Annotated in this window: 49 protein-coding genes and 1 pseudogene; 32 read left to right on the forward strand and 18 right to left on the reverse strand. The window is 63.9% G+C overall.

All coding sequences use genetic code 11. The features are described 5' to 3' along the window. The first annotated feature begins 362 nt into the window (after positions 1-362). Positions 363-2207, forward strand: a complete 1845-nt coding sequence (locus WN73_RS15640; RefSeq protein WP_271553628.1) for a caspase family protein — start codon at positions 363-365, stop codon at positions 2205-2207. A gap of 443 nt (positions 2208-2650) precedes the next feature. On the opposite strand, the gene WN73_RS15645 is transcribed toward WN73_RS15640, so the two are convergent. After that, positions 2651-3493 carry a Crp/Fnr family transcriptional regulator gene (locus tag WN73_RS15645; protein ID WP_097532518.1) on the reverse strand — a complete coding sequence of 281 codons (843 nt, stop codon included), beginning with the start codon at positions 3491-3493 and terminating at the stop codon, positions 2651-2653. A gap of 251 nt (positions 3494-3744) precedes the next feature. Continuing rightward, positions 3745-5340, reverse strand: coding sequence for an FAD-dependent monooxygenase (locus WN73_RS15650; RefSeq protein ID WP_271553629.1), 1596 nt, complete (start codon positions 5338-5340; stop codon positions 3745-3747). A 710-nt stretch (positions 5341-6050) separates the two neighbouring features. Here WN73_RS15650 and WN73_RS15655 point away from each other — a divergent pair. The 5 genes and pseudogenes from WN73_RS15655 (at position 6051) to WN73_RS15675 (ending at position 10326) form a co-directional block, all read left to right on the forward strand. After that, positions 6051-6350: a hypothetical protein gene (locus WN73_RS15655; protein WP_271553631.1), complete on the forward strand. Its 300-nt coding sequence runs from the start codon at positions 6051-6053 to the stop codon at positions 6348-6350. A gap of 79 nt (positions 6351-6429) precedes the next feature. Then, positions 6430-6829 (forward strand): annotated as a pseudogene (locus tag WN73_RS15660) (GNAT family N-acetyltransferase). A 246-nt stretch (positions 6830-7075) separates the two neighbouring features. Further along, entirely contained in the window at positions 7076-8338 is a 1263-nt protein-coding gene (locus WN73_RS15665) for a CaiB/BaiF CoA transferase family protein (RefSeq protein ID WP_271553660.1), read from the forward strand. Positions 8339-8523: 185 nt separating this feature from the next. After that, positions 8524-9753 (forward strand): acyl-CoA dehydrogenase family protein, encoded by a 1230-nt coding sequence (locus tag WN73_RS15670; RefSeq protein ID WP_060908323.1) that lies wholly within the window; start codon positions 8524-8526, stop codon positions 9751-9753. A gap of 9 nt (positions 9754-9762) precedes the next feature. Continuing rightward, complete coding sequence (locus WN73_RS15675; RefSeq protein WP_011088836.1) at positions 9763-10326, forward strand: flavin reductase family protein; 564 nt, start codon at positions 9763-9765, stop codon at positions 10324-10326. Positions 10327-10351: 25 nt separating this feature from the next. On the opposite strand, the gene WN73_RS15680 is transcribed toward WN73_RS15675, so the two are convergent. After that, entirely contained in the window at positions 10352-11260 is a 909-nt protein-coding gene (locus tag WN73_RS15680) for an NAD(P)-dependent oxidoreductase (protein ID WP_179883811.1), read from the reverse strand. A gap of 177 nt (positions 11261-11437) precedes the next feature. Between WN73_RS15680 and WN73_RS15685 the strand changes: the two genes are divergently transcribed. The 6 genes from WN73_RS15685 to WN73_RS15710 all read left to right on the forward strand — a co-directional run bounded on the left by WN73_RS15685 (position 11438) and on the right by WN73_RS15710 (position 17795). Then, positions 11438-12421 (forward strand): ABC transporter substrate-binding protein, encoded by a 984-nt coding sequence (locus tag WN73_RS15685; RefSeq protein ID WP_271553663.1) that lies wholly within the window; start codon positions 11438-11440, stop codon positions 12419-12421. Between the two features lie 77 nt (positions 12422-12498). Then, positions 12499-14193: a dihydroxy-acid dehydratase gene (gene ilvD, locus WN73_RS15690; RefSeq protein ID WP_271553634.1), complete on the forward strand. Its 1695-nt coding sequence runs from the start codon at positions 12499-12501 to the stop codon at positions 14191-14193. Positions 14194-14318: 125 nt separating this feature from the next. Beyond that, complete coding sequence (locus WN73_RS15695) at positions 14319-15164, forward strand: ABC transporter ATP-binding protein (protein WP_028174453.1); 846 nt, start codon at positions 14319-14321, stop codon at positions 15162-15164. Then, positions 15161-15946, forward strand: coding sequence for an ABC transporter permease (locus WN73_RS15700; RefSeq protein ID WP_028174454.1), 786 nt, complete (start codon positions 15161-15163; stop codon positions 15944-15946). Before WN73_RS15695 ends, WN73_RS15700 begins: the two co-directional genes overlap by 4 nt. After that, positions 15943-16710: an ABC transporter permease gene (locus WN73_RS15705; RefSeq protein WP_011088830.1), complete on the forward strand. Its 768-nt coding sequence runs from the start codon at positions 15943-15945 to the stop codon at positions 16708-16710. Before WN73_RS15700 ends, WN73_RS15705 begins: the two co-directional genes overlap by 4 nt. A 38-nt stretch (positions 16711-16748) precedes the next feature. Continuing rightward, positions 16749-17795 (forward strand): hypothetical protein, encoded by a 1047-nt coding sequence (locus tag WN73_RS15710; protein ID WP_011088829.1) that lies wholly within the window; start codon positions 16749-16751, stop codon positions 17793-17795. On the opposite strand, the gene WN73_RS15715 is transcribed toward WN73_RS15710, so the two are convergent. From WN73_RS15715 to WN73_RS15735, 5 genes are read right to left on the reverse strand one after another with little or no spacing between them, the layout of a single operon-like run. Continuing rightward, positions 17792-18784: a 3-hydroxybutyryl-CoA dehydrogenase gene (locus WN73_RS15715; RefSeq protein ID WP_271553638.1), complete on the reverse strand. Its 993-nt coding sequence runs from the start codon at positions 18782-18784 to the stop codon at positions 17792-17794. The genes WN73_RS15710 and WN73_RS15715 overlap by 4 nt on opposite strands. 3 nt (positions 18785-18787) lie before the next feature. Further along, positions 18788-19876, reverse strand: a complete 1089-nt coding sequence (locus WN73_RS15720; RefSeq protein WP_271553640.1) for an NAD/NADP-dependent octopine/nopaline dehydrogenase family protein — start codon at positions 19874-19876, stop codon at positions 18788-18790. Continuing rightward, on the reverse strand, positions 19873-21408 hold the full coding sequence (locus WN73_RS15725) for a class I adenylate-forming enzyme family protein (RefSeq protein WP_271553641.1): 1536 nt from the start codon (positions 21406-21408) through the stop codon (positions 19873-19875). Before WN73_RS15725 ends, WN73_RS15720 begins: the two co-directional genes overlap by 4 nt. Before the next feature lie 2 nt (positions 21409-21410). After that, the gene (locus WN73_RS15730; protein WP_271553642.1) at positions 21411-22700 is read right to left on the reverse strand and encodes an acyl-CoA dehydrogenase family protein; all 1290 of its coding nucleotides are present in this window, start codon (positions 22698-22700) and stop codon (positions 21411-21413) included. A gap of 7 nt (positions 22701-22707) precedes the next feature. After that, positions 22708-23526, reverse strand: coding sequence for an alpha/beta fold hydrolase (locus WN73_RS15735; protein WP_271553644.1), 819 nt, complete (start codon positions 23524-23526; stop codon positions 22708-22710). 196 nt (positions 23527-23722) lie between these two features. Here WN73_RS15735 and WN73_RS15740 point away from each other — a divergent pair, with 196 nt between their 5' ends. From WN73_RS15740 to WN73_RS15750, 3 genes are all read left to right on the forward strand, one after another. Next, positions 23723-24484, forward strand: coding sequence for an SDR family NAD(P)-dependent oxidoreductase (locus WN73_RS15740; protein WP_060908316.1), 762 nt, complete (start codon positions 23723-23725; stop codon positions 24482-24484). A 43-nt stretch (positions 24485-24527) separates the two neighbouring features. Further along, complete coding sequence (locus WN73_RS15745; RefSeq protein ID WP_011088822.1) at positions 24528-25364, forward strand: enoyl-CoA hydratase family protein; 837 nt, start codon at positions 24528-24530, stop codon at positions 25362-25364. Positions 25365-25551: 187 nt separating this feature from the next. Further along, positions 25552-26802: a flavin-dependent oxidoreductase gene (locus tag WN73_RS15750; protein ID WP_161534088.1), complete on the forward strand. Its 1251-nt coding sequence runs from the start codon at positions 25552-25554 to the stop codon at positions 26800-26802. Positions 26803-26897: 95 nt separating this feature from the next. Here WN73_RS15750 and WN73_RS15755 read toward each other — a convergent pair whose 3' ends face one another. Continuing rightward, complete coding sequence (locus tag WN73_RS15755; protein ID WP_011088820.1) at positions 26898-27353, reverse strand: cupin domain-containing protein; 456 nt, start codon at positions 27351-27353, stop codon at positions 26898-26900. 27 nt (positions 27354-27380) lie between these two features. Then, on the reverse strand, positions 27381-28556 hold the full coding sequence (locus WN73_RS15760; RefSeq protein ID WP_182869072.1) for an ABC transporter substrate-binding protein: 1176 nt from the start codon (positions 28554-28556) through the stop codon (positions 27381-27383). A 277-nt stretch (positions 28557-28833) separates the two neighbouring features. On the opposite strand from WN73_RS15760, the gene WN73_RS15765 reads away from it, so the two are divergent. From WN73_RS15765 to WN73_RS15775, 3 genes are all read left to right on the forward strand, one after another. After that, the gene (locus WN73_RS15765; protein ID WP_011088818.1) at positions 28834-29325 is read left to right on the forward strand and encodes a MarR family winged helix-turn-helix transcriptional regulator; all 492 of its coding nucleotides are present in this window, start codon (positions 28834-28836) and stop codon (positions 29323-29325) included. Between the two features lie 149 nt (positions 29326-29474). After that, on the forward strand, positions 29475-31166 hold the full coding sequence (locus tag WN73_RS15770) for a benzoate-CoA ligase family protein (RefSeq protein WP_271553647.1): 1692 nt from the start codon (positions 29475-29477) through the stop codon (positions 31164-31166). 22 nt (positions 31167-31188) lie between these two features. Beyond that, positions 31189-31647, forward strand: coding sequence for a RidA family protein (locus tag WN73_RS15775; RefSeq protein ID WP_442870105.1), 459 nt, complete (start codon positions 31189-31191; stop codon positions 31645-31647). A 28-nt stretch (positions 31648-31675) separates the two neighbouring features. Here WN73_RS15775 and WN73_RS15780 read toward each other — a convergent pair whose 3' ends face one another. Beyond that, on the reverse strand, positions 31676-32404 hold the full coding sequence (locus tag WN73_RS15780; protein ID WP_271553651.1) for a CBS domain-containing protein: 729 nt from the start codon (positions 32402-32404) through the stop codon (positions 31676-31678). 210 nt (positions 32405-32614) lie between these two features. Here WN73_RS15780 and WN73_RS15785 point away from each other — a divergent pair, with 210 nt between their 5' ends. After that, on the forward strand, positions 32615-34456 hold the full coding sequence (locus WN73_RS15785) for a PHA/PHB synthase family protein (protein WP_271553653.1): 1842 nt from the start codon (positions 32615-32617) through the stop codon (positions 34454-34456). Here WN73_RS15785 and WN73_RS15790 read toward each other — a convergent pair. The 3 genes from WN73_RS15790 to WN73_RS15800 are packed head-to-tail and all read right to left on the reverse strand — an operon-like array spanning position 34453 to position 37983. After that, entirely contained in the window at positions 34453-35427 is a 975-nt protein-coding gene (locus WN73_RS15790; protein WP_271553654.1) for a CHAD domain-containing protein, read from the reverse strand. The genes WN73_RS15785 and WN73_RS15790 overlap by 4 nt on opposite strands. 15 nt (positions 35428-35442) lie before the next feature. Continuing rightward, positions 35443-36975, reverse strand: coding sequence for a bifunctional aminoglycoside phosphotransferase/ATP-binding protein (locus tag WN73_RS15795; protein WP_271553655.1), 1533 nt, complete (start codon positions 36973-36975; stop codon positions 35443-35445). Positions 36976-36999: 24 nt separating this feature from the next. Beyond that, positions 37000-37983, reverse strand: coding sequence for a zinc-dependent alcohol dehydrogenase family protein (locus WN73_RS15800; protein ID WP_011088811.1), 984 nt, complete (start codon positions 37981-37983; stop codon positions 37000-37002). Positions 37984-38177: 194 nt separating this feature from the next. On the opposite strand from WN73_RS15800, the gene WN73_RS15805 reads away from it, so the two are divergent. Together WN73_RS15805 and WN73_RS15810 are read left to right on the forward strand one after the other, a co-directional pair. Further along, positions 38178-39017, forward strand: coding sequence for a universal stress protein (locus WN73_RS15805; protein WP_028174472.1), 840 nt, complete (start codon positions 38178-38180; stop codon positions 39015-39017). Between the two features lie 70 nt (positions 39018-39087). Beyond that, positions 39088-41781 (forward strand): bifunctional acetate--CoA ligase family protein/GNAT family N-acetyltransferase, encoded by a 2694-nt coding sequence (locus WN73_RS15810; RefSeq protein ID WP_271553657.1) that lies wholly within the window; start codon positions 39088-39090, stop codon positions 41779-41781. Positions 41782-41891: 110 nt separating this feature from the next. Here the strand turns inward: WN73_RS15810 and WN73_RS15815 are convergent, their stop codons facing one another. Both WN73_RS15815 and WN73_RS15820 read right to left on the reverse strand, forming a co-directional pair. Beyond that, on the reverse strand, positions 41892-42380 hold the full coding sequence (locus WN73_RS15815) for a phage holin family protein (protein ID WP_028174474.1): 489 nt from the start codon (positions 42378-42380) through the stop codon (positions 41892-41894). Continuing rightward, entirely contained in the window at positions 42381-42656 is a 276-nt protein-coding gene (locus WN73_RS15820; RefSeq protein ID WP_011088807.1) for a hypothetical protein, read from the reverse strand. A 174-nt stretch (positions 42657-42830) separates the two neighbouring features. Between WN73_RS15820 and WN73_RS15825 the strand changes: the two genes are divergently transcribed. Genes WN73_RS15825 through WN73_RS15835 form a run of 3 tightly spaced genes read left to right on the forward strand, consistent with a single transcriptional unit; the run spans position 42831 to position 45856 of the window. Further along, positions 42831-43967 (forward strand): ABC transporter permease, encoded by a 1137-nt coding sequence (locus WN73_RS15825; RefSeq protein ID WP_182869056.1) that lies wholly within the window; start codon positions 42831-42833, stop codon positions 43965-43967. A 2-nt stretch (positions 43968-43969) separates the two neighbouring features. Further along, positions 43970-44749: an ABC transporter ATP-binding protein gene (locus WN73_RS15830; RefSeq protein WP_028174476.1), complete on the forward strand. Its 780-nt coding sequence runs from the start codon at positions 43970-43972 to the stop codon at positions 44747-44749. A 3-nt stretch (positions 44750-44752) separates the two neighbouring features. Further along, positions 44753-45856, forward strand: coding sequence for an ABC-type transport auxiliary lipoprotein family protein (locus WN73_RS15835; RefSeq protein ID WP_011088804.1), 1104 nt, complete (start codon positions 44753-44755; stop codon positions 45854-45856). Between the two features lie 6 nt (positions 45857-45862). Here WN73_RS15835 and WN73_RS15840 read toward each other — a convergent pair whose 3' ends face one another. After that, the gene (locus WN73_RS15840) at positions 45863-46180 is read right to left on the reverse strand and encodes a c-type cytochrome (RefSeq protein WP_011088803.1); all 318 of its coding nucleotides are present in this window, start codon (positions 46178-46180) and stop codon (positions 45863-45865) included. A 158-nt stretch (positions 46181-46338) separates the two neighbouring features. On the opposite strand from WN73_RS15840, the gene WN73_RS15845 reads away from it, so the two are divergent. From WN73_RS15845 to WN73_RS15855, 3 genes are all read left to right on the forward strand, one after another. Further along, positions 46339-47052, forward strand: a complete 714-nt coding sequence (locus WN73_RS15845; RefSeq protein ID WP_011088802.1) for a helix-turn-helix domain-containing protein — start codon at positions 46339-46341, stop codon at positions 47050-47052. 94 nt (positions 47053-47146) lie between these two features. Further along, positions 47147-47272 carry a hypothetical protein gene (locus tag WN73_RS15850; protein WP_256380426.1) on the forward strand — a complete coding sequence of 42 codons (126 nt, stop codon included), beginning with the start codon at positions 47147-47149 and terminating at the stop codon, positions 47270-47272. Between the two features lie 282 nt (positions 47273-47554). Beyond that, on the forward strand, positions 47555-48283 hold the full coding sequence (locus WN73_RS15855; protein ID WP_011088801.1) for a Crp/Fnr family transcriptional regulator: 729 nt from the start codon (positions 47555-47557) through the stop codon (positions 48281-48283). 10 nt (positions 48284-48293) lie between these two features. On the opposite strand, the gene WN73_RS15860 is transcribed toward WN73_RS15855, so the two are convergent. Beyond that, complete coding sequence (locus tag WN73_RS15860; protein ID WP_182869054.1) at positions 48294-49070, reverse strand: cyclase family protein; 777 nt, start codon at positions 49068-49070, stop codon at positions 48294-48296. 356 nt (positions 49071-49426) lie between these two features. On the opposite strand from WN73_RS15860, the gene WN73_RS15865 reads away from it, so the two are divergent. The 5 genes from WN73_RS15865 (at position 49427) to WN73_RS15885 (ending at position 53463) form a co-directional block, all read left to right on the forward strand. After that, positions 49427-49687, forward strand: coding sequence for a hypothetical protein (locus WN73_RS15865; RefSeq protein ID WP_182869052.1), 261 nt, complete (start codon positions 49427-49429; stop codon positions 49685-49687). A gap of 21 nt (positions 49688-49708) precedes the next feature. Next, a complete protein-coding gene (locus WN73_RS15870) occupies positions 49709-50680 on the forward strand; it encodes a TRAP transporter substrate-binding protein (protein WP_182869050.1) in 972 nt (323 codons plus the stop codon). Positions 50681-50746: 66 nt separating this feature from the next. Then, positions 50747-51295 carry a TRAP transporter small permease gene (locus WN73_RS15875; RefSeq protein WP_182869048.1) on the forward strand — a complete coding sequence of 183 codons (549 nt, stop codon included), beginning with the start codon at positions 50747-50749 and terminating at the stop codon, positions 51293-51295. After that, a complete protein-coding gene (locus WN73_RS15880) occupies positions 51286-52578 on the forward strand; it encodes a TRAP transporter large permease (RefSeq protein WP_011088797.1) in 1293 nt (430 codons plus the stop codon). Before WN73_RS15875 ends, WN73_RS15880 begins: the two co-directional genes overlap by 10 nt. Positions 52579-52656: 78 nt before the next feature. Further along, complete coding sequence (locus WN73_RS15885) at positions 52657-53463, forward strand: SDR family NAD(P)-dependent oxidoreductase (protein WP_011088796.1); 807 nt, start codon at positions 52657-52659, stop codon at positions 53461-53463. Positions 53464-53483 lie beyond the last annotated feature (20 nt).

Here is a 53483-nt window from a genome sequence, read left to right on the forward strand (position 1 = left end):
GCTTTACTACTAGCCGCTTTGCGCTCCGACAGATTGACGCATATCAAGACTGGCTTCCGGCCTAGGCTTGTGAAGGCTCTGGGAGTGGCATGCTTTCGCCGGCTGATCGGACTTAAGAGCCCGCGCCCTAAAGTGATGCCGTGCTCGCCGATCTCGCGCTGCTCTGCTACCACCCGCATGGTCTGGGCGCGTCCGCCGTTCGGTCGCTATCGGGGATAGATCGGACATGGAGCGGATAACCCATGTCGGTCGCAAATGACCCGTAGCCGCCGTCGCCCGAATGAACGTGACGGCCATCACGGAGTCGAAGCTTGCCTTTTGACAGGCTCCGCTTACCCTGCGCTCATATTATCGGGGCTACCATGGGCGCATTTCGCTGGTTTTCATTGGTGTTTTTCATCTGGCTGACCTGCGGTTCAGCCCACGCCGAGCGCCGCGTTGCGTTGGTGATCGGCAATTCCGCCTATAAGAGCGTGCCGCGACTTGCCAATCCCGCAAACGATGCAGACTTAGTCGGCAGCATGTTTAAAAAGGCCGGGTTCGACTGGATTGAGATCAAGACCGATCTCAATGCTACCGAGATGCGCAAGGCTCTGCGCGACTTTGGTGGACGAGCACGAGAGGCTGAGGTCGCCGTCATTTACTATGCCGGCCACGGCATCGAGTTGGAGGGGACGAATTACCTGATCCCGACCGATGCGGCCTTAGACACGGACAGCGACGTTCTGGACGAAACTGTGGCGCTTGATCGGGCGCTATTCGCTGTCGAGCCCGCGAAGCAGCTTCGGCTCATCATTCTGGACGCCTGCCGCGACAATCCCTTCGCCAAGACGATGAAGCGAACTGTGGCTGCTCGCGCGGTCGGACGCGGCCTTGCCAAGGTCGAGCCGACAAGCCCGAACACCATGATCGCCTTCGCCGCCAAGGCCGGCTCGACGGCGTCGGACGGGGATGCCAAGAACAGTCCGTTTGCCGCAGCACTGGTCGAGCGACGGCCGACACCCGGTCTTGATCTGCGCAAGGCGTTCGGCTTCGTGCGCGACGACGTCTTGAAGAACACCAGCTACAAGCAGGAGCCCTATGTCTACGGCTCACTCGGCGGCAATGATGTCCCGCTGGTGCCGGCAAAGCCAACTGGGACCGGGCCGCAGGCGAGCCCAGACGATGCGATCCGCCGGGACTATGAACTGGCTCTGCAGATCGGCACGAGGGAGGTGTGGTCGGCTTTCCTGGCAAGATACCCGGACGGCTTCTACGCGAGCCTCGCCAAGGGGCAATTGAGCAGGATTGCCGCCGAGGACGCCCGTGCTGCGGCAGCGGACAAGGCCCGCCAGGCAGAAGAGGAAAAGGCGCGGCTGGCGTCTGAGCGCGCCAGGAAGGCCGAACAGGACAAAGCGGCGGCCGCCGCCAAAGCGGCCGAGGATGCGCAGCTCGCGGCTGAGAAGGCCAAGCAGATCGAGGAGGCCAAGGCCGCCGCAGCCGAACAGCGGCGCAAGGAAGCGGAAGCCGACGCGGCCAAGGCGCTGGCTGATAAGCAAGCCGCCGAGAAGGCCTTGGTTGACAAGCTCGCCAGCGACAAGGCCGCAGCCGAGCTCGCCGCGAAGCAGGCAACAGAGAAGCAAGCCGCCGTCGCCGCGGAGCAGAAGGTGGCGGCGGTCGCCCCCACCACAACTCCTCCGGCAATGTCGCCGCAGGAGGGGACGAAGCTGGTCCAGTCGGAGCTGCGCCGCGTCGGCTGCCTGACGGCCGCAGCGGACGGCGACTGGAACGCCTCGTCACAGCGCTCGCTGACGCTGTTCAACAAGTATGCCGGGATGACATTCGACACCAAGCTCGCAAGCTTCGACGTGCTCGACGCCATCAAGGCCAAGCCGGGTCGCGTCTGCCCGCTGGTTTGCGACCATGGCTTTAAGGCGGATGGCGACGCATGCGTGAAGATCGCTTGCCGCGCCGGCTATCGCGTCAATGGCGACAATGAATGCGAGAAGGTACAGGACAAGAAGCCCGTCGCAACGCGAGATGAGGCGAAGCGAGATCAGGAACGAAGGCAGACCGAAAGCGCGCCGACAAAGCAGCAGGCGAGTGGCCAGATCTTCTGTGACATGCAAGGATGCAGGCCGGTGCCGAAAGGGTGCCAACTGGAGTACCGAGGGGGCATTGGAAATGGCGCCGTGCATGCGAGCGGGACCAGCAATCCCTGTAGATAACTCGTTCTGCTTCGAATTCCACGAGAGCAGCGCAGGTTGGCTCCAATCGAGGTAGCTACCGTCGAATACGAAGCGGCTGCCGACTGGTGTGGGGTCGGTGAGTGACGGCCGCAAGTGGCGTTCCACGCGAAATCGTTGTGACTGCAGTCTGTTGCGTCGACCGAGCACCCGGGCGCTGTCCATTGAGTTGTTGGCCTGCTGCACTCAGCTCGGCGATGAGCGCGCCAGAAGATGCTTCATGCGCTCGCTTTGATGTCGCCTGCTGGCCCAAATGCGAAGTCTAAGCAGCGTCCCCGGCCGTCGGCTCATGGGGGTAAACCGGAAGCAACAGGCCGCCCCTCCGAAGGGCGCTCATGACCCCGAGCGGACGTCGTTGCCTCGCGAGACCTGCACCGCGTCGCGACAGTTCTGTCACCAATAGTGGAGCAATCAAGAGCCAAGTTTTAAGCCGTGCCATCCGCGGCTGGGGTCTGTCGCGCCGCTTTCTCCTGCGCGAGAGTTGCTTCCAGCCGCGAGATGTTTTCCTGGAGGCGCTGGTTGTTTTCCAGCAGACGCTGACTGGTGAGGAGGAGGATGTAGTAGCCGAATTGCTGATTACTTTGAAAGTAGATTTCAAGCAACCTTTCATAAGTTATAGTCAGGACTTGTCCGTCTTCTATGCACTCGACCGTTCCGGTTCGTCGCTTATCGGGCGCAAGGAAGCCAAGTTCTCCCATGAGACGCCCTGGGGGAAGCTCGACGCCGATTTCTTTGACGAGAAACTTCCCGGTGACGGTGAGAAACATTTCGGCCGCCGCATCACCCTTCCTAAATAATCGGTCGCCATGGCGATATCTGCGTTCGGTCATGAACGGTTTGAGCCATTCCATCGACATGTCACCTTGCGTCGCGTTACGTGCCTTCTTAACGAGCCTGAGCAGTTGACGGAGACGAAGGGCATTGACCGGCAGCAACAGCAGATAAAGCAGAAAGGTGGCGACGCTTCCGGAAAGCGCGCCAAAGGTTGCGAAGAATGCACAGCCGACCATATTCGCGACCCGCAGCGGCACCATTCTCTGCATCAGCAAGGTAGCGACAAAGAAGATTGCGCCGACCAAGGCAAACATGTTGGCGAGCGTGATGTTGGCCAACACAATTTCCAGCAGCCGATCAAACAGTGCGTCGTAGGTGATGTTGTTGGGATCAAGCCCCATTTGAACGAGAATCTTTGCAATCCTGAGATTATCTGCCGCCGTATCAAGGATGCGGTTTAGTATCGTGGAAAGATCTGCACTGATGGGCTCCATTGGATCATCTCTCACAAAGCGGTCAGTATCCCCCGAATATATCCCGGATATTGATGATCGAGGGGCGATATTGAAGGCGCTTTTTGTTGCGGCGCATGAGTCCGAAAGTGGCCCTTCGCTGACAAGGCGGGTAACTGACCTTGCGTCCACTCGAGAATGCAAACCGGACATCCTGGAGGGTGTGCTGGCAGCCAAGGTTTGACTCGTCGGGCAAAACACTGGCAGAATGGCATCGTCGAAATGAATTTGGATCAAGCCCGCGGGGATGCCGCGGGCTTTGTTCGTTTCGAGGGGGCGCATGAGTTCGGTTTGCTATGTCGCGCTGCCGGCCCGAACCATAGTGTCAGCACGTCCTCAAGCCCGCGCTGGCGCGCGTCGCCCGTCCACGCCACGTGTCCGTCGGGTCGCACCAATACGGCTTCGGGCGCTGCGACCGGCCCGATCGCTGGCAGCTCCCAGGGGCCCTGGTAGCTGGTGTCGACGACGCCGACGCGATCCGCCCAGGGTGCGATGGCGATGCAGCCCGGCTTGTCAAAATTGAGCAGCAGGGGACGCGCGCCCTGCAGCAGGGTGAACAGTCTTTGCGAACCGCCTGGTGTGACGAGGTCGAGGTCGGGCATGCGGCGCCCAAGCAGCGGATGGCCCTCGCCGAGATCGTAGCGAATGTCGAGGCCGCTCATCATCGCGGCAAAGCGCTTGCGCGGCTCGTCCATGCCGAGCAGGTCGGACACCACCTCACGCGCGGCCTTGAGGCTGTCGTCGCCGCGGCGGAGCAGGGCGATTTGCGCCATGGTGTTGCGCAGCACGCGCGCGGCAACGGGATGGCGTTCGGCATGGTAGCTGTCGAGCAGGCTGCCGGGTGCCGTGCCCTTGACGACCTGCGCCAGCTTCCAGCCGAGATTGACGGCATCCTGCACGCCGGTGTTGAGGCCTTGGCCGCCGACGGAGTGATGGATATGCGCGGCATCGCCGGCGAGCAGCACGCGTCCCCTGCGATAGGAGGCGGCCTGCCGCGCCGCATCGGTGAAGCGGGCGATCCAGGCGGGATTCTTGAGGCCGGAGTCGTTGCCGTAGACGGCGACGAGGGCCTCGCTGAGATCGGAAAGCGTGGGCTCGCCGCTGCGGTCGAGTGTCGCTTCCGTCACGACGACCAGCACGCGCCCGCTCTCCGTTTTGCTGAGGCCGTGAAAGCCGAGCGCGTCGTGACGCAGGCCCCAGGCCGGCGCCTCGCTCATCTCGACCTCGGCCATGAGGTTGCTGAGCGTGGGACCAGAGCCGACGAAATCGATGCCGGCGGTCTTGCGCACCAGGCTGCGGCCGCCGTCGCAGCCGACCAGATAGTTCGCCCGCAACGTCTCGCCGCCGGACAGCGCGACGTTGACGCCGGTCTCGTCCTGAACGAAGCCCGTCACCTCGAAGTTCCGATAGATCGGGACCGCGAGCTCGCCGACCCAGTCGGCCAGGATGCGCTCGATGTGGCTCTGCCGCAGCGCCAGCCCGTAAGCGTGGCGGGTGGGGAGGTCGCTGATGTCGAGCCTGGTCCAGGCGAAGCCGGCGAGCTGCGTGACTTGCCCTTCGCGCAGGAAGCGATCCGCGACGCCGCGCTGATCGAGGATCTCGATGCTGCGGGCGTGCAACCCGCCGGCGCGCGTGCCGACGAGGGCCTGATCCGCGCGCCGCTCGACGATGGCGACGTCGACCTCCGCGAGCGCGAGCTCGGCGGCCAGCATCAGGCCGGTCGGGCCGCCGCCGGCGATCACCACGGCATGATCGGTCGGCGCTGGGTTGCCGGCGCGGGCTTGCTCGGTCCGGCCGCGTGAGCGGGATGTCGGAAGCAGTACGGGCATGTCGTGATCCCTCGACTTGTTGCTCGGGCGGGGGTTGTACGCGAAGGTCGGGGACTTGAAGCAAGCCCCTGGCGCACCACATATTTAAGTGGGAGGAAGGTCATTCTCCTGTTGCGGCCCACGGTGTTTGACACGTCGGGCAAGACACTGGCAGAATGCCATCATCGAAACGAGTTTGGTTCGGCCCGCGCGGGACAATCCGCGGCGGGCTTTTTCATGTCCACCTGGTGTGACGACAATTTCGTTCAACACAGGATTTGACTCGTCGGGCAAGACACCGGCAGAATGACATCATCGAGACGAGTTTGATTGACCCGCGCGGAGAGCATCCGCCGCGGGTTTTTTCGTTCTCGATCGGAATCGGACGGCGGCAACGCATTGCGGCCACGCACTCGACAAACCTGGAGCGCCGATCGGCGCGCCGTCGTCCGAACCATTGCTGGCCGTGCACGCGCGAACGTGCCGGCCCGCGGCGCGAGCAACGTGCGCCGCGCCGCTGCGACCTTTGGGGTGCGGAGATCGGGCACTGGTACGAGCCGGGCAAGCTGATGGGCTATTGCGTGGCGCTCTATTTCGCAAAGCTCCCGGTCTGTTCTTGGCTTTGGCTCCACTGATGCTCTGGCGGGCTTTGCGGCGATTACCGCCAATCTCGTGGTCTCCTTCTACTTCGCCAAGCGCGGCTTCGAAAATGTTGCAAGGATCATCAAGCGGTGAAGATGCCGGAAGACGAAATCAAGGCACTTGTCGTCGAAACGCTGGCTGAGCAGCACAGATTCCAGCAGGAGAGCATCGATGCGATCGTATTGAAGGCGGTGGCGTCGGTGCTGGCTTCTTTTGGAATCGAAGATGATGACCGGAAGGAGCTGCGGGCGGATTTTCAGCACCTGCGACGCTGGCGGAAGAGTGTGGAGCAGGCGCAAAGCTACACATTCAAGGTGGTGATCACGGTGATTGCCACCGGTCTGATGGGGGCTGTCTGGCTCGGCGTCAAGGTCGTATTGGGCAAATAGATGTACACGGCGCGAGGCCGCCGTCGTTCGCGCTCAGGAGCAGCCAGTCCCGTTGGGCAACCGATGTATGGGGCATTCGATGTACAGAATTCGCATGGTCCATGCGGACGACGAGGAGACCGCCGAGACCCTCGGCGATCTGCACCGGCTCACATTCTTCGATTGTGCCGTCATGCCGCAATTCGAGTTGGGTACGTTGTGGCTCGCCTATCACAATGATGATCCGGTCGCCTTCGCCGGCGTTCTGACGTCGACGTATGCGCGAAACAGCGGGTACTTCTCCAGGTCGGTGTCCTACGTCGACATTGGGGGCGGGGGCTTCAACTCAGGCTGATGCGGGCGATCGAGGCGAGGGGGCGGCGCATCGGATGTGGCAGCATCGTCTCGGATACAACGGACAACCCGGCTATCGGCTCTATGAGCCCGAGGTACCCTGGACTTGGTCGCATCCGCTTTACTGGCGAAAGCGGCTGCGCTGAGTTGGGGAGCCGGTGTTTCCCGTGATGCGGAACGCGGCGTTCGCGGCGTAGAACTGGGCGCGCGAGACGCGGTGCAGGCCTGCACGCCCATAATGTCGAGAGGCCCGGCAGCTTGACAGCTGCCGGGCCCTTTTTGCGTTTTCAGACGATGTGGCTGAAGCACTTGCGAAGTCGGCGGCGCCGGGCTTTAAGTTTCCCCTTGCAGGAAATTCGGCGATTATAAGCCGATGTAAGGGAGCGCTATCGATGTCCACCAAGCCTCAATTGCCGGAACGTTCGTCGCGAGTGGCGGGAGGGCCTACGGCGCTCGATGGTCTGCTGGTCGTCGATTTCACGCGGGTGGTTGCTGGGCCGGCGTGCACCCAGACGCTTGCCGATTTCGGCGCGCGCGTCATCAAGATCGAGAACCCGGACGGCGGCGACGACACGCGCGCGTATGAACACGCCGAAACCGGCGGCGAGAGCGCCGCTTATCTGAGCCTGAACCGCAACAAGCGCGGTATCGCACTCGACCTCGCCGTGCCCGAAGCTCGCGAGATCGCGCTGGATCTGATCCGCAAAGCCGACGTGGTCGTCGAGAATTTTTCGAGCGGGGTCATGAAGAAATTTGGCCTCGACTACGAAGCGGTCGCGCCGCGCAATTCTCGGCTGGTCTATTGCTCGATTTCCGCCTATGGGCGCACCGGGCCGTTCGCTTCGCGTCCCGGTTTTGACCCGATCACACAGGCGGAAAGCGGCTTCATGTCGCTCAACGGATTTGCCGACGGTCCTCCAGTCCGCACCGGCCCGCCCATCGTGGATATTGCGACCGGGATGACGGCCTGCAACGCTATCCTTCTGGCCCTGCTGGCGCGGGATCGGTTCGGCCGCGGCCAGCATGTCGAGGTGGCCCTGTTCGACATCGCCATGGCGATGACGAGCTTCTACGGCATGGCCTATCTGATCAACGGTGAGAACCCCGGACGGTTCGGCAATTCGCCGAGCGGGTCTCCCACCGTCGGCGTCTACGAGGCTTCCGATGGACCGCTCTACATGGCCTGCGCCAACGACCGGCTCTATCGCCGGCTGGTCGTCGAGGTGCTGAACCGGCCCGACCTCATCACCGATCCGCAATTTGCGACGCGCAAAGCACGCTCCGAGAACAAGGAGCTCTTGCGGGCAGCCATTGCGGAGGTCTTTGCGAGCGATACCCTCGAGAACTGGATGGCGAAAATGAAGCTGGCCAACATTCCGGTCGGCTATCTCCGCACCGTCGAAGAGGGCTTTAACGCGCCCGAGGCCCGCGACCGCCATCGCTTGAGCCGGATTCCGCATCCTACGGCGGACTGGGTCCCCAACATCGAAACGCCGATTTCCATGAGTCTGACCGGCGCGATTGATCCGGTTGCCGCCCCCCTGTTGGGCGAGCATACCGAGAACGTCTTGCGCGACACGCTGGGTTACGACCAGCGTCGGATCACGGAGCTCACCCAGAGGGGGGTCTTTGGATCCGGCAAGCCCGGGGTTTGAGCCCGAGTGGTTAACCTTGAGGGGCGGGCTCGCGGCGTACCGATCGCTGCTTTGCGACACGGCTGGTCGCGACATCGCATCCTTTCAAGCAGCCCGGGTTCAGGGCGACGCCATTGTGTTAGTGTTGCATCGGCTTGATTTGGCAAGGTTCCCGCCGCATAAGTGTGGGAAAGCGAGGGATGCGAATGGCGCCTGGTCAAGAACCCAGCGTGGGCCAGCCTGCGGGGCCGGAATCCGGCGAACGCGCCTATGCGGCAATGATCGCGAAGGCTCGGGCGCTCGTGCCACGACTGCGAGAACGGGCGGCCCGAACCGAAGAGCTACGCTACCTTCCGCCGGAGACCGAACGGGATCTGCACGACTCCGGCCTGTTCCGGATGCTCCAGCCCAAGCGCATTGGTGGCGCCGAACTCGACTATGTCGCCCTGATTGATTGCGCCGATCTTCTCGGACAAGCGGACGCGTCGGCGGCCTGGAATCTCGCCAATCTGGCGAGCCATCACTGGATGCTCGGCATGTTCGAGCAAAAGGCGCAGGATCTGGTCTGGGGCAGCGACCCGGATGTGCTGATTGCATCCTCATTCATCTTTCCTGCGGGCCGCGCCACGAGGGTCGAGGGCGGATACCAATTGCACGGAAGCTGGCCGTTCTCCTCGGGCGTTGCGTCTTGCGAATGGAACATGCTCGCAAGCGTGGTTTCCTCTGATGACGAAGCAGACGGCATCGAATACCGGATCTTCTTGCTTCCGAAACATGACTACAAGGTGCTCGACACCTGGAATGTCGCAGGATTGCGCGGTACGGGGTCTTGCGACGTGGAGGTCAGGGAAGCCTTCGTGGCCGACCATATGACGGTTGCCGTCGGTGAGCTTGCCGGCGGCCCGACGCCCGGAAGCAAGGTCAATCCCAATCCGTTATACGCGCTACCCGTGTTCTCGCTGTTTCCCTACGTCCTGTCCGGCGTCGCGCTGGGGAACGCGCAGGCGTGCCTGAACGACTATATCGAGGTCGTCCGTCATCGCATTTCCACCTACAACCGCGCCAAGCTGAGCGACTTCCAAAGCACGCAGATCAAGATCGCGGAGGCCTCGGCCAAGATCGATGCTGCACGTCGGACCATGCGTTCGGCGTGTATCGATGCCATGGAGGATGCACGACGCAGCCACATTCCAGACATGGCGACCAAGACCAGGTACCGACGTGACGGTGCTTTCTCGGTCAATCTATGTACCGACGCGGTCTCAATGCTATTTGCGGCGAGCGGGGCGCGCGGGCTCTTCACGGCGGGCGTGTTGCAGCGGCAGTTTCGCGATGCGCACGCGATCAACTCGCATCTCGCATTCAATTTCGATGCGGCCGGGACCAATTATGGACGCGTGGCACTGGGCCTGCCGTCCGAGAATCTCACGCTGTGAGGCCGGCCGATGAATGATCTGCCGAAGCAGCCGGCCGTTCCAGATCCAGCCAACGAGCTCGCGAGCGACAGCTCGCCAATTGATCCCCGTGATTTTCGCAGCGCGCTCGGCACCTACGGAACAGGCGTCACGATCATCACTGCCGTGGCCCCCGACGGAAGACCCTATGGCATCACCTGCAATTCCTTTGCATCGGTCTCCTTGAATCCTCCTCTCGTCCTCTGGAGCCTCGGAGTTTATTCTTCGAGCCTGACCGTGTTTCAGAACGCGAGCCATTTTGCCGTCCACGTGCTCGGCGCTTCGCAACAGGCGCTCGCAAATATATTCGCGAAATCGTCCGACGATAAATTCGCTGGCGTCGACTGGACGCCGGGGCTCGGCAACGCTCCCGTGCTTGCCGAGAGCGTCGCCAATTTTCAATGCCGTTCCGTCAACCGCTATTATGGCGGCGATCATGTGATCTTTCTTGGGGCGGTCGAGGCCTATGCCTACAATGCCAAGGATACATTGCTGTTTGCACGCGGGGCGTATGGCCGGTTCGTGGCCAACGATGAACGCAAGAAAACACCGTAACGCGTTTCAGGTCGCACCCTGTGGCTCAATATTCTGTTGCTGAAAGCTTGTAGATCTCCAGCGCGTCCGCATCCGCGCCTCGCGCGGCCTTGGCCAGCCTGAAGAGCTGTCCCGCAAGCGTAGCCATCGGCACCGGTGTCGACGTCGTCTGCGCGACATCGGCAACCGTATCGAGGTCCTTGAGCATCGTGGCGATATGGCCGAGCGGCGGTGAGTGAATGCCCTGGACCATCCTCGGGACGAAGAGCTGAAGCGGGATCGAATCCGCAAATCCGCCCGCGAGCGCTTCGGGCAGCCGATTGGCATCAATTCCGGCGTTCACGGCGAGACGCGTTGCTTCCGCGAGAACGGCCATCGCGCATCCGACGATCACCTGGTTGCAGAGCTTTGCGGTCTGGCCGGCGCCGGTGGGGCCCATGTGAGTGAACCTGCGGGCCATAGTCAGCACATAGGGCCTCACCCTCTCGATGTCGGAAGCGTCTCCACCGGCCATGATGGCAAGCGTGCCTTCCTCGGCGCCCTTGGTGCCACCGGACACCGGTGCATCGATCCAGCCTGCGCCGTTCGCAGCTTTCAGTCGCGTTGCGAGGTCGCGCGCGGCGTCGGGATGGATTGACGAGAAGTCGACGACGAGCTTGCCCGCGCCGGGAGCGGTTGAAAGACCTTCGGCTCCGAAAATCACCTCTTCCACGGCCGCGGCATCCGTCACGCACATGAAGACGATGTCCGAGCTCGCCATAACGTCGCGGGGCCTGGCTCCGTGCCTTGCGCCAGCTTCGACGAGTGGAGCGACCTTGCCCTCTGATCGGTTCCAAACACTGACCTGATAGCCGGCCTTGAGCAGGCGCCGGGTCATGGGCGTTCCCATGAGTCCAAGGCCGAGATAGCCGAACCGCTCGTCGCGTTGCGGGTTTGCCTTGCTCGCATCAGCCATAGGTTGCCTCCTCCTGTCGCAGCACAACGTCACGCGACCGCCGCTTTACCATACATGGCGCGTCCCGCGGCGAAACCGGACCGCTTGCATGGCTTGCCTGATTGTTTGAACCATGAAACATTTGGGCCGGTCGGGTTGGGTGGTGCCGGTCGGCGCCGGAGCAACGGAGTGGGCGCGATGCGAACGGTTTCGAGGTTGATGCTGGCGACGGGGGCGGTGGCGGCCCTGATTACGGGCGCAAGCCCCTCACGGGCGCAGCAGACGATCCGCGTTGGCTGGACCATCCCGGCCGAGGAATCCAAATACTGGATGATGCGCAGGCCGGCTGAATTTCCCAATATCGGCAAGACCTACAACATTGAATGGACCCAATTTCAGGGCACCGCGCCGATGACGCAGGCATTGGCGGCAGGCGCACTGGATTGCGCGACGCAGGCGCCGCTGTCGCTCTCCAACGGTGTGGTCGGCGGCAATCTCAAGGCTTATATCGTGGCTCAGCACGTCTTTGAGAAGCCCGGCGGCTTCTCGGTCTACTGGGCTGTCATGGATGACTCGCCAATCAAGACCATTGCCGATCTCAAGGGCAAGACCGTCGGCATTTCCGTGATCGGCGGCGGCACGCAAGGGCCTTTCAACCTGCTCCTGAAGCAGAATGGCGTCGATCCGGCCAAGGATATCAAGCTGGTCGAGGTCGGCTTTGCCGTCTCCGAGGACGCGTTGCGCCAGGGCCGCGTCGACGCGGTCAACATGAATCAGCCGTTTGCCGCCCGCGCTGAAGCAAAGGGTGGCACAAGGAAACTGTTCTCGCTGTCCCAGGCGATGCCGAACATCGTGCACATCCTGGAAGCCTGCCGTGCCGATTTCGTCGACAAGAACCCGGAGCTGGTCAAAGCCTATGTCCGCGACATCACTTCGGGCATGAAGAAGGCGCTGGCGAACCGCGAAGAGACCCTGAAGGTCGTGTCCGAGGTGCTGAAAGCGCCTGTTCCGGTGCTCGAGACCTACCTGCTCAAGGACAACGACTTTGGCCGCGATCCGGGGGCGGCGCCGAACTTCCCCGCGATCCAGAAGATGCTGGACATCTACGCGGAGACAGGAATGCTGCCGAAGCTCGACGTCGGACAATTCAAACATCCGACGATCGTCGCACCGCTGCAATAAGTGTTCGCGCCGTCTTTTGAGAGACGAAGTGGCAATGTCCCGCCGCGTGCGGGACATCGCACGAAGATGATGCAAATATGAAGAAGTTGCGATCACGGATAACGACCGACGGCCTCGACCGGGCCCCGCACCGCGCATTCATGCGCGCAATGGGGCTGGACGATGCGGCAATCGCTAAGCCGATGGTTGGCATTGTCAGCATGAAGGGCGAGCAGACGCCCTGCAACATGACCCACGACTTCCAGGTGGCCGCGGCCAAGACGGGTATCGAGGAGGCCGGCGGCACGCCGCGCGAATTTTCGACCGTGTCGGTCTCCGACGGGATCAGCATGAATCACGAGGGAATGAAGTTCTCCCTCTTTTCGCGCGAGCTGATCGCCGACTCGATCGAGGCTGTCGTTCATGGTCTCGCCTATGACGCGTTGATCGGATACGGCGGATGCGACAAGACGCTTCCCGGCGTGATGATGGGCATGGTTCGTTGCAACGTGCCGTCGATTTTCATCTACGGCGGCAGTTCGCTGCCGGGGCGCGTGGACGGGCGAACGCTGACCGTGCTCGACTCCTATGAGGCTGTCGGCAGCTTCATGACCGGAGAGATCGACGGCGCCACACTGGAGCGGATCGAGCGCGCCTGCCTGCCGACCATCGGTGCGTGCGCCGGCCAGTTTACTGCGAACACCATGGGAATGGTATCGGAGGCGGTGGGGCTGACCATCCCCAACGTCTCGATGGTGCCCGGTGTCTACGCCGAGCGCGCGCAGATCTCGCGACGCGCCGGGCGGCTGATCATGGAAATGCTGGAACGTGGCGGGCCTCTGCCACGGGACATCGTGACGCGGAAATCCCTGGAGAATGGCGCGGCGATCGTCGCCGCTACGGGCGGCTCGACCAACGCTGCGCTGCATCTGCCCGCCATCGCGAACGAGGCCGGCATCGTATTCACGATCGACGATGTCGGTGAGGTCTTTGCCAGGACGCCGCTGATCGGAAACCTGCGGCCCGGAGGCAAATACACGGCGAAGGATGTCTACGACATAGGTGGCGCCGCCGTAGTGATCCAGGAGTTGATCAGAAGCGGTCACATCGACGGTAACTGCATCACCATCACCGGCCGGACGCTTGCCGAAGAATATGGCGCGGCCAACGCGCCGGACGGCGAGGTCGTTTACGCGGCAAGCGCGCCGATCATGCCGGATGGCGGTGTCGCGGTGCTGAAGGGCAACCTCTGTCCGGACGGTGCGGTCATCAAGGTCGCAGGTTTGAAGAGCCAGTCCTTCGAGGGCGTTGCGCGCGTTTTCGAGGATGAGGAGGCCTGTGTCGCAGCGGTTCGCGACCGCAGCTACAAGGCAGGTGAGGTCCTGGTGATCCGCAACGAAGGGCCGGTTGGCGGCCCCGGCATGCGCGAGATGCTCGGCGTCACCGCGCTGATCTACGGGCAGGGCATGGGCGAAAAGGTGGCCCTGATCACCGACGGGCGGTTCTCCGGCGCGACCCGCGGCATGTGCATCGGCTACGTGTCCCCCGAAGCATTCGTTGGCGGTCCGTTGGCCCTCGTTCGCGACGGCGACAAGATCCGGATTGATGCGGCAAACCGGCGTATGGATATGCTGGTCGACGAGCCGGAGCTCGCGGCGCGCCGACGTGATTGGAAACCACGTCCGCCGCGTCACCGCGCAGGCGCGCTCGCAAAATATGCGCGACTGGTCGGCCAGGCGCCGGGCGGAGCGGTTACCCATGAGGGGCCGGCAGAATGGCCCTGGTTCGAATGACGCGGCGTACCTGTGCGAGAACGGCAACCTGTCTGGCAAGTTTCTTGCTAAGCTCCTGCCGCTGACGGAGGACATCCAGCAGACAAGTTGCGCGACGTTCGTGCGCGGGTGAAGTGGGAGACGGGATGAAGGTCGTGCCTTCGAGATCGAGCGAATGGGTGGGAGCGGTGACGCCACAAAAGCCGGCTTCTGCGATCATCGAGATCGACCGCGTCTCGCAGGTTTTTCAGACCTCGTCGCGCAAGGATCATCTGGCGCTATCGGAGATCTCGCTGACGATCGACGAGGGCGCCTTTGTCTCCATCCTTGGTCCGTCGGGGTGCGGCAAGTCGACACTGCTCTACATCGTCGGGGGCTTCGTCAGCCCGACCAGTGGCGCGGCGAAGATCAAGGGACAGGCGATCACAGGACCCGGTCCTGATCGCGGGCCGGTGTTCCAGGAGTTTGCGCTCTTCCCCTGGAAGACCGTGCTGGGCAATGTGATGTACGGGCCGCGTCAGCAGGGCGTGCGGACCCCTGAGGCCGAAGCGCAGAGCCGGGCGCTGATCGAGATGGTTGGCCTCAAGGGCTACGAGAACTTCTATCCCAAGGAGCTGTCGGGCGGCATGAAGCAGCGCGTGGCGCTGGCTCGAACGCTCGCCTACCATCCCGAAGTGCTGTTGATGGACGAGCCGTTCGGCGCGCTCGACGCTCACACCCGGACGCGCTTGCAGAACGATCTCCTGAACATTTGGGAGCGCGACCGCAAGACGGTGCTGTTCGTCACACATTCGGTGGACGAAGCCGTCTTCCTGTCGGACAAGGTCGTGATGATGTCGAAATCTCCGGGCCGCATCCGGCAGGTGATCGACATCGATCTGCCGCGGCCGCGCCGCCGCAACGAGCTGTTGCTCGATCCGCGCTACCAGAAGTACGTCGTCGACATCGAGCGCATGTTCGACGAGGTCGACGAGACCGGATCGCCGTCATGACATTGCTGGCTACCTCCGCCAGACGTGCTGCCCCGGTGTTCGCCTGCATCGGGCTGCTGGCGATATGGCAGGTCGCCTCGATCGCGCTGAAGAACGACAGCTTTCCGACCGCGATCGAGGCGATCCGGGCGATTCCGGATATTCTCGGCGACAAGGAGTCGCTGATCAATATCCTGGCCTCGCTCCGCCGCATGGCAATCGGGTTCGGTGTTGCAGTGCTTGTTTCGATTCCTCTCGGCCTGCTGATGGGACGCAGCCGCGCAGTTGCGGCCTTCTTCAATCCGCTTCTGATGGTGATCTACCCGGTACCGAAAGCGGCCTTGATGCCGATCATCATGCTGTGGCTGGGGGTCGGTGATATCGCAAAAACGCTGGTGATCTTTCTCGGCGTCAGCCTGCCCGTGATCTATCATAGCTTCGAGGGCGCCAGGGCGGTCGAAGAAAAGATGCTGTGGTCAGGTGCGGCCATGGGGCTCTCGCCCTTGCAACGGTTGGTTCGCATCGTGTTGCCGGCGGCGCTGCCGGAGATCCTGACTGGATGCCGCACGGGCTTGGTGCTGGCGCTGATCACAATGATCACCAGCGAAATGATTGCCCGCCAGTCCGGCGCCGGCAACATCCTGTTCAACGCGCTCGACATGGGTCAGTACGACACCGTCTTTGCGATGATCATCATCGTGGGAGCGATGGGAATCTGCCTCGATGCGATCTTCGAGCGGGTCCGCGCAAGGCTTGTGCGCTGGTCCGAGCCTCAGTTCGACATACCGCTGAGCTTCTCATGACGCCGCGTATTCTCCCATCAAATGTCCTTCTCGGAATCGCGCCAATCGTGCTGGTGATCGCGGTTTGGCAAGGCCTGGTGTCATTCGGCTTTGCGCCTGCGGTCCTGCTGCCGCCGCCCGGGTTCGTCTTCAGCCGGTTGCTCCAGCAGCTCGTGACGTGGACATTTCAGCAGGAGATCGCGGCGACCTTGATCCGGTTGTTTGCCGGCTTCGCGATTGCGGTCGTGCTTGGTGTCAGCATCGGCATCGCGGCTGCTGCCAGTCCCGCGATCGATGCTGTGGTTCGGCCGATCGTCCGCGTGTTGGCGCCGTTGCCAAAGGTTGCGCTCTATCCGGCGCTCCTGCTGCTGCTCGGCTTCGGCCACGGATCGAAGATCACGCTGGTGGCCGCGGATGCGCTGTTCCCTATTCTGTTGTCCACCTATTACGGCGCCTCGACCGTCGAGCAGAAGCTGATCTGGTCGGCCATGGCGGCGGGAACGCCGCGCTATGAAGTCCTTTTCAAGGTGGTGCTGCCGGCGGCGATGCCGTCGATCCTGACCGGCTGCCGGATCGGCCTTGTCATTTCCTGCATCGTGGTGTTTCTGGCCGAGATGATCACGTCGACGGACGGGCTGGGTCATGCCCTCGTCACGGCGGCCCGGACGTTCCAGGCCGTCGACATGTTCGTGCCGCTGATCACGATCTCGCTGCTCGGGTTGATCTTGAACGCGCTGCTGGGCGTCGTGCGATCGTACCTCCTACGGGGCTTTCCCGAAGCGTGATCTGACGGAACAAGAAACCACGATACCGGGAGTGAACCATGCTGGCTGATCGCATCGAAGCAAAATGGATCGACGCATTTTGTGAGATTTTCGAACGATGCGCCGTCAAGGCCGGCGATACCGCGGCGATCCTCTCGGAGACGCAATCGCGTGCGCTGAATGTACATCTGGCGGAACTCGCGCTGCTGCGGATGGGCGCGCGGCCATTTCATGTGGTGATGCCGACGCCGCGCAATCGCAATATCGTTCCGGTTCGTTCGACAGGCGCGAGCGAGGCGATCCAACGGCTCGGCCCGGTAATCAGCGCGCTTCAGCAGGCCGGCTTTGTGGTTGATTGCACCATCGAGGGCCTGATGCACGCGGTGGAGACGCCCGAGATCCTCAAGGCAGGCGCGCGGATCCTGGTGATCTCCAACGAGCACCCGGAGGCGCTGGAGCGGATGGTGCCGGACCCCGCACTCGAGAAGCGCGTTCGCGCGGCGGCGAAGATGCTGCGCGGGACCAAGCGGATGCGGGTCACCTCGAAAGCCGGCACGGCGCTCGACGTGGACATGGTCGGTGCTTCAACGGTCGGCGTGTGGGGCTGGACCGACAAGCCCGGCACGCTCGCGCATTGGCCGGGCGGCATCGTCGTCAGCTTTCCCAAGAGCGGGACGATCAACGGTACGCTGGTGATGGCGCCCGGCGACATCAACCTGACATTCAAGCGCTACCTGACGTCACCTGTGAAGATGACGTTGAAGGACGATTACGTCGTCGAGCTGGAAGGGGAGGGCACGGATGCCGCAATGATGCGTGCTTATCTTGCCGCCTGGGGCGATCGCGAGGCTTACGCCGTATCGCATGTCGGTTTCGGCATGAACCCTGGCGCGCGCTATGAAGCACTGTCGATGTACGATCAACGCGACACCAATGGCACGGAGATACGTGCGGTCTCCGGCAATTTCCTGTTCTCGACCGGCGCGAACGAATTCGCCGGCCGCTACACGGCGGGTCATTTCGACCTGCCGATGATGGGAACCACTATCGAGCTGGACGGCGTCGCGGTTGTGCGGGACGGCGTGCTTCAGGACGTCTTCGGTTAGTCGCGGTCGAGCACTGGCGGGCGAGCCAGCTCGAAATGCCGGAGCAGGTCGACCATGGCCTGAAGCCGCTTTGCCCGATAGGCGTCGACATCGAGCCCGGAATAATCGAGAAAGCCTGCGCCGGTTCGCAGGCCGATCCGGCCTTCGTGCATGTTGCGCGAGATGACGTCCGGCGCGCGATAGCGGTCGCTACCGAGGGCACCTTCGAGATAACGGCTCGCATAGTAGAGGATATCGCCACCGCCCCAGTCGATGAACTCGAGCAGCCCTAGCACGGCGTAGCGGAAGCCGAAGCCGTAGCGGATCGCCTTGTCGATCTCCTCAGCGCTGGCGACGCCTTCCTCGACCATGCGCGCGGCCTCGTTCATGGCCAGCGCCTGGATGCGCGGGACGATGAAGCCGGGCGTCGCCGCGCAGACCACCGGAACCTTGCCGATCCCTTCAAGCAGCGCCTTGACCTCCTCGATGATGGCTGGATCGGTGGCTTTGCCGGGCGAAACCTCGACCAGCGGGATCAGATAGGCCGGGTTGAGCCAGTGGACGTTGAGAAAGCGGCGAGGGTTCATGATCGCGCCGGACAGATCGTCGACCAGAATGGTCGACGTGGTCGATGCAATGATCGTGTCGGGCTTTACTTGTCTTGAGGCCGCCCCCAGCACCTCCCGCTTGAGTTCGACGACTTCAGGGACGCCCTCAAAAACCATTCCGGCGTCGGCAAGCGCTGCGCCGCTCTGGCTAGCCGTCACAACCGAGACGCGCGCGATGAGCGGATCGACATCTGCCGCGGTCAGCAGCCCCAGGTTCGAGAGGCTCGCGAATGTCTTCCTGACTTCGCCGAGCGCATCCGCCTCCAGCTTGGCGAAGTCCTCGGCAGAGCGGGGCTTGACGTCGATCATCGCGACCCTGTGCCCGGCATAGGCGAACGCGACGGCGATGCCGCGCCCCATGCGGCCGGCCCCGAGACAGGCGATGTTGGCGCGACTGGTCATCGATCAGAATCCGTTGCGAAGCAGCGTCTGCAATTCGGCCTTGCCGAGGCCGCCGAGACCCAGCGTATCGAGCGTTCGGCCGCCTTGGGCAAAATCCTCACCGCAGATCGCGCCACCGATGGCGAGGAAAGCCTCGGCCAGCGGCGTAGCCACGCCCGCGAGGCCGGCGACGGACACCAGCAGCGACAATCCAAGCCGCAAATCCTCACGCATGTAGCGGTGCTCGGTCAGCACGATGCGCTCGCGCCAGTCGCCGGAGTCCGTCAGCCGGTCATGCGAGCCGCGACCATACATCCAGATTTCGCCCTCCTTCGCGTAGTGGTGAGCGAGCGGGAAATGCGGTGCACCGTAGCCGAGCGCCTCCCGTACCGCGATCCGCTCGGCGTCGAGCGCGTCGGTCACCCGGCGGATCGAGGCTTGGGTTCCTTCCTTGTGGATGTCCCATCGCTCGAAATGTTCGATCGGGCCGGCGTTCATCACGATCAGTGGCGGATGGATGATCGGACCTGCATTCATCAGCGCGCCGGACAGCGCATCTCCGCATGGTTCGATTGCGTCGGGGAAGGCGCGTCCGATCACGTCGAGCGCGTGCGGCGCCCGGTCGAGCGGAAAGACGCCAACCGGTAGCCGCTTCGCGCGGATCGTGATCGCGACCTCGAACGGCCCGTGCTTGCGGGTGAGCCAGGGCAGCGTGCCCGTTTCGGCAAAGCTCGCCTTGGCCTGGTTGCCGGCGTCGTGGGCGGCCTTCGCGAAGATCATCGAGCCGAATGTCGCGGGCGGCAGAAACACAACCTGGCCGTCCCGCAGGTGCGGTGCGACGAGCCTTGCAATATCCGGCTGTGCGAAGGCGGGGGCAGGGCACAGGATCAGTTCGACACCGTCCATGGCTTCGGCGATGTCGGTCGTCACCAGCGCGAGCTTCATGTCGTGGCGGCCGTTATGGTCCTTCACCAGAATGCGCGAGCCGTCGGCGCGATGCGCGGCGACCTGATCCCTGTCGCGGCGCCAGAGCCGGACCTCATGTCCCGACAGCGCAAAATCGCCCGCGGCCGCGAAAGAGCCGTTTCCTCCGCCCAGAACTGCAATCTTCAAGATGCTTCTCCCCGTGCGCGCGACTGCGCGTCAAGCTGCTTCAGCAGAAAATGCTGGACCTTGCCCAGCGCCGTGCGCGGCAGGTCGGTGACGAACACGATCTCGCGCGGAACCTTGAAGCGCGCAAGCTGCGCCTGGAGATGTGCCCTCAGTTCCTCCGCTTCGAGCCGACAGCCGGATCGCCGGATTACATAAGCGATCGGTACTTCGTCCCAGCGCGGGTCCGGCCTGCCGATCACCGCGCATTCGCTGACGTCGGGGTGTTCCAGCAGGACGCGTTCGACCTCGGCCGGGTAGACATTCTCCCCGCCGGAAATGATCAAGTTCTTCATGCGGTCGCGGATCCAGAAGTAACCGTCGGCGTCGCATAGGCCGATATCGCCGGTGCGATACCAGCCATCGTTCAGCGCATCGTGCGTGGCGTCCGCATTCCCCCAATATTCGAAGAACACGTTGGGGCCGCGCACAGCGATCTCCCCTGGCGTGCCCGCCGGCACCTCACGGCCGGCCTGATCAATCACTTGCGCTTCGCAGCACAGGCCCGCAAGTCCGGTTGATCCCTCTCGCGAGAGATCGCCGCCAAGCCGCGTATAGATCGCGATGGGGCAGGTTTCGGTCGAGCCATAAACCTGAAGCACGGGAACGCCGCGCGCGACAAAGCGGTCGATCAGGTGCGGCGGCACGATGGTCGAACCGGTGGCCACGGCCTTGAGCGATGAGAGATCGGCCGTGGTCCAGGCGGGATGCTCGCTGACAGCCTGAATGATGGCCGGCACCATCACCGTCAGCGTGGGGCGATCGCGCGCGATCGATGCGAGCGCCGTATCCGGCGCGAAGCGGGCGTGGATCGTGACGGTCGCACCAAGCTGAAGCGCCGGCGTGGTCTGGATATTGAGACCGCCGACGTGGAACAACGGCAGCACCGTCAGCACGTGATCGTCGGACGTCATGTTGTGCATGTGCTGGCTCATGACGCCGTTCCAGAACAGCGCTTCCTGACGCAGCACCGCGCCCTTCGGCCGGCCGGTGGTCCCTGATGTGTAGACGATGAGGAGCGGGCAAGAGAGGTCGGTGTGCGGATTTCGGCTGGAGCCGTCGCTATGCGCCAGCAGGCTTTCGAAAGTCGTGCCGCGCGGCGGCGCAAAGTCGAGGCCGACAACGGATGTCCCCGGCGCTGTCCGCACGAGCTCGGAAAGAACTCCCTCAAATGCCTGCTCGAGCACCAGCACCTTGGCGCTCGCATCGGTGAGAATGAAGAGCTGTTCGGCGATCGCCAGCCGCCAGTTCAAGGGCACCAGCATCGCCCCGAGCCGCGCGCAGGCATAGAGCAGAACCAGATAGTCCGGCCGGTTCAGGCTGAGCATCGCAACGCGATCGCCCCGGCCGACGCCGAGCTCCTGCTTCAAGGCCGTGGCGGTCTGCTCGATACGCGCGGCAAACGCCGCGTAGCTCAGCCGCTCCCCCTCGAAGACGATGGCCGTCTTGTCTGGCGCGAACGCCGCGTTGCGGTCGATCAGACTACAGAGGTCCACCGTCAGTCGTCCGTTTCGCCAGCCTCATACAGCGCCTCGCGCCCGATACGGTCGAGGCAAAGCTCGGCCGTCCAGGGCAGCATCAGCGAGCCGCAGCGGCTGTCGCGATAGATCCGCTCCAGCGGGAGCGAGCGAAGCATCGCCTGGCCGCCGCAGGTGCGGATCGCGAGCGCGGCGAGCTCATTGGCCCCCTCCATCACCGAATATTGCGCGGCATAAGCGCGCAGCACCTGCTCCTTGCTCGGATTGGCGCGCGCCTCCGTGACGGCCTGGAACCAGATCGACTTGATCTGCTCGAGCTCGATCTGCATCTGCGCAACCGCGATCTGCTTGGTCGGGTACATCCGTCGCTTGACCGGCGGCATGCCCGGCACCTCGCCGCGCAAGTAACGCACGGTGAAATCATAGGCCGCTTGCGCGAGACCCATATAGGTCGGCGACAGCGTCAGGAACATGTGCGGCCAGCGCATCGCAGCCTGGAAATAGACGCCGCGCGGCATCAGCGCGGAATCCTCCGGGACGAACACGTCCTCGAACAGCAGCGTCCGCGAAACCGTTCCGCGCATGCCGAGCGGATCCCAATCGCCGACGACGGAAACGCCCTGCGACTTCGCCGGAATTGCGAGGTAAAGCGTGTTGCGGCGCGAGGCCTTCTGGCCTTCCTCGATTTCGGTGCAGAGCACGCCGTAATAGTCGGCGTGACCGGACAGCGATGCAAAGATCTTCTTGCCGTTGACGATCCAGCCGCCCTTCACGGGCTTTGCCTGCGTTCCGAAGGCGACGCCGCCCGCGGCCGCCGCACCGCCTTCGGAGAAGGGCTGCGAATAGATCGCGCCGTCCTCGACGATGCGCTTGTAATGGACCGCGCGCCGCCGCTCGTGCTCGGCGCGGGTCTCCGCTTCCATGTCGAGATCGTCCGCGAGGGGGCCCGACCACAGGGTGGAGCAGACATGCATGTTCCAGGTCAGCGCGGTCGCGCCGCAATAGCGGCCAATCTCGGCTGCGGCCAACGCATAAGTCTGGTAGTTCGCGCCGAGGCCGCCGTGCTTCTTGGGGACGGCGATGCCGAGCAGGCCGACGCGATGCAGGTCGCGATAATTCTCGGTCGGAAAGATCGCCTCGCGGTCGTAGGTCGCAGCGCGCCCGGCGAACACGCTCTGGCCGATCTCGCGGGCGCGCGCGATGATGCCGGCCTGTTCGTCGCTCAGGCGGAACGCGACGGGATCGAAGATCGGTGCATCGAGCACGACCTTGTCACTCGCGCCGATCGTCTTGCTGACTTGCATGGTCATTGCGCAGTCACCTGTGTTTTGCAACGACGGAGTCCAGGAACTTGCCGAGCGCCTCGTCAAAGGCCTCGGGACGTTCGAGGTTCGCGAGATGGCCGATGCCGGCCAGCTCGACATATTGAGCCGAGGGAATGTAGGTCGCCGTCTTCGCCATCATGGGCGCCGGTGCGTTGTTGTCCTTGGAGCCGGACAGCAGCAGCGTCGGCACGGAAATATCCTTGAGCGTGCTGCGCTGATCGAACCCGATCAAGGCCAGCATCATGGCGCGATAGCTCGCTTCGGGTACGCTTCCCATGCACGCACGCGCAAGTTCCATCCCTTCCGGATCAGGATTGTCCCCCACAAGCTCCTTCACCAGCGAGGGCGCCAGCGACCTCATCGTCTCGCCGCGATCGAGCGGTCCGAGCCGCGCTGCGATGAACGATTTCTGCCAGTCGCCATCGGCCTTGCCGAACGCCGGGCTGGTCTGCGCCAGCACGACCGCGCGCGCCAGTTTCGGCGATTGCTCCAGCCATTTCTGGACGATCATGCCGCCGATCGAATGTCCGACCAGAATGGGCCTTGTTGCGCCGAGCTGCTCGATGAATTGCTGGAGCGCATCGGCCAGGGCAGCGATGCTGACGCGGGCAAGCGGCGCCGATCCGCCATAGCCCGGCATGTCCCATGCGATCGCGCGGAAGCGGTCGCCGAATGTGGCAAGCTGGTGCCGCCAGGCGCGCGCCGCGCCGCCAATCCCATGCAGGAAAATCAAGGGTATCGCGCCCGGATCGCCGGCGGCTTCATAGGCGAAGCGTCCGTCCTTTGTTATCATCGGCGCAGGTTGCGGCACGCGATATCCTCTTGCTGGGCCCGGCGATGCTAACAGGCCTATCGTCGATGGAAAGAGATAATTTTATACTTAAAGCAATTTTCGGGCCGGTCTTTCCCGCGAGGGCTTTCGCGACGTCGACTGGCGCCGTCGTTGCAAAAGTTTGAAGGTTAAAATATATCGGAGGCACGATCAGCAGATCCCAAGGAGCCAGCGCATGTCCGGATTGCCGCACTCGCCGCACGCACTGGTAACCGGTGGCGGCCGTGGAATCGGCCGCGCGATTGCAGCATCCCTCGTCGGCGCCGGCGCCACCGTGACGGTGCTTGGCCGGAATGCCGCAGTTCTGGACGAGGCGGTCCGCGCGGGAGCGGCGCATTTTGCAGCTGTCGCCGATGTCTCGGACGAAGCTGCGCTGAAAGCAGCCATCGTGGAGGCGCATGCGCGAAAGCCGATCGACATTCTGATCGCCAACGCGGGCAGTGCGGAGTCCGCACCGTTCTCCAAATCGGACAGCGCCCTGTTTGCGCGCATGATGGACGTCAATTTCATGGGCGTGGTCCATGCCGTTCGCGCCGTACTGCCGGGGATGAAGGATCGCCCTTATGGCCGCATCGTCGCAGTGGCGTCGACGGCGGGGCTGAAGGGGTACGCCTATGTCAGCGCGTACACCGCGGCCAAGCATGCAGTGGTCGGTCTCGTGCGTTCGCTCGCCCTCGAGATGGCCGGCAGCAACGTGACCGTGAATGCGGTGTGTCCCGGCTTCACGGACACCGATCTGGTCGCCGGCAGCATCGAAAACATCATGAAGAAGACAGGGCGAACCCGCGAGCAGGCGATCGCCGAGCTCGCCAAGCACAACCCGCAAGGGCGGCTGATCTCGCCTCAGCAGGTGGCCGACGCCGTGCTTTGGTTGTGCGGCGAGGGTGCCGGCGCGATCACGGGGCAGGCGATTGCCGTTGCCGGCGGTGAGATCTAGCGTGCGCGACGCAGGCCCGGAACGAGGAAGCTAAGGAGATCGTATGAGCAGACCAGCCAATCCCGTGACCCTGCCGCTCGCGGACTATTCGCCGCAGCACTTCCTGCTGGCCGTGGTCGACGGCGTTGCCACGGTGACGCTCAATCGTCCCGAGCGGAAGAACCCGCTGACCTTCGAGAGCTACCGGGAGCTCACTGATTTCTTCCGCGCCTGCGCGTTCGACGATGCGGTCAAGACGATCGTTGTCAGCGGCGCCGGCGGCAACTTTTCATCCGGCGGCGATGTGTTCGAGATCATCGGCCCGCTCGTGAAGATGGATACCAAGGGGCTCACTGCCTTTACCCGCATGACGGGAGACCTCGTCAAGGCGATGCGGGCGTGCCCGCAGCCGATCGTGGCCGCGGTCGAGGGCATCTGCGCGGGCGCCGGTGCGATCGTCGCCATGGCGTCGGACATGCGCCTTGCCGCGAGCGGGGCCAAGGTCGCGTTCCTGTTCAACAAGGTGGGCCTCGCCGGCTGCGACATGGGCGCCTGCGCGATCCTGCCGCGGATCATCGGCCAGTCCCGGGCCTCCGAGCTGCTCTATACCGGCCGGTTCATGACCGCGGAGGAGGGCGAGCGCTGGGGCTTCTTCAGCCGCATCGTCACGCCGGAGCAGGTGCTGCCCCAGGCGCAGCTCCTGGCAAAGCAGATCGCCGAAGGGCCGACCTTCGCCAACACCATGACCAAGCGGATGCTGGCGATGGAATGGGCGATGTCGGTGGAGGAGGCGATCGAGGCGGAGGCCGTTGCTCAGGCCCTGTGCATGACCACAGCGGATTTCGAGCGTGCCTTCCAGGCCTTCGCCAACAAGGTCAAGCCGGTCTTCAGGGGCGACTAAGGCGGTTGCTTTTAGCCGTGGAGGGGCCAGCAATGGGGACTTGCGCGAAATTGGGAGCTGAGCATTAAGGCTAAGCCCAAGACCCCGGCCAAGCTCAAGGTGGAGGCGACAAAGCCGCTTGCGGCGGAGTGACCGCCCATGCGACGTTAACCTCATTGCCTGGCGTATTTCGAGTGGAGTAAGGGCGATGAAGGCGATTATCGTCGGTGGCGGTATCGGAGGTCTCACCACGGCATTGATGCTGCGCTCGCGCGGCATCGCTTGCGAGGTTTTCGAGCAGGCCGACACCATTCGCGAGCTTGGTGTCGGCATCAACACGCTGCCGCACGCCATGCGAGAGCTTGCCGGCCTTGGCCTGTTGCAAAAGCTTGACGACGTCGCGATCCGCACCGATCAGCTCTACTACCTCAACCGCCATGGCCAGGAGGTCTGGCGCGAAGCCCGCGGCATCGACGCGGGGCACGACGTGCCGCAATTCTCGATCCACCGCGGTCGCCTTCAGGGCGTCATCCATCGCGCCGTCGAGGAGCGGCTCGGGGCGGAGGCAATCCACACCGGCTGCCGTCTTGGTGCGTTCACGCAGGACGAAGGCGGCGTTACGGCTTACTTCTTCGATCGCTCAGGCGCACACATCCACACGGCGCGCGGCGATATCCTGATCGGTGCCGATGGCATCCATTCGCGCGTGCGCGACACGCTGTTCCCGAACGAAGGACCGCCGTGCTGGAACGGCCTGATGCTGTGGCGCGGCGCGCGCGACTGGCCGCTGTTCCTCACCGGCAAATCCATGATCGTGGCCGGTGGCCTCAACGCCAAGGTCGTGATCTACCCGATCGCGGAGGGCTCGAGCCCCGCGAGCCGCCTCACAAACTGGGCGGTGCTAGTGAAGGTCGGCGAGGGCAACGCGCCGCCGCCGCGGAAAGAGGACTGGTCGCGTCCGGGCCGGCGCGAGGAGCTGATGCCGCACGTGGCGCGCTTCTCGGTGCCTTACATCGATGTGAAAAGTCTGATCTCGGCAACGCCCGAGTTCTACGAATATCCGACCTGCGACCGCGATCCCTTGCCCTATTGGTCCTCGGGACGCGTCACGCTACTCGGCGATGCCGCGCATCCCATGTATCCGGTCGGCTCGAACGGCGCCTCGCAGGCGATCCTCGATGCGCGGTGCCTTGCCGACGCGCTGGTGCGCGCCGAGCATCCGCGTCAGGCGCTGGTCGAATATGAGAAGAAGCGCTTGCCGATGACCGCCGATATCGTTCGCTCCAACCGGCGCGGCGGCCCCGAAGGGGTCATCGACGCCGTCGAGCAGCTTGCGCCTGATGGCTTCGACAATGTCGACAACGTTCTGAGCTATTCCCAGCGCGAGGCGATCGTGCGCGGCTATGCCACCAAGGCCGGCTTCGCTGCGGTGCCGGGGCTCGCGGCGGTGCGCGCCTGAGACGCAAAAGGGCGATGAACCATCATCGCCCTTTTGGTTTTTGATTGAGCAAGACCTTCCGGAAAACCGCCGCGCGCTTTTCCGGGGCCGTGCCGCTAGCCGCCGGGAGGCGGCGGCAGGAAGTGGATGTTGAACTCGGCGGCCATCGCCACCACGTCCTCAGGCTTCTGCTCCTTCATGTTGTGAAGGCCCCAGAACAGGTCGAACAGCTTGCGGCTCGGCGCCACCCAGAACAGCACTTTTGCGGTCTGCTCCGACTTGTTGAAGATGCCGTGCGGCACGCCCATGCCGAGGCGGATCAGGTCGCCTGCGGTTGCCTGTGACTCCGAATTGCCGAGCATGAAATCGAGCTTGCCCTCCAGCATGTAGAGATACTCATCCTGGTCGGGATGAATGTGCGGTGGCACGAATGTGCCCGGCGGCAGCGTTGCGTGCCAGGAGAAGCTGTTCTCGGCATAGCTCTTCGGCACATAGGTCTGGCCGAGGATGTTCCAGGAAATGCCCTGGATGCCCTCATTGGCCCGTGTGATGCCGGTGATTTCGCTCTTCATTGCAGTCCTCCCGTAACGCGATGCGGCTTAGTTTGCCGCCTTGCAGTCCTTGGCATAGCGGTCGCCGTAGTTCTCAAACACCTTCTGGACGATCTCGGTCTGGAACTTGCCGTCCGGACGCTTGGCGACCTTGGTCAGGTAGAAATCCTGGATCGGATAGCCGTTGGTGTTGAACTTGAAGGCGCCGCGCAGCGAGGTGAAGTCGGCCTTCTTCAGGGCAGCCGCAACGGCGTCCTTGTTGGAGAGGTCGCCCTTCACGCCCTTGATGGCGCTGTCAATCAGCATGGCGGCGTCATAGGCCTGGAAGGCGTAGGTGCCGGGCACGCCGTTGTAGGCAGCCTCATAGGCCGCGACGAATTTCTTGTTCTGGGGATTGTCGAGATTGGGCGCCCAGTTCGCGCCGCCGAACATGCCGACGGCCGCGTCCTGTTGCGCCGGCAGGGTCGATTCATCCACCGTGAAAGCCGAGAGCACCGGAATGCTATCGGCTAGGCCGGCCTGTCTGTACTGCTTCACGAGATTAACCCCGAGACCGCCCGGCATGAACGTGAAGAGCGCGTCGGGCTTCTGCGAGGAAATCTTGGAAAGCTCCGGCTGGAAGTCCAGCGTGTTCAGCGGCATGTAGGATTCCTCGACGATCTCGCCCTTGTAGTCGAGCTTGAAGCCGGCGACCGAGTCCTTGCCGGCCTGATAGTTCGGCACCATCAGATACATGCGCTTGTAGCCGCGATCCTGCGCGACCTTGCCGAGGATCTCGTGAACCTGATCGTTCTGGTACGAGGTCACATAGAAGAACGGGCTGCAGTCCTTGCCGGCAAAAGTCGACGGGCCGGCATTGGGGCTGATCAGGAAGACTTTCGATTCCGTCACGGGGCGGTGGATCGCCTGGAGAATGTTGGAGAAGATCGGCCCGACCACGAAGTCGACCTTGTCGCGTTCCAGAAGGCCCTTCACCTTGGTCACCGCTGCGTCCGGCTTGAGTTCGTCGTCGACCACCACGACCTCGACATCGCGGCCGCCCATCTTGCTGCCGAGATCCTTCACCGCGAGTGCAAAGCCGTCGCGAACCTGCTGGCCGAGCGCGGCGGCGGGTCCCGACAGGGTCACGATCACACCGAGCTTGATCTTCTCCTGGGCGAGGGCGGGGCTCATTGCCGTGCCGAGCAGCAAGGCGGCTGCGGCCAAGGTCGTTTGCGTCTTCATGGTCTGTCCCCCGTGACATCAGGGCCTGCGCTGCAAGCCGCGTACTCCAATACAAGCTTATGCCGATGATGGCTGCCGCGGCAAGCAAAGCTCAAGACGCCGCCATCTCGCGAGGCAGCGAGCATGCAAGCGGCGCGCCAATTACTTGAAGCCTAAAGAAATCGACGTGCGGTCGATTGCTGCAGCTTTGGACTTGCGGTCGGCTTCAATTTATTTGAAGCTCAAAACGTTGGGAATCCGTGCTGGCGCCAAAGCCTGCCGTCAATGACTGCATCAGATGCTTGATTCCGAGACCAAGGCCGTCGAGACGCCGGAGGACCACGCCGAAGAGCTTCGGCTGTGGCTGCGTATGCTTACCTGCACGACCCTGATCGAGGGCGAAGTCCGCGGCCGCCTGCGGCAGCGGTTCGACGTCACGTTGCCCCGTTTCGATCTGATGGCACAGCTCGACAAGGCGCCCGATGGCATGACGCTGTCCGATGTCTCCAAGCGCATGATGGTTTCCAACGGCAACGTCACCGGCCTCGTCGAGCGTCTGGTGGAATCCGGCCATCTCGACCGGCGCACGTCGGAGACCGACCGCCGGGTCCAGGTGATCCGCCTGACAAAGCTCGGGCGCGCCGAGTTTCGCCGGATGGCGGCGGAACACGAGACCTGGATCGCCGATCTCTTCGCCGACCTGACGCCGAAGGATGTGCGCGAGCTGATGCGGCTCCTCGCCAAGACCAAGGCGTCGGCGCAGAAGTCGGCTGGCCGCCGCCGGGCGTAGGTCCCGCGGGCCGATGCGCCCGCCAATCCCACCTTGCCGCAGGAAAATGCACGGGATGCCCAAAATCCACTATTGCGCCAAATTGTTTTAAGCCTAAAATGTTTCCCAGTTAGTGCTGCCGGGTGCTTCCATGCGCAAAGGAGCGTGCGATGGCCAACGCCGCCAAGGTTCAAATGTCGGGCTCGTCTGACGGCAATGCTGCGACGGCCCATGTCGATACGTTCGCACGGCAACATCTGCCGCCGCGCGAGCTGTGGCCCGACTTCATCTTCACACGGCCTGAGCTGCAATATCCGCCACGATTGAACTGCGTCGGCTATTTCCTCGATCGCTGGGTCGAAGAGGGCCATGGCGACGCGCCTTGCGTCATCAGCCCCGCGGTCAGCTACAGCTATCGCGAGCTGCAAGCACTCGTGAATCGCATCGCCAATGTTCTGGTCGGCAAGCTTGGTCTCGTGACCGGCGGGCGCGTGCTGCTGCGCTCTGCCAACAATCCGATGATGGTCGCAACCTATCTTGCGGTGATCAAGGCCGGAGGCATTTGCGTCGCGACGATGCCGCTGCTGCGCGCCAAGGAGCTGTCCTATCCGATCCAGAAGGCGGAGATCACGCTGGCGCTCTGCGACGGAAAGCTCGCCGACGAGATGGAGAAGGCGAAAGCCGCGGCGCCCGGTCTTAAGCAGGCCGTCTATTGGGGCAACGGCGCGGCCGACTCGCTCGAGGCGCTGATCGCCGACGCAAGCCCGGAGTTCAAGGCCGTCGATACCGCCTCCGACGACGTCTGCCTGATCGCCTTCACGTCGGGCACGACCGGCGATCCCAAGGGCACCATGCATTTCCACCGCGACATGCTGGCCGTCTGCGACGGCTACGCGCGCAACATCTTGCGCGCCGAGCAGAAGGATCGTTTCGTCGGCTCCGCACCGCTCGCCTTCACGTTCGGCTTCGGCGGCGTGCTGTTCCCCATGCATATCGGCGCCTCCTTCGTCGTGCTGGAGAAGACGACGCCGGAGGACATCCTGACGGCGATCGAGCAGTACAAGACCACGGTCTGTTTCACCGCGCCGACCGCGTATCGCGCCATGATCGGCAAGCTTCCGGGCCGGGACATTTCTTCGCTTCGCAAGTGCGTCTCCGCCGGCGAGACACTGCCCAAGCCGACATTCGATGCCTGGTTCAAGGCCACCGGCATCAAGCTGATGGACGGCATTGGCTCGACCGAGATGCTGCACATCTTCATCAGCGCGACCGAGGACGAGATCCGTCCGGGGGCAACCGGCAAGCCGGTGCCGGGTTATGAGGCGAAGATCGTCGACGACGCCGGCAATGACGTGCCGCCTGGGACGATGGGCCGCCTCGTGGTTCGCGGTCCGACCGGGTGCCGCTATCTCGCGGACGAACGGCAGCGCAGATACGTCCAGAATGGCTGGAACATCACCGGCGACACCTACCTGATGGATGACGACGGCTATTTCTGGTACCAGTCGCGCTCCGACGACATGATCGTGTCGGCCGGCTACAACATCGCAGGCACTGATGTCGAGGCGGTGCTGCTGACGCATCCCTCCGTCGCCGAGTGCGGTGTGGTTGGCGCACCGGACGAGGCACGCGGAATGATCGTGAAGGCTTATATCATCGCCGCGCCCGGCGTAACGCCGGATGCCCAACTTGCGGCCGAGTTGCAGGAATATGTCAAACGCGAGATCGCGCCCTACAAGTACCCGCGCGCGATCGAGTTTGTGACGCAATTGCCGAAGACCGAGACCGGCAAGTTGAAGCGTTTTGCCCTGCGGCAACTGGCTCAAGCTTCGGCGACGTCGTCGGGCGTTGCGGCAGAATGAGGGAAGGACGGAGCATTTGTCCGTGACAACGCCGAAAGGCCCGCAGCTCGCGGTGCTGTCGACCGCCGATGAGAAGGTCACGCTTTCGGCGGCGCAGATCCTCCAGCCGGCCGGCTGGCCGGTGCCGAAAGGCTACGCCAACGGCATGGCCGCCGAGGGGAGGATCGTCGTCACCGGCGGCGTGATCGGCTGGGATGCCGAAGAGCGTCTCGCGGACGGCTTTGTCGCGCAGGTCCAGCAGGCCCTGAGCAACATTGCAGCGATCCTGACTGAGGCCGGCGCACGCCCTGAGCACCTCGTGCGCCTGACCTGGTACGTCGTCGACATGGACGAGTACCTCGCGAACCTGAAGGAGCTCGGCAAGGTCTACCGTGCCATCTTCGGTGCGCACTATCCGGCAATGGCGCTGCTTCAGGTGGTACGGCTGGTCGAGAAGGCGGCGCGCGTCGAGATCGAGGCCACCGCCGTCATTCCCCGCTGAGTCGCGGTTGCTCCCTCAGCTTGCCTTGTTAGCTCGCTTTGGCGAGATCGTCGTCCTCGGGTGAGTTCAGATAAATGCCGGACATGGTGTCGACCCAGCACAAATGGTCGTGCACCTTCTTCACGCCCTCGACGTTCTCCGCCGCGACGACCGCGGCCTGCCGCGCGCGTTCTTCGGTGATGACGCCGCTGAGGTGAACGATGCCGTCGCGAACGATGACGTTGAGTCCGAACGGGCACCAATCGTTCTTCTCCATGGTATCGATGATGCGGTTGCGAATATGATCGTCATCGGCCGTCGGATCGGGCACCTCGCGGGCGAGCCCTGCGACAGCCTGCAACAGGTTGGCGCGGGACACGATCCCGACGACCATGTCGCCGCGTACCACCGGCAGGCGCTTCACGTTGTTCCGTTCCATGAGGTCGACGATCTCCGCGAGTGCCGTGTCCTCGGTGATGGTCACGGGCGAGGCGGTCATCACCTCCGAGACCTTGCGGCCGTGCTCGTGGACGAAGTCGCTGGCCGATTTGCCCGGACCGAGGATGAACCGCAACCAGCGCCCCCGCTTGCGCCCGGTGCCGATCTCGCTGCGGCGGATGAAGTCTCCTTCCGAGACGACGCCGACGAGCTTGCCGGTGTCGTCGACCACCGTGAGGCCGCTGACGTGCCGCTTCAGCATGATGTTGGCCGCCTCGACGATGCTGGTATCGGGGGTGACCGAGATGACCGACCGGGTCATGATCTGATGGGCGCGCATGGACGACTCCGCTGGCTTGTCGAATTTCAATGCGCAAAACCTAGCCCGGCCGTCGGGGTGTGGTTTGACTCAGGTCAAGCGATCCAGGCCGTTTCTCCCTGGTTGAGCAATTGTGATCCGTGCCCGGATTTGATGCAGCTCAACACGTATCGGAAGCGTCGCCATATCCTGTTGCCGACATAGATCAGAAGCCCGCAGGATCATTCAGCCATGAGCGTCGTGAAGGTATTTCCACGGGCCGAAGAGCCGCCGGCACAGGCTCTCCCCGCCAATTCGGCTGCCGAAGCCCCTGCGACGATCCCCGAAAGGATCCCTGAGAAGCCGGCCGTCGCCAATTCCGCGCCTGCATCGGAGCCTTACCCCTTCGACCGCGCGTTTCATGCGATGCTGGCGCGGTTCACGGGCGGGATTTCGCCTGTGGCCTTGTCGCTCGCCTGGCTCGACTGGAGCACGCATCTTGCCGCGGCGCCGGAGCGCCGGATGCAGATGTTCCGTAACGGTCTTCGCGATACCGGTATGCTCCTGCAAGCCGTCGCGCACGCGACCTCGCAAAAGCCGTGGTCCGTGATTGAGCCGCAGGGACGCGATCGTCGCTTCAAGGACCCGCAATGGGAGACCGCGCCGTTCAATCTGCTTGCGCAGGCGTTCCTGCTGTCGGAGCGCTGGTGGCACGATGCCACGACCGGCGTGCGTGGCGTGTCGCATGCAAACGAAGCCGTCGTCGAGTTCTCGGTGCGCCAGATGCTCGACATGCTGGCGCCGTCGAATTTCGCGGCCACCAATCCGCAGGTTCTCGAAAAGGCGTTCCAGAGCGGCGGCGAGAATTTTGTGTTCGGTTGGCAGAACTGGTGCAGCGATCTGATGCGGCTGCTCTCTGTCTCGAAGCCGGCGGGTGACGAGCAGTTCGTCGTCGGCAAGACGGTGGCAGCTACGCCCGGCAAGGTCGTCTACCGCAACGATCTGATCGAGCTGATCCAGTATCATCCCACGACCGCGCAAGTGCGACCCGAGCCGATCCTGATCGTGCCGGCCTGGATCATGAAGTATTACATCCTCGATCTGTCGCCGCAAAATTCCCTGGTCCGGTATCTGACCGGTCAAGGCTTCACCGTGTTCGCGATCTCCTGGCGCAATCCGGATGCGAAGGACAGGGATGTTGCCTTCGACGACTATCGCAAGCTGGGAGTGATGGCCGCGCTGGACATGATCGGCCGGATCATGCCCGATCGGAAGACCCATGCGCTCGGCTACTGTCTGGGCGGCACGTTGCTGTCGATCGCCGCGGCGGCCATGGCGCGCGACGGCGATGGCCGTCTCGGCACCATCACGCTCCTTGCCGGCCAGACCGACTTCACCGAGGCCGGCGAGTTGACGCTCTTCATCAACGAGAGCCAGGTCGCCTTCCTCGAAGACATGATGTGGCAGCGCGGCTATCTCGACACGACACAGATGGCCGGTGCGTTCCAGCTGCTGCGCTCCAACGAGCTGATCTGGTCGCGGCTGTCGCGTGACTATCTGATGGGCGAGAGTTCGCAGCCGAGCGATCTGATGGCCTGGAACGCCGATGCCACGCGGCTGCCTTATCGCATGCACTCGGAGTACTTGCGCAAGCTGTTCCTCGATAACGATCTGGCCGAAGGCCGCTATCGCGTCGAGGGTAGGAGCGTCTCGCTCTCCGACATTCACGCGCCGATGTTCGTGGTGGGCACGCTCGCCGACCACGTGGCGCCGTGGCGATCCGTCTACAAGATCCACTATCAGGCTGATGCCGACGTAACCTTCCTGTTGACCAACGGCGGCCATAATGCCGGCGTCGTCGCGCCTCCCGACGAGCCCTGGCACACCTATCAGGTCATGACCAAGGCCGCCGATGCGCCGTATGTCGGCCCCGACGAGTGGCTGAAGCTGGCGCCGCATGTTGAGGGATCGTGGTGGCCGGAATGGGCTCAATGGCTGGCGGCGCGCTCAGGTGAGCCCTGTGATCCACCGTCGATCGGTGTCGGGGGGGCTGACGGTCTGCCCGACGCGCCGGGAGACTACGTCCACAGCTAATCCTTGGGCTCCGCGTTCGGAGCAAGGTCTGACGAGCGGAAGGGCTTGGCCTTGTCCAGCTTCCGGTAGGCCGTAGAGGCGGTTCGCAGCAGCCTCTTTTCCCGCTTGCGGTCGAGGAAGCGAATGCCGGCCTCGGGGCCGGCGCCGTTCAACGACGCTGCCAGCGCTTGCCCGCGCGCATCGTCGTTCAATTGCCCGAGGGACCTCTGTGCCTTGCGCAATTGCTTGAGGATGGACTTCTGCTTCGCCAGGGAATCGTCATCGAACAGGTCCGTGAGCGACTCGATCGAATAGGTCAGCCGCTTGTTGAGAAGCCGCAACCTGTGTCGTTTCTCGACATCGAGCTTGCGCAGCTTCCTGGCCTTCCTGAGCAGCGTCTCTTCCCACTCGGTCAGCCGCGCCGTCGCGTGGTCGGCGAGCGAGCAACGGCGCAACCTGACGGCTTCCTTGCTGCGCCGGGTCGACCAGGGCCCGCTCTCGATCCACGCCGAGGTCTGCTCGACCAAGCGCTTGTAGCGCGCGGATTGCAGCGCGCGCGCGAGCAGGCGGTGGCTCTCGGCGCGCTTCTCGTCCCAGTGCTGGAGCTCGGCGATCACGGCGAGCTCGTCGCCACTCTCGGCGACGACCCGCTCGATCGCCACGTCGAGATCCCGCACCAGGCCGAGCTGGCTGTTGAGCCATTTCAGCTCGGCCCAGACGTTCGGCCGCAGCGTGTCGTCCACCATCGGCGAGAAGAAGCGGATGGCGGTGCGCAGATGCGTCAGTGCGATGCGGATCTGGTGCAGCGCGTCGGGATCGCCGCGGCAAGTGCCGTCGTGCTGGGCAAGGACCGCACCGAGGTGGCGGCGCGCGATGATCCGGAACGCCGTATCGCAGGCCATGCCGGGGCTGAGGCGGCCGGGCAGGGCATTGCGCCGCGTCGCCGGCTTGGCGCGCGCGGTCGCGGTCGAACTTGTGGTGGGTCGCGACATCCTTGCCCGCGTCAATCAGATTGCCTTATTTTGCCCTGCGATTGCGTCCCGGCAGCGCTGGAGCGTCTGCTCTTGTGTCCCGGATGCATCGATGGTCGCCCAACCGACATGGCCGATATTATAGTGCTCTTGCTGCGCAGCAACCTCTTGCGTGGCGTCGGAGGCATCCCCGTGGCGGCTGCCGATGCGCGCCTGACGGGTCGCGAGGTCGGCGACGAGGAATAGTCCGCTCAGCGGCACGTTGCATTGGCGGGCCATGGCGGCCAGTTGCTCCCGTTCGGATTCGCTTGCAAAGACGGCATCGACGATTGCGGAATGGCCTTGCGCCAACACCTGTCGGGCGCTCTGCACCAGCACCTCGTAGACGCGTGCCGTGACCTCGGGCCGGTACGTGGACGGTGGCAGCCGGTGGGTGTGTTCCACCTGAAACAGCTGCTTGCGAATGATGTCGCTGCGCAGCACGACGGCTCCCGGTTGCGGCGCGACGTTGGGTGCCAGCGCGCGGGCGAGGGCGGACTTGCCGGTGCCCGATAGTCCGCCGACCGCAATCAGGCGCGGGGTGGGCGGGTGGATCAGAGCCCGGGCGAGATCGAAGTAGCGGCGCGCCTCGTGAAGAATTCCTGTCCGGTCGGCATCGGGCCGCGTCAGCCGCGCCAGCGCCACCTGGGCGCGGATTGCCGCGCGAATGGACATGAACAGCGGCAGGACCGAGAGCGCATCGAGGTTTTCGGGCGGCGTTGCGGCGAGATACCGGTTCAGGACGATATTGGCTGCGAGCGGTTGACCATGGTGCAGCAGGTCCATCAGCGTGAACGCGAGGTCGTAGAGCACGTCGACAGTTGCGATTCTCGCATCGAACTCGATCGCGTCGAACAGCACCGGCTGGTCGTCGATCGCAACGATATTCGCAAGATGCAGGTCGCCGTGGCAGCGGCGCACGTATCCCTGACGGCCGCGTTCTTCGAGCAGCGGCCGCAGGCGCTGCAATACCGCGTGCGAGGCTTCGCCGAGTTGCTCGATCTCTTCGGCTTCGAGATGGTTGCCCTTCCGCAAGCCGTCGCCGTTTCCATCGACGAGGCCGGGGATGGAGGCAACCCATGCCGTGCCGTCGGCGCGAGGTGCCATCGCGTGCGACGCCACGATGGCATCAGCGGCAGCCGAAGCGAGGTTCGCATCCAGCGGGCCGGCCTTCGCCAGATGATCCAGCGTCCGGGTTTCGTCGAAGCGGGACATGTCGACCGCATACTCGACCGGCCGGCCGCGGCCGTCGACCTGCAGCGATCCGTCCGGGTCCTCGGTGATCGCCAGGACGCGGTGATAGATCTGCGGCGCCAGCGGCCGGTTGATCCTGATCTCCTCCTCGCAGGCCGCCTTGCGTTTCTCGAGCGTCGAATAGTCGAGGAACGGAAACCGGACAGACCGCTTGATCTTCAGCGCGCGGCTACCGTCGAGAAACACCGACGCGGCATGCGTATCGATCCGTGTCACGCCCGGATGCGCGCAGAGCGCCGTGAAGATCCGTTCCTGGGCAGCCGTTTCGTCTGTCATCGAAGCTGGTATTCCGAGATAAGGTCAGGGCCTGAGCACGGCGGCGCCAAGAATCTGTCCATTCCGCAGCATGTCCAGAACTTCGTTGGCCTGATCGAGCGGGAATGCGGTCGTCTCGGTGCGCACGCCCGCCTGCGGAGCGATCCTGAGAAAATCGAGACCGTCCTGTCGGGTGAGATTGGCAACGGAGATCAGCTGCCGTTCCTGCCAGAGCAGGTCGTACGGAAAGCTCGGAATGTCGCTCATATGGATGCCGGCGCAGACCACGCGGCCACCCTTGCGAACGGCGCGCAGCGCGGCCGGCACGAGCTCGCCGGCGGGAGCATAGATGATGGCGGCGTCGAGCGGTGTGTCGGGCATTTCGTCCGAGGCGCCCGCCCAGACGGCGCCGAGCCGGCGGGCGAGGTCCTGCGCGGCCAGATCGCCGCGCCGTGTAAACGCGTGGACAGAGCGCCCCTGCCAGACCGCGACTTGCGCGACGATATGGCCGGCGGCGCCGAAGCCGTAGATGCCCAGCCTCTCAGCCTGGCCGGCGAGGACCAGCGAACGCCAGCCGATCAGGCCTGCACACAGCAGAGGGGCGAGAGCCACGTCGTCGCCGGCCTCGCCCAGCGGAAAGGCATAGCGCGCATCGGCGACCACGTGCGTTGCATAGCCGCCGTCCCTTGTATAACCGGTGAAGAGCGGGCGGTCGCAGAGGTTCTCCATGCCCTCCCGGCAAAACCGGCAGTTTCCGCAGGTGAACCCGAGCCAGGGAATGCCGACCCGGTCACCCAGCGCATGCGTTGCGACATCGGGGCCGACGAGATCGATACGGCCGACGATTTCATGGCCAGGTACGATCGGGTAGCGGATGTCGGGCAATTCGGCGTCGACGACGTGAAGATCGGTCCGGCAGACGCCGCAGGCGCTGACTCTCACCCGGATCTGACCTTCGCCAGGGATTGGATCGGGGCGCTCCTCCATCCGCAGCCGTGCTCGCGGGGCAGCCAACACCATCGCACGCATCAGTCTCTCCGGGGCGAACCGCTCCGATCGAACTATCCATAGAATGACAGCGCGGGGGCAGTCCTTGACTTCCCTCAATGCCCGCCTTTGCCCGTCTGGACGGTTCCCCAAGGCTTGTTGAGGATCAAAAAGGCTTGATGAGGATCAATGGTGTTGACGAAAGCCGGCCTATTCTGGTGGCAAGGAGAACCCCGATGCCCCTGAAGGACGTTTTTCTGCCGCTTGTCGGCCAGCCGCGCGGACCGGCTGTTGCTGCGATCGAGAAATGCGTGGCAGTCGCCGCCGACCTCGGCGCCAGGATCACCGCGCTCGCGCTCGAGGAAGACGTTTTCGTGCGGCCGATGGTGCTGCTCCCCGATGATCCCGATGCCGCCGTGGCAAAGGGGCCCCTTGGAGCGGACGATGTGCAGCATCTTCTGAATGCCTTCACTGATGCGGCGGCCCGCGCCAACGTTCGGACCCAAAGCCGGTCGGGCAAGGTGCCGGCGGACCAGATTGCGTCGATACTGGCCGAACAGGCGCGTTTCAGCGATCTCACGCTGGTTCCCGTGAAGTCGCACGACAGCCGAACGGAGCACATCATCGAGACGATCCTGTTTGAATCCGGGCGGCCGCTGCTGCTCTGCCCGGAGCAGCATGTGGACGTGCTGCGACCGGAATTCGAGAAAGTCATGATCGCTTGGGATCACTCCGCGCGCGCGGCGCGGGCGGTCGGTGACGCGCTGCCGATCCTTCAGGCTGCGGCCTCGGTCCGCGTGGTGACCGTGGCCGACGACAAGACCGACGCGATCGTGCAATCCGGGACCGCCCTCGTCGATCATTTGAGCGAGCACGGTGTCCAGGCCTCGTTCGAGACGGCGAAAGGCGGCGGCAGCTCGATCGGCAAGGTGCTCGGAAGTTGGGCAAATTCCAATGCCATCGATGCGATCGTGATGGGCGCCTATCATCATTCGCGCCTGAACGAGATTGTCTGGGGTGGTGTGACAAAGACTGTCATTGGCCAGCCACCGTGCTGGGTTATGATCTCGCACTAGGCTCGCCGCAAGCTTGCCGGCCTGATCTTTCAACCATCGGAACCACCACCGACGGGGCGCATTTGCTTTCATGTCCACCTATCGCCTGAAGAACCTGCTGTCGCCGCGTTCGGTTGCGCTTGTCGGGGCGAGCGCCCGTCCGGTTTCCGTGGGGCGCGCCGTTCTGGAGAACATTCGCAAGGCTGAATTCACGGGACAGTTCGGCCTCGTCAATCCGCGTCATGCCGAGATCAGCGGCGTTGCCGCAGTGGCGAGCCTCGACAGGCTGGCATTCGTGCCCGAGCTCGTGGTCATCACCGCGCCGGCCCGGGAGGTTCCCGGCATCATCGACCAGGCCGGACGGCGCGGCTCGGCGGGCGCACTGATCGTCACGGCCGGACTCGGCCATGGGCCGGGATCGCTGCAAGAGGCCGTGATCGCCGCGGCTCGCAAATACGGCATGCGGCTGATCGGGCCGAACTGCCTCGGCATCATGATGCCCGGCGTGAGCCTCAATGCCAGTTTTGCCGCGCACATGCCGGGAGCTGGAAATCTCGCGCTGATTTCGCAATCCGGCGCGATCGCCGCCGGCATGGTGGACTGGGCCGCGCAGCGCGGCGTCGGCTTCTCCGGCATCGTCTCGATCGGCGACCAGATCGACGTCGATATTGCCGATCTGCTCGACTATTTCGCGATGGATCACAAGACCCGCGCGATCCTGCTCTATATCGAGGCCATCAAGGACGCGCGTAAATTCATGTCGGCGGCACGCGCCGCGGCGCGTGTGAAGCCGGTTGTCGTGGTGAAGTCCGGCCGCATGGCGCAGGGTGCGAAGGCGGCAGCGACCCACACCGGCGCGCTTGCGGGTGCCGACGCCGTCTATGATGCGGCGTTCCGCCGCGCGGGTATCCTGCGGGTCTCCGATCTGCGCGAGCTGTTCGACTGCGCCGAGACGCTCGGCCGCGTCGAATCGCCGACCGGAAAGCGCCTCGCCATTCTGACCAATGGCGGCGGCATCGGTGTCCTCGCCGTCGATCGACTGGTCGAGCTTGGCGGAATTCCCGCGTCCATCTCGGCGGATGCCCGCAAGAAACTCGATGACGCGCTGCCGCCGACCTGGTCCGGCGCAAATCCCGTCGACATCGTGGGCGATGCCGATGCAGCGCGCTACGCGGCGGCGCTCGAGGTGCTGCTCGCCGACGCCGACAATGACGCAGTTCTCGTCCTCAACGTGCAGACGGCGATCGCCTCGGCTTCCGACATCGCGAGGACCGTGACGGAGCTCGTCGGCAAATATCGCGAGAAGCACCGCAGTTGGGCAAAGCCGGTGCTTGCCGCCTGGGTCGGGGCCGATCAAGCGATCATTCAGACGCTCTCCGGCGGGGGCATTCCGAACTATCCGACCGAGGACGATGCGGTGCGCGGTTTCATGCATCTGGTCCGGCACCGCGAAGTGGTCGAGGAACTGAGCCAGGTTCCCCCTGCAATGCCCGACACGTTCGTGCCTGACGCCCGGGCGGCCAGGCAGATCGTAGCCGCAGCCATCGCCGATGACCGCAAATGGCTCGAGCCTGTCGAGATCAAGCACCTGCTCGAAGCCTACGACATCGCGATGGTGCCGACCTATGCCGCGGCCGACGTCGAGCAGGCCGTGGCGTACGCGAACGAGATGTTCGCGCAAGGTGCCACCGTCGTGCTGAAGATCATGTCGCGCGACATCGTGCACAAATCAGATGTCGGCGGCGTCGTTCTCAATCTGACGACGCCGGAGGCGGTGCGTGCGGCTGCCTCCGATATTCTCGCCCGGGCAAGGAAGCTGCGGCCCGAGGCCCGTATCGGCGGCGTCATCGTCCAGGCGATGGTCGTCAAGGCGAAGGCGCGCGAGCTGATCCTCGGTCTTGCCGACGATCCCACGTTCGGCACCGTCGTCGTCTTCGGCCGGGGCGGAACGGCGGTGGAGATCATCAATGACAGGGCGCTGGCGCTGCCGCCGCTCGATCTGCAACTCGCCCGCGACTTGATCGACCGCACGCGGGTCTCGCGGCTGCTGCGCGCCTACCGGGACGTGCCGGCCGTCAAGCAGGACGCCGTCGCCATGGTGCTGGTCAAGCTCGCCCAGATGGCGGCCGATCTCCCTGAGATCCGCGAGTTCGACATCAACCCGCTGCTCGCGGACGAGACCGGTGTGACGGCAGTCGACGCCCGTGTCGCGGTGGGGCCGTCGCAGCGGAAGTTTGCCGGCTCAGGCCCCGCCAATTTCGCCGTTCGCGCCTATCCCTCGCAGTGGGAGCGCCGCCTCAAGCTCAAGGACGATTGGCGCATCTTCGCGCGGCCGTTGCGCCCCGACGACGAGCCGACCATCCACGAGTTCCTGCGTCATGTGACGCCTCACGACCTACGCCTTCGCTTCTTCGCGCCGATGAAGGAGTTCACCCACGAATTCATCGCGCGCCTGACCCAGCTCGACTACGCGCGCGCGATGGCTTTCATCGCATTCGACGAGGCTACCGGCGAGATGGTCGGCGTGGTCCGGCTCCATTCGGACTCGATCTACGAGAGCGGTGAATACGCGATCCTGCTGCGGTCCGATCTCAAGGGCAGGGGGCTTGGATGGGCCCTGATGCAACTGATCATCGACTATGCGAGATCCGAAGGGCTGAAGGCCATATCGGGCGACGTGCTTCAGGAGAACACCGTGATGCTCGAAATGTGCCGGCAGCTCGGTTTCGAGGTCAAGCCGGATCCGACCGAGCCTGATATCTGCGACGTCCGGCTGAAGCTCTGAGCGCGCCGGCTAAAGCATGATCCGGAAAAGTGCGTGTCGGTTTTCCGAAAAGATCATGCTCAAACAACAACCCAAAGCACGATGACGATTCATCCCAATCTCATCGCGCTTCAGGAGCGCGCTTCGGCCGACGTTGCAGCGGCAGTCTCCTTGGTCGTTTTCCGCAGGCTCTTGACGATGATCGCGATCAGCGGCACCAGCACCGGCACGATCGTGCTCAGCGGATGATGCACCGCGCCCGACACCTGGGTCTGGAGCGCGCGCGCCTCGAGCTGAAGGGCCTCGATGGATGCGCCGTGAATTTCATTGGCGAGCTCGATGTCGCGGCCGGACGGAGCCCGCCCGGCGATGACGAAGAGGACCGCCGCGATGGCAAAATTGACGGCGCCGAGGATGGCCGCTGCCGCAATTGCGCTCCAGATCTGGACCAGCGCGAAATAGGCCGACAGCTCCAGCATCAGGAGCCCGAATGCCGCGATCAATGCCGCAAAGGCGCGCAGGCCGAGGCCTACCAGCAGATGGCGCAGCCTGATGTCTGCGATGATCCTGTCGGTCCGCCACAGCACGCGCAGATGTTTGACGACGTTCTCGGTATTCACCTAGTGTCTCCTCAGCATGAAGCCGACGACGACGCCGAGCGCGAAGGCGGAGGCGAGCGACGTCATCGGGCGCTCCGCGATGAGGCCCTGAAGCTGCTCCTGCTCGTCGCTGACGGTTTCGCCGAGCTCGGCAAGCGCGGCCTTGATCTGATCGGCCAGAGCCTCGGCGCGGTCCTTCGAACTCTCGAACATTTCCTCGCCGGCCGTGCTCAGCAGGCGGGTGACGTCCACCTTCAACGTCCGCAGTTCTTCGCTCATCCTGTCGCTGTCGAACATGGATTTGATGTCTCCATTGAATGGAGCGAACCTAAGACCCGCCGGCGTGACCGCGCTTGATTTGCGTCAAGGGGTGGGCAGGGGCCTGCCCTTGAGACAGGTCAAACCGCCCGCCACACGCTGGCCTAGAAGTGGCGGCTGAATGGGGACCGATTGTCCCGATGAGGTGGAAGCGTGAACTCCGAACCGCTGTTGCTGGCAACGCCGTCTGGCGAGGGGCTGAAATTGCGCCCGCAAGGGTCCTGGACCGCGGCGAATGTGGCGATGCTCGAAACTCTGTCCCGCTCGGTCGGCGCGGATGTCGATCGATCCAGGGCCGTGACGCTGGACATGTCGGGCGTCAGTGCGCTGGATACGCTCGGCGCCTGGGTCCTGGAGAAGCTGTCGCGCAGGGCCGCAACGTCAGGCAGATCGGCCGAATTCGTCGGCGTCGCCGATCATTTCAGCGGTCTGATGGACGAGGTGCGTGAGGTTAACCGCCACACGCCGGCGCCGGCAGCTGCGCCAAATCCGCTTCTGCTCAGGCTCGGCGATCTCGGCAAGTCCACGGTCGGCGCGCGGGAAGACATTACGATCTTCCTGCAAATGCTCGGCGCATTGTTCATGGCCATTTTCGGTGTGCTGCGCCGGCCGCGGTCGCTGCGGCTGACGTCGCTGGTCTACCAGCTCTACCGCATCGGATGGCAGGCGATTCCCATCGTCGCGCTGATCACCTTCCTGATCGGCGCCATTATCGCCCAGCAGGGATTCTTCCATTTCCGCAGGTTCGGTGCTGAGTCCTATACCGTCGATATGGTGGGCATCCTCGTGCTGCGCGAGCTAGGCGTTCTGATCGTCGCCATCATGGTCGCCGGCCGGTCGGGGAGCGCCTACACCGCCGAGCTCGGTTCGATGAAGATGCGCGAGGAGATCGACGCGCTGTCGACGATGGGGCTCGATCCCGTCGGCGTCCTGATCCTGCCGCGTGTTGCGGCGCTGGTCATCGCACTGCCGATTCTCGCCTTCATCGGATCGATTGCCGCGCTCTATGGCGGCGGCCTGGTCGCGCAGTTCTACGGCGACATGGGGCCGGCGATCTACATCGCACGGCTGCATGAGGCCATTTCCGTCACCCATTTCGAGGTGGGCATCCTGAAGGCGCCGTTCATGGCGCTGGTGATCGGGATTGTCGCCTGTAGCGAGGGCTTGCGCGTCAAGGGCAGTGCCGAGTCGCTGGGGCGGCAGACGACGACGTCGGTGGTCAAGTCGATCTTCCTGGTGATCGTGCTCGACGGCCTGTTCGCAATCTTCTTTGCCTCGATCGGGATGTGACGATGGGCGAACCGCAGGAACAGTTCGCGATCCGCGTCCGCGACCTCGTGGTCGGCTTCGGCCGCCAGACGGTGCTCGACCATCTCTCGCTCGACGTTCGCAAGGGCGAGATTCTCGGGCTGGTGGGAGCGTCCGGCGGCGGCAAGTCGGTCTTGATGCGAACCATCATCGGCCTCATCCCGCGCCGAAGCGGTACCATTGAGGTCATGGGGCACGAGATCGGCGGCACGCATGACCGCGGCACGCAAGGCGCGGCCGCGACATGGGGCATCCTCTTCCAGCAGGGCGCGCTGTTCTCCTCGCTGACGGTCCGCCAGAATGTCCAGTTTCCGCTGCGCGAAAATCTCGTCCTGTCGCAGGAGCTGATGGACGAGATCGCGATCGCCAAGCTCGAAATGGTCGGGCTGCGGGCGCAGGACGCCGACAAATATCCGGCGGAGCTGTCCGGCGGCATGACCAAGCGCGTGGCGCTGGCGCGCGCGCTCGCGCTCGATCCGCCGATCCTGTTCCTGGACGAGCCCACCTCCGGCCTCGATCCGATCGCCGCCGGCGATTTCGACGCGCTCATTAAGACGCTGCAAAAGACCCTGGGACTGACCGTGTTCATGGTCACCCATGATCTTGCCAGCCTCACCACGGTCTGCGACCGCGTGGCCGCGCTCGCCGACGGCAAGATCGTTGCGATTGGCCCGATGCGCGACCTGCTGCAATCCGAGCATCCCTGGGTGCGCGCCTATTTCCACGGCAAGCGCTCGCAGATGCTGCAACACGAGATGAGATGAGACATGGAAACCCGCGCTCCCTACGTGCTGATCGGCACCTTCGTGCTGGCCGCGATCCTCGCGGTGTTCGGCTTCATCTATTGGCTGAACAACACCGGCGGCATCGGGCCGCGCACGAACTACCATGTGCAATTCCAGGGACCGGTACCGGGGCTCCTGGTTGGCGCCGGCGTGTTGTTCAACGGCATCCGCGTCGGCGAGGTGGCCCAGCTGGGGCTCGCGCCGGACAATCCGCGCTTCGTCAATGCGACGATTTCGGTTGCCTCCGCCACGCCGGTGCGCGCCGACACCAGGGTCGGGCTCGATTTCCAGGGGCTGACCGGCGTGCCGGTGGTGACACTGGAGGGCGGCATGATCGTCGCCAAATCCGGCGAGCCCCTGACCTTGATCGCCGAGGCCGGCGCCGGCCAGAGCATGACGCAGGCGGCGCGCGATGCGCTGCGACGGGTGGATTCGGTGCTGGAGGACAATTCCGGCCCGCTGAAGGACACCATCGCGAATTTCAAGACGTTCTCCGACGGGCTCGCGCGCAACACCGGCAAGCTCGACGGCATCCTGGCGGGTCTCGAGAAGATGACCGGCGGCGGCGCGCCGGCGCAGAAGATCACCTATGACCTGCGCACGCCGCAGAACCTCGGACCGGCCGCCAAGACGCTTTCTGCGTCGCTGGCCATTCCCGAGCCGACCGCGGTCGCGATGCTCCAGACCCAGCGCATGCTGTTTGCGCCGGTCGGGGATAATCCAGGCTTTGCCGATTTCCTCTGGGCCGACAGCATTCCAAAGCTGGTGCAGGCGCGGCTGATCGACAGCTTCGAGAACTACGACATCGCCCATGCGCCGTTGCGCACGAGCGATCTCGGGCAGGCGGACTACCAACTGCTGATCGACATCAGACGCTTCCGGATTGCCACGGACGGCGAGACAAGGGTCGAGATCGGACTATCGGCGCGGATCGTCGACAAGAACGGCAAGGTGGTCGCGTCCCGCCTCGTCGAGACCAGTGAGAAGCTCGACAAGGTCGAACCGGCCGCTGCGGTCGCAGCGTTCGACGCGGCTTTCGCCCGCATCGCCAAGGAACTGATCGGCTGGACGGTGCTGGCGGTGTGAGGCCGCCTATTCCAGCGTCTTGAGGTAGGACAGGAGGTCGTGGATCTGGTCCGGACTGAGCTCGAAGGCGGGCATGTCGGCGTGGCCCGTGTAGATGCCTTCGGCCAGCGCCTCGCCAAGGGTCGCGATCGGATAATTCCGGTGCAGCGTGCGCAGCGGCGGGGCGATCTTGAGCGGGCTCTCGGAGACGCGGTCGATCGCGTGGCAGCGCGCGCAATTGGCCCGTGCAAAGGCCTTTCCGCGTTGTTCGGCGGTCGGTGCCGCCAGCGCTGGCGTGATCAGAAAGAGGCCAATCAGGCCCTGGCGGAGCGCATGGTGAAGCATGGAAGGCGGGATCCCGTCGAACTCTCGGCGCAGAATAGAGAGAGGAGACCCGCCAGAATTGATCTGGGTCAACCGCGTTTGTGAGGGTGCAGTAAAATGCGGGTGCGTATGGCGGACTCGGCCGGGGGGCGGAGCTGGACCGACGCTAGGAGCGGTGGATGAAGCCTTCCGTGGTCATGATTGAACCAAACGGGCATTTCTGCAGCGATTGTGCCATACGCACATCGGCGGTTTGTTCGTCGCTGGATGCGGCCGAGCTCAGGGAATTCGAGCATCTCGGACGCCGTGTCCATTTTTCCTCAGGCGAGACCGTGTTCTCCGAGGAGGACATCACGACCTCGTTCTACAACGTTCTCGAAGGCGTCATGCGGCTGTACAAGCTGCTCCCCGACGGCCGGCGGCAAATCGTCGGCTTCGCCTTGCCCGGCGATTTCCTGGGGATGAATCTGTCCGGCCGCCACAATTTTTCCGCCGATGCAATCGGCGCGGTGACCGTGTGCCAGTTCGCGAAGGCGCCCTTCGGGCGTTTCATCGAGGAGCGGCCGCAACTGCTCAGGCGGATCAACGAGCTGGCCATTCGCGAGTTGAGCCAGGCACGCGACCATATGGTCTTGCTCGGCCGCCGCTCGGCGGACGAGAAGGTTGCGGCTTTTCTGCTTGGCTGGCGCGAGCGGCTGCTCGCGCTCAAGGGGGCGTCCGACACGGTTCCACTTCCGATGAGCCGGCAGGACATCGCCGATTATCTCGGCCTGACCATCGAGACCGTCAGTCGCACCTTTACCAAGCTTGAACGCCACGGAGCGATCGCCATCATTCATGGCGGTATCAGCCTGCTCGACCCGGCTCGCGTCGAGGCCTTGGCCGCGGCCTGACAGGCTTTTCACGATGCTCTCGGATTTTTGATCCCGATCAATGACGGTGGGCGCCGGCCGCAAATAATGCCCCTCAACACCCGGGAGGAGCACGATGCCTATTGACGCGTTGCTGATGACCATTGTCGTCGTGGCGATCTTCGTCACTTTCGCCGCAGCTCTGGCATGGGCGGACCGACAAACCAGCGCGGGCCGGCTCGACCCCGATTCCAAGCGCTGAAGCCCCTGATCGTAAGCCTCCTCTGACGCGCTAAGCGCCGACGCTCGCCCGGCCGGCTCTTGGCTGTCCGGCAGCGCCTCAACGCAATCGCGGCGTGCGGTGCCTGCAACTCTGCATCGACTGGGACGCATTGGCGCATCCTTCGGATGCCGCCCTTGAGCCGGGCGGCGGGCATTTTCGCCGCATTTGCCTTAAAGCGCGCGCATGCTTTCCGGTTGAAATGCCGGGCAACACTGACTACGCAGGAACTCCAGTGCCTCGCAGTCTTAGGAGCCCAGCGGCGTGCCTCAGGACAAGACCGGCGACCCCCGACAATCGGCGGCGAACAAATTATCGGTCCTGCGCAAGCACCCGATCTTCGCGGATCTGGAGCCGGATGCGCTCGATCAGCTCTGCCGCTACGCCAAGCACACCACCGTGAAGCGCGGTGCGACGATCGCCGCCAAGGGCGACCCCGGCAACAACCTGTTCGCGGTGATCTCGGGGACGGTAAAGATATCCTCCTCCTCGCCCGACGGGCGGAATGCCATTCTCAATCTCATCGGTCCCGGAGAAATCTTTGGCGAGATCGCGGTTCTCGACGGTGCGCCGCGTTCGGCGGATGCGACCGCCAACACCAATTGCGAGCTCTACATCATCGATCGCCGCGACTTCCTGCCGTTCGTGAAGAGCCAGCCGGCGCTGGCGATGAAATTCATCGAGCTGCTCTGCGCGCGGCTGCGCTGGACCAGCCAGCAGGTCGAGCAGGTGATCCTGCAAAATCTTCCGGGCCGGCTCGCAAGCGCACTGCTCGGTCTCACCGAAGAGCGCAAGTTCGACTCCGGCAGCGGTACGCTCGCCATCACCCAGCAGGAAATCAGCGAGATGGTGGGGATGACGCGCGAGAGCATCAACAAGCAATTGCGCGCCTGGGCCGGACGCAACTGGGTTCGCCTCGAGCACGGCGCCATCGTCGTGCTCGATACCGATGCGCTGCGCGAGCTCGCCGAAAGCGGCCTCGGCGGCGAGTGATTGCGTTCGCCTAACCGTCGATGATGGCGACCGCGCGGGTCCAGCCCGCGGAGGCGCGTTCGATCTTCACCGGGAAGCATGAGACCGTGAACCCGGCCGGCGGCAATCGATCAAGATTGTGTAGCTTCTCGAGGTGGCAATAGCCGATGTGACGTCCCGCCTTGTGGCCTTCCCAGATCAGGCCGGCGTCTTTTGTTTCGGCATATCTCTTCGCGGTGTAGACGAACGGAGCGTCCCAGCTCCATCCGTCGGTGCCGGTCAGCCGCACGCCGCGCTCGAGCAGATACATGGTGGCCTCGTAACCCATGCCGCAGCCGGAATTGACGTAGTCGGCCTGGCCGAATTTGGCGCCGGCGCTGGTGTTGACGACGACGATCTCCAGCGACGACAGCGTGTGGCCGATGCGCTTGAGCTCCTTCTCGACGTCGGCGGCGGTCACGACATAACCATCGGGCAGGTGCCGGAAGTCGAGCTTCACGCCGGGCTGAAAGCACCATTCGAGCGGCACCTCGTCGATCGTCCATGACCGCTCGCCGCGATTCATGGTCGGGTGGAAGTGCCAGGGCGCATCGAGATGCGTGCCGTTATGCGTCGACAACGAGACCTGCTCGACGGCCCAGCCCTGGCCGTCCGGCAGGTCCTGCGCCTTGAGGCCGTCGAAGAACTGGAGCATGCGCGGCAGGCCCTGCTGGTGATCGATGTAGTGGATCGTCGGGTGATTGCCCGGCGGGTCGGACGTCACGTCGTTTCTGAGCGGCACGGAGATATCGATCAGTGTCCGCGGCATGGGCATTCCCTTCGAGATGGTCCGGTCTGTTTCGGAGCATTTTGTGGGGGCTGCACCGGTGGCGTCAAGTAACGCTCCGGTAAGCCGAGAGCCCGCCTCACGCCCGAAACAATCGGGCCATTTCGGGAAAAGGGAAGCATCTGCCGCTTGCCTTGCCGGGGCGGCACGGCATCGATCGATGCAAGTCCGGCATCGATCGATGCCGGATTTGGCTTGGACTCAGAATGCCGCCCGCCCTAGGGACGACATTGGCGACATCGCGCCGACGCAGCGCGTACGCCGGGAAGGACGACCGTCTCGTCCGAACCTCCAAGCCGCAATCAATAGCGGTCGAGCACAAACCGAGAGGAACATCCATGGACACGACGAGCGTCGTTCGCCCGCATCCGGCATTGGCCGATGGCGAGGCGCGAGGGCAGGGAGCACTTGCCGCGCAGGCCCCCGCCCGAGGCAGCGCGATGAAGGCCGCGCCTTCCGCGCCGGCGATCATGAAGCAGTCAAATCCGCTCGACTCCGCCGTGCAATCCTACCAAGGTGGTGCGTTTGTAACGCTTGACTTTACACCTGAAGTGGAGCGACCCAGGGCGGCGCGCAGCATCTGCCCGACAACGACATAATCAACTCAGGAGGAAGCCCAGATGAAGACACTCACCGGTATCATCGCAGCCGCTGTGCTGGCGGTCTCAGCGCCCTTGGCGACCGCACGCGATTTCCGCTCCGCCGACATCCATCCCGCCGATTATCCGACCGTCGAGGCCGTCAAGTTCATGGGCAAGCAGCTCGCGACCGCGAGCGGCGGCAAGCTCGGCGTGAAGGTGTTTCCCAACGGCGCCCTGGGCTCCGAGAAGGACACCATCGAGCAGCTCAAGATCGGCGCGCTCGACATGATGCGGATCAACGCATCGCCGCTGAACAACTTCGTGCCTGAGACCATCGCGTTGTGCCTGCCCTTCGTCTTCCGCGACACGCAGCACATGCGCACCGTCCTTGACGGGCCGATCGGCGACGAGATACTGGCGGCGATGGAGCCCGCGGGCCTGGTCGGCCTTGCCTATTACGACAGCGGCGCCCGCTCCATCTACACCGTCAAGGCCCCGGTCAAGTCGCTCGCGGACCTCAAGGGCCTGAAGATCCGCGTCCAGCAATCCGACCTGTGGGTCGGCATGATCCAGAGCCTCGGGGCCAACCCGACGCCGATGCCGTATGGCGAGGTCTATACCGCGCTCAAGACGGGTCTGGTGGACGCGGCCGAGAACAACTGGCCTTCCTACGAGTCTTCGCGCCATTTCGAGGCAGCCAAGTTCTATAACATCACCGAGCACTCTCTGGCGCCCGAGGTTCTCGTGATGTCCAAGAAGGTCTGGGACACGCTGAGCAAGGAGGATCAGGCGATGATCCGCAAGGCCGCCAAGGAATCGGTGCCGGTCATGCGCAAGCTCTGGGACGAGCGTGAGCAGGCGTCCCGCAAGACCGTCGAGGCGGCCGGTGTTCAGGTCGTCACGATCGCCAACAAGGCGGAATTCGTCGACGCGATGAAGCCTGTGTACCAGAAGTTCGCCGGCGACGAGAAGCTGCAGAGCCTCGTCAAGCGCATCCAGGATACGAAGTAAGAACACGGCGGATCGGGTCCGGTGTCGCCGCCAGGTGACGCCGGGCCCTCGCGAAGGAGACGCGCGATGACAGACCCACACGTCGCAAGCCACGAGCAGGAGGTCGCCGGACGCCCGTCCACCGGCCTGCTGTCGCGGATCAATGCCCCCGTTGCGCGTGTGGGCATGTATCTGTCCGTGACCGGCCTGCTCGTCATCGTCACCATCGTGTTCTACCAGGTGTTCGGACGCTACGTGCTCAACTCCAGCCCGACCTGGACCGAGAACCTTGCGCTGGTCCTGATCCTGTACGTCACGCTGATCGGCGCCGCCGTCGGCGTGCGCGATGCCGGACACATCGGCATGGACAGTCTGCTGGTGATGCTTCCGGATAATGTGCGCGAGAAGATCGAGCTCGTGATCCACGTTCTGGTCGCCCTGTTCGGCGTTGCGATGGCCTACAATGGCTGGATCCTCGGGGCGTCGGTCGGCACCGTGAAGATTCCCAATCTCGGCCTTCCCGAGGTCATCCGCTACGTCCCGCTGATCGCCTCCGGCGTCCTGATCGTGTCCTTTTCAATCGAGCACATCATTGCTCTCCTGCGCGGCGAAGAGGTCGTCCCCTCATGGAACTGATCATCCTCGGCGCCTCCTTCTTCGGCTTCCTGATCCTCGGCGTCCCGGTCGCCTTCGCGATCGGCCTCTCGGCGATCTGCACCATCCTCTACGAGGGCCTGCCGGTTGCCGTCATCTTCCAGCAGATGATGTCGGGGATGAACATATTCTCGTTCCTCGCCATTCCGTTCTTCGTCTTCAGCGGTGAGCTGATGCTGCATGGCGGCGTCGCCGACAAGATCGTGCAGCTCGCCAAGAATCTCGTCGGACACATCCGCGGCGGGCTCGGCATGTCGAACGTGGTCGCCTGCACGCTGTTCGGCGGCGTATCCGGTTCGCCCGTGGCCGACGTGTCGGCGATGGGCGCGGTGATGATCCCGATGATGAAAAAGGAAGGATTCGACACCGACTACGCCGTCAACGTCACCACCCACGCCTCGCTGGTCGGAGCCTTGATGCCGACCAGCCACAACATGATCATCTATGCCCTGGCCGCCGGCGGCAAGGTTTCGATCGGCGCGCTGATCGCCGCAGGCCTTCTGCCGGCGCTCGTGCTGATGGTGTGCATGCTGGTCGCCGCTTACGCGGTCGCGGTGAAGCGCGGCTATCCGGCCGGCAAGTTTCCGGGCTGGTCCGAGGTTTTCCGTTCCTTCGCGGCGGCGCTGCCCGGCCTGCTGATCGTCGGCATCATTCTGGCCGGCATCCTGTCCGGCGTCTTCACGGCAACTGAATCCGCAGCGGTCGCGGTCACCTACACGATCCTGCTGACGTTCTTCATCTACCGCACCATGACCCTGCCGAACTTCCTGCGGGCCGCGGCGAAGGCGGTGAAGACGACGGGCGTGGTGCTGCTGCTGATCGGCGTCTCCACCATGTTCCAGTATCTGATGGGACTCTACGAGGTGGCCGATTTCGCCGGCGACCTGATGAGTAAGGTATCCACGCAGCCCTGGATCATCTTCCTGCTCATCAACGTCATCCTGTTCGTGCTCGGCACGTTCATGGACATGGCGGCGACCATCCTGATCTGCACTCCGATCTTCCTGCCGATCGCGATGAAGGCGGGCATGGATCCCGTGCAGTTCGGCATGCTGATGCTGATCAACTGCGCGCTGGGGCTGAACACTCCGCCGGTCGGAACGACGCAGTTCGTGGGCTGCGCCATCGGCGGCATCTCGGTGGGCGCGGTGATGCGCACCATCCTGCCGTTCTACGCCGCGCTGATCGCAGCGCTGATGTTCGTCACTTACGTTCCCGCATTCTCGCTGTGGCTGCCGCGCCTGCTGATGGGATACAAGGGATAGCTGCCGTGCGCGCGCCGGCACTTGGCCGGCGCACCGCGCTTGCGTAGTTTGCGTCACAACAACAGGGAGAATCTGTCCGTGACCGACTATCGCAAGCTCTTCGATCTCACCGGCAAGACGGCCGTCGTGCTCGGCGCCGCCTCGGGCATCGGCAAGTCGTCGGCCGAAGCACTGGCCGGGCTCGGCGCCCGTGTCGTCTGCGCCGATCGGGCGCTCGATGCAGCGGAAGCGACCGCCGCGGGCATTCGCGACAAGGGTGGCTGGGCGGAAGCTGCTAGCTGCGACGCCGCGATCGCTGCGGACGTCAACGCGCTCGCCAAGAGCGTGATGCAGAAGTTCCCGCGGCTCGACATTGCCGTGACGACGCCCGGGCTCAACATCCGCAAGACCATCCTCGACTACACCGAGGAGGATCTCGACCGTGTCCTTAACCTCAACGTCAAGGGCACGGTCTGGTTCTTCCAGGCTTTCGGCCGCATCATGGTCGGGCAGAAGGGCGGCAGCATCATCGCCTGCTCCTCGGTGCGCGCGGTGACCATCGAACCGGGCCTTGGCGTCTACGGCTCGACCAAGGCGGCGATCGGCCTCCTGGTGAAGGGCTTTGCCTCCGAGGTCGGTCATGCCGGCGTGCGCGTCAACGCCATCGCGCCGAGCATCGCCGAGACCGCGCTGACCGGCCCGTTCAAGCAGCGGCCCGACATCTACAATCTCTACGCCGGCCACACCGTGTTCAACCGCTGGAGCAGCGCCGACGAGGTCGCAACGGCGGTGGCCTATCTCGCCTCGGACGCCGCCAGCTATGTCAGCGGCAGCACGCTGTTCGTCGATGGCGGCTGGACCGCCGTCGACGGGCCGCCGACCGGTCTCACCCAGCTGCACAAATAGGGCGACGATCTGCGCCTAGT

This window comes from Bradyrhizobium sp. CCBAU 45394 (assembly GCF_028128655.1).
Classification (GTDB): Bacteria; Pseudomonadota; Alphaproteobacteria; order Rhizobiales; family Xanthobacteraceae; genus Bradyrhizobium; species Bradyrhizobium diazoefficiens.

Coding starts and splice junctions, on each gene's coding strand:
- WN73_RS15870 (WP_182869050.1), top strand. CDS start 49,709: ATGAAGACACTCACCGGTATCATCGCAGCCGCTGTGCTGGCGGTCTCA.
- WN73_RS15835 (WP_011088804.1), top strand. CDS start 44,753: ATGGAAACCCGCGCTCCCTACGTGCTGATCGGCACCTTCGTGCTGGCC.
- WN73_RS15755 (WP_011088820.1), bottom strand. CDS start 27,353: ATGAAGAGCGAAATCACCGGCATCACACGGGCCAATGAGGGCATCCAG.
- WN73_RS15880 (WP_011088797.1), top strand. CDS start 51,286: ATGGAACTGATCATCCTCGGCGCCTCCTTCTTCGGCTTCCTGATCCTC.
- WN73_RS15670 (WP_060908323.1), top strand. CDS start 8,524: ATGGCGCCTGGTCAAGAACCCAGCGTGGGCCAGCCTGCGGGGCCGGAA.
- WN73_RS15765 (WP_011088818.1), top strand. CDS start 28,834: ATGCTTGATTCCGAGACCAAGGCCGTCGAGACGCCGGAGGACCACGCC.
- WN73_RS15745 (WP_011088822.1), top strand. CDS start 24,528: ATGAGCAGACCAGCCAATCCCGTGACCCTGCCGCTCGCGGACTATTCG.
- WN73_RS15820 (WP_011088807.1), bottom strand. CDS start 42,656: ATGTTCGACAGCGACAGGATGAGCGAAGAACTGCGGACGTTGAAGGTG.
- WN73_RS15710 (WP_011088829.1), top strand. CDS start 16,749: ATGCTGGCTGATCGCATCGAAGCAAAATGGATCGACGCATTTTGTGAG.
- WN73_RS15785 (WP_271553653.1), top strand. CDS start 32,615: ATGAGCGTCGTGAAGGTATTTCCACGGGCCGAAGAGCCGCCGGCACAG.
- WN73_RS15845 (WP_011088802.1), top strand. CDS start 46,339: ATGAAGCCTTCCGTGGTCATGATTGAACCAAACGGGCATTTCTGCAGC.
- WN73_RS15840 (WP_011088803.1), bottom strand. CDS start 46,180: ATGCTTCACCATGCGCTCCGCCAGGGCCTGATTGGCCTCTTTCTGATC.
- WN73_RS15645 (WP_097532518.1), bottom strand. CDS start 3,493: ATGGAGCCCATCAGTGCAGATCTTTCCACGATACTAAACCGCATCCTT.
- WN73_RS15650 (WP_271553629.1), bottom strand. CDS start 5,340: ATGCCCGTACTGCTTCCGACATCCCGCTCACGCGGCCGGACCGAGCAA.
- WN73_RS15665 (WP_271553660.1), top strand. CDS start 7,076: ATGTCCACCAAGCCTCAATTGCCGGAACGTTCGTCGCGAGTGGCGGGA.
- WN73_RS15770 (WP_271553647.1), top strand. CDS start 29,475: ATGGCCAACGCCGCCAAGGTTCAAATGTCGGGCTCGTCTGACGGCAAT.
- WN73_RS15790 (WP_271553654.1), bottom strand. CDS start 35,427: ATGTCGCGACCCACCACAAGTTCGACCGCGACCGCGCGCGCCAAGCCG.
- WN73_RS15780 (WP_271553651.1), bottom strand. CDS start 32,404: ATGCGCGCCCATCAGATCATGACCCGGTCGGTCATCTCGGTCACCCCC.
- WN73_RS15640 (WP_271553628.1), top strand. CDS start 363: ATGGGCGCATTTCGCTGGTTTTCATTGGTGTTTTTCATCTGGCTGACC.
- WN73_RS15830 (WP_028174476.1), top strand. CDS start 43,970: ATGGGCGAACCGCAGGAACAGTTCGCGATCCGCGTCCGCGACCTCGTG.
- WN73_RS15715 (WP_271553638.1), bottom strand. CDS start 18,784: ATGACCAGTCGCGCCAACATCGCCTGTCTCGGGGCCGGCCGCATGGGG.
- WN73_RS15800 (WP_011088811.1), bottom strand. CDS start 37,983: ATGCGTGCGATGGTGTTGGCTGCCCCGCGAGCACGGCTGCGGATGGAG.
- WN73_RS15810 (WP_271553657.1), top strand. CDS start 39,088: ATGTCCACCTATCGCCTGAAGAACCTGCTGTCGCCGCGTTCGGTTGCG.
- WN73_RS15760 (WP_182869072.1), bottom strand. CDS start 28,556: ATGAAGACGCAAACGACCTTGGCCGCAGCCGCCTTGCTGCTCGGCACG.
- WN73_RS15865 (WP_182869052.1), top strand. CDS start 49,427: ATGGACACGACGAGCGTCGTTCGCCCGCATCCGGCATTGGCCGATGGC.
- WN73_RS15675 (WP_011088836.1), top strand. CDS start 9,763: ATGAATGATCTGCCGAAGCAGCCGGCCGTTCCAGATCCAGCCAACGAG.
- WN73_RS15850 (WP_256380426.1), top strand. CDS start 47,147: ATGCCTATTGACGCGTTGCTGATGACCATTGTCGTCGTGGCGATCTTC.
- WN73_RS15730 (WP_271553642.1), bottom strand. CDS start 22,700: ATGACCATGCAAGTCAGCAAGACGATCGGCGCGAGTGACAAGGTCGTG.
- WN73_RS15700 (WP_028174454.1), top strand. CDS start 15,161: ATGACATTGCTGGCTACCTCCGCCAGACGTGCTGCCCCGGTGTTCGCC.
- ilvD (WP_271553634.1), top strand. CDS start 12,499: ATGAAGAAGTTGCGATCACGGATAACGACCGACGGCCTCGACCGGGCC.
- WN73_RS15740 (WP_060908316.1), top strand. CDS start 23,723: ATGTCCGGATTGCCGCACTCGCCGCACGCACTGGTAACCGGTGGCGGC.
- WN73_RS15875 (WP_182869048.1), top strand. CDS start 50,747: ATGACAGACCCACACGTCGCAAGCCACGAGCAGGAGGTCGCCGGACGC.
- WN73_RS15750 (WP_161534088.1), top strand. CDS start 25,552: ATGAAGGCGATTATCGTCGGTGGCGGTATCGGAGGTCTCACCACGGCA.
- WN73_RS15805 (WP_028174472.1), top strand. CDS start 38,178: ATGCCCCTGAAGGACGTTTTTCTGCCGCTTGTCGGCCAGCCGCGCGGA.
- WN73_RS15680 (WP_179883811.1), bottom strand. CDS start 11,260: ATGGCTGATGCGAGCAAGGCAAACCCGCAACGCGACGAGCGGTTCGGC.
- WN73_RS15705 (WP_011088830.1), top strand. CDS start 15,943: ATGACGCCGCGTATTCTCCCATCAAATGTCCTTCTCGGAATCGCGCCA.
- WN73_RS15685 (WP_271553663.1), top strand. CDS start 11,438: ATGCGAACGGTTTCGAGGTTGATGCTGGCGACGGGGGCGGTGGCGGCC.
- WN73_RS15795 (WP_271553655.1), bottom strand. CDS start 36,975: ATGACAGACGAAACGGCTGCCCAGGAACGGATCTTCACGGCGCTCTGC.
- WN73_RS15860 (WP_182869054.1), bottom strand. CDS start 49,070: ATGCCGCGGACACTGATCGATATCTCCGTGCCGCTCAGAAACGACGTG.
- WN73_RS15695 (WP_028174453.1), top strand. CDS start 14,319: ATGAAGGTCGTGCCTTCGAGATCGAGCGAATGGGTGGGAGCGGTGACG.